At 55.0% G+C, this 41,654-nt stretch carries 36 protein-coding genes and 2 pseudogenes (1 of these 38 only partly in view); 33 read left to right on the forward strand and 5 right to left on the reverse strand.

Annotation, left to right across the window (positions count from 1 at the left end; translation table 11 throughout):
* From FAZ14_RS19485 to FAZ14_RS19495, 3 genes are all read left to right on the forward strand, one after another.
* Positions 1-701: the 3' portion of an IS110 family RNA-guided transposase gene (locus tag FAZ14_RS19485; RefSeq protein WP_153509046.1), read on the forward strand. Its footprint begins 538 nt before the window's first position; only the last 701 of its 1,239 coding nucleotides appear in the window; its start codon lies beyond the left edge, outside the window; its stop codon occupies positions 699-701.
* Between the two features lie 472 nt (positions 702-1,173).
* Complete coding sequence (locus FAZ14_RS19490; protein ID WP_153509047.1) at positions 1,174-1,833, forward strand: DUF6088 family protein; 660 nt, start codon at positions 1,174-1,176, stop codon at positions 1,831-1,833.
* 10 nt (positions 1,834-1,843) lie between these two features.
* On the forward strand, positions 1,844-2,893 hold the full coding sequence (locus FAZ14_RS19495) for a nucleotidyl transferase AbiEii/AbiGii toxin family protein (protein ID WP_153509048.1): 1,050 nt from the start codon (positions 1,844-1,846) through the stop codon (positions 2,891-2,893).
* Between the two features lie 163 nt (positions 2,894-3,056).
* On the opposite strand, the gene FAZ14_RS19500 is transcribed toward FAZ14_RS19495, so the two are convergent.
* Positions 3,057-4,130, reverse strand: a complete 1,074-nt coding sequence (locus tag FAZ14_RS19500) for a hypothetical protein (RefSeq protein WP_235914638.1) — start codon at positions 4,128-4,130, stop codon at positions 3,057-3,059.
* 414 nt (positions 4,131-4,544) lie between these two features.
* On the opposite strand from FAZ14_RS19500, the gene phnF reads away from it, so the two are divergent.
* The 27 genes from phnF to FAZ14_RS19635 all read left to right on the forward strand — a co-directional run bounded on the left by phnF (position 4,545) and on the right by FAZ14_RS19635 (position 35,094).
* A complete protein-coding gene (phnF, locus tag FAZ14_RS19505; protein ID WP_153509049.1) occupies positions 4,545-5,264 on the forward strand; it encodes a phosphonate metabolism transcriptional regulator PhnF in 720 nt (239 codons plus the stop codon).
* Positions 5,265-5,714, forward strand: coding sequence for a phosphonate C-P lyase system protein PhnG (gene phnG / locus FAZ14_RS19510; protein ID WP_153509050.1), 450 nt, complete (start codon positions 5,265-5,267; stop codon positions 5,712-5,714).
* On the forward strand, positions 5,711-6,286 hold the full coding sequence (phnH, locus tag FAZ14_RS19515) for a phosphonate C-P lyase system protein PhnH (RefSeq protein WP_153509051.1): 576 nt from the start codon (positions 5,711-5,713) through the stop codon (positions 6,284-6,286). Before phnG ends, phnH begins: the two co-directional genes overlap by 4 nt.
* Positions 6,286-7,377, forward strand: coding sequence for a carbon-phosphorus lyase complex subunit (locus tag FAZ14_RS19520; protein WP_153509052.1), 1,092 nt, complete (start codon positions 6,286-6,288; stop codon positions 7,375-7,377). Before phnH ends, FAZ14_RS19520 begins: the two co-directional genes overlap by 1 nt.
* Entirely contained in the window at positions 7,355-8,209 is an 855-nt protein-coding gene (locus FAZ14_RS19525) for an alpha-D-ribose 1-methylphosphonate 5-phosphate C-P-lyase PhnJ (protein WP_012885254.1), read from the forward strand. Before FAZ14_RS19520 ends, FAZ14_RS19525 begins: the two co-directional genes overlap by 23 nt.
* Positions 8,196-9,011, forward strand: coding sequence for a phosphonate C-P lyase system protein PhnK (gene phnK / locus FAZ14_RS19530; RefSeq protein ID WP_019846295.1), 816 nt, complete (start codon positions 8,196-8,198; stop codon positions 9,009-9,011). Before FAZ14_RS19525 ends, phnK begins: the two co-directional genes overlap by 14 nt.
* A 24-nt stretch (positions 9,012-9,035) precedes the next feature.
* On the forward strand, positions 9,036-9,758 hold the full coding sequence (gene phnL / locus FAZ14_RS19535) for a phosphonate C-P lyase system protein PhnL (RefSeq protein ID WP_153509053.1): 723 nt from the start codon (positions 9,036-9,038) through the stop codon (positions 9,756-9,758).
* Positions 9,755-10,942, forward strand: a complete 1,188-nt coding sequence (gene phnM, locus FAZ14_RS19540) for an alpha-D-ribose 1-methylphosphonate 5-triphosphate diphosphatase (protein ID WP_194287085.1) — start codon at positions 9,755-9,757, stop codon at positions 10,940-10,942. The genes phnL and phnM overlap by 4 nt, the downstream gene beginning before the upstream one ends.
* Entirely contained in the window at positions 10,942-11,508 is a 567-nt protein-coding gene (gene phnN / locus FAZ14_RS19545; protein ID WP_029456628.1) for a ribose 1,5-bisphosphokinase, read from the forward strand. Before phnM ends, phnN begins: the two co-directional genes overlap by 1 nt.
* Before the next feature lie 435 nt (positions 11,509-11,943).
* Positions 11,944-12,693 carry a phosphonate metabolism protein PhnP gene (phnP, locus tag FAZ14_RS19550; RefSeq protein WP_153509054.1) on the forward strand — a complete coding sequence of 250 codons (750 nt, stop codon included), beginning with the start codon at positions 11,944-11,946 and terminating at the stop codon, positions 12,691-12,693.
* A 268-nt stretch (positions 12,694-12,961) separates the two neighbouring features.
* Positions 12,962-13,858: a phosphonate ABC transporter ATP-binding protein gene (gene phnC / locus FAZ14_RS19555; protein WP_153509055.1), complete on the forward strand. Its 897-nt coding sequence runs from the start codon at positions 12,962-12,964 to the stop codon at positions 13,856-13,858.
* A 62-nt stretch (positions 13,859-13,920) separates the two neighbouring features.
* Positions 13,921-14,853, forward strand: coding sequence for a phosphonate ABC transporter substrate-binding protein (gene phnD / locus FAZ14_RS19560; RefSeq protein ID WP_038926103.1), 933 nt, complete (start codon positions 13,921-13,923; stop codon positions 14,851-14,853).
* Positions 14,854-15,015: 162 nt separating this feature from the next.
* Positions 15,016-15,882: a phosphonate ABC transporter, permease protein PhnE gene (gene phnE / locus FAZ14_RS19565; protein ID WP_012885246.1), complete on the forward strand. Its 867-nt coding sequence runs from the start codon at positions 15,016-15,018 to the stop codon at positions 15,880-15,882.
* Positions 15,879-16,775, forward strand: a complete 897-nt coding sequence (gene phnE, locus FAZ14_RS19570) for a phosphonate ABC transporter, permease protein PhnE (protein WP_080646402.1) — start codon at positions 15,879-15,881, stop codon at positions 16,773-16,775. The genes phnE (FAZ14_RS19565) and phnE (FAZ14_RS19570) overlap by 4 nt, the downstream gene beginning before the upstream one ends.
* Positions 16,776-17,172: 397 nt before the next feature.
* Entirely contained in the window at positions 17,173-18,567 is a 1,395-nt protein-coding gene (locus tag FAZ14_RS19575; protein WP_153509056.1) for a diaminobutyrate--2-oxoglutarate transaminase, read from the forward strand.
* A 166-nt stretch (positions 18,568-18,733) separates the two neighbouring features.
* Complete coding sequence (locus tag FAZ14_RS19580; protein ID WP_153509057.1) at positions 18,734-20,848, forward strand: TonB-dependent receptor; 2,115 nt, start codon at positions 18,734-18,736, stop codon at positions 20,846-20,848.
* Positions 20,849-21,075: 227 nt separating this feature from the next.
* Positions 21,076-22,968 (forward strand): IucA/IucC family protein, encoded by a 1,893-nt coding sequence (locus FAZ14_RS19585; protein ID WP_153509058.1) that lies wholly within the window; start codon positions 21,076-21,078, stop codon positions 22,966-22,968.
* Positions 22,961-24,214, forward strand: coding sequence for a type III PLP-dependent enzyme (locus tag FAZ14_RS19590; protein WP_153509059.1), 1,254 nt, complete (start codon positions 22,961-22,963; stop codon positions 24,212-24,214). Before FAZ14_RS19585 ends, FAZ14_RS19590 begins: the two co-directional genes overlap by 8 nt.
* On the forward strand, positions 24,204-25,652 hold the full coding sequence (locus FAZ14_RS19595) for a DHA2 family efflux MFS transporter permease subunit (RefSeq protein ID WP_153509060.1): 1,449 nt from the start codon (positions 24,204-24,206) through the stop codon (positions 25,650-25,652). Before FAZ14_RS19590 ends, FAZ14_RS19595 begins: the two co-directional genes overlap by 11 nt.
* 80 nt (positions 25,653-25,732) lie before the next feature.
* A complete protein-coding gene (locus FAZ14_RS19600) occupies positions 25,733-27,589 on the forward strand; it encodes an IucA/IucC family protein (protein ID WP_153509061.1) in 1,857 nt (618 codons plus the stop codon).
* Entirely contained in the window at positions 27,583-28,359 is a 777-nt protein-coding gene (locus tag FAZ14_RS19605; protein ID WP_153509062.1) for an HpcH/HpaI aldolase family protein, read from the forward strand. Before FAZ14_RS19600 ends, FAZ14_RS19605 begins: the two co-directional genes overlap by 7 nt.
* A 19-nt stretch (positions 28,360-28,378) precedes the next feature.
* Positions 28,379-30,256: an IucA/IucC family protein gene (locus FAZ14_RS19610; RefSeq protein ID WP_029456665.1), complete on the forward strand. Its 1,878-nt coding sequence runs from the start codon at positions 28,379-28,381 to the stop codon at positions 30,254-30,256.
* A 364-nt stretch (positions 30,257-30,620) separates the two neighbouring features.
* Entirely contained in the window at positions 30,621-31,538 is a 918-nt protein-coding gene (locus FAZ14_RS19615; RefSeq protein ID WP_153509063.1) for an ABC transporter substrate-binding protein, read from the forward strand.
* Complete coding sequence (locus tag FAZ14_RS19620; protein WP_153509064.1) at positions 31,535-32,557, forward strand: FecCD family ABC transporter permease; 1,023 nt, start codon at positions 31,535-31,537, stop codon at positions 32,555-32,557. The genes FAZ14_RS19615 and FAZ14_RS19620 overlap by 4 nt, the downstream gene beginning before the upstream one ends.
* Positions 32,550-33,599, forward strand: coding sequence for a FecCD family ABC transporter permease (locus tag FAZ14_RS19625; protein WP_153509065.1), 1,050 nt, complete (start codon positions 32,550-32,552; stop codon positions 33,597-33,599). The genes FAZ14_RS19620 and FAZ14_RS19625 overlap by 8 nt, the downstream gene beginning before the upstream one ends.
* A gap of 11 nt (positions 33,600-33,610) precedes the next feature.
* A complete protein-coding gene (locus FAZ14_RS19630) occupies positions 33,611-34,456 on the forward strand; it encodes an ABC transporter ATP-binding protein (RefSeq protein WP_038908462.1) in 846 nt (281 codons plus the stop codon).
* On the forward strand, positions 34,453-35,094 hold the full coding sequence (locus FAZ14_RS19635; protein ID WP_153509066.1) for an RraA family protein: 642 nt from the start codon (positions 34,453-34,455) through the stop codon (positions 35,092-35,094). Before FAZ14_RS19630 ends, FAZ14_RS19635 begins: the two co-directional genes overlap by 4 nt.
* A 127-nt stretch (positions 35,095-35,221) precedes the next feature.
* Here the strand turns inward: FAZ14_RS19635 and FAZ14_RS19640 are convergent, their stop codons facing one another.
* The 4 genes and pseudogenes from FAZ14_RS19640 to FAZ14_RS19655 all read right to left on the reverse strand — a co-directional run bounded on the left by FAZ14_RS19640 (position 35,222) and on the right by FAZ14_RS19655 (position 38,807).
* Positions 35,222-36,103 (reverse strand): EcsC family protein, encoded by an 882-nt coding sequence (locus FAZ14_RS19640; RefSeq protein ID WP_153509067.1) that lies wholly within the window; start codon positions 36,101-36,103, stop codon positions 35,222-35,224.
* Between the two features lie 250 nt (positions 36,104-36,353).
* A pseudogene (locus tag FAZ14_RS19645) lies at positions 36,354-36,568 on the reverse strand (toxin-antitoxin system HicB family antitoxin); the annotation flags it as partial.
* A gap of 80 nt (positions 36,569-36,648) precedes the next feature.
* Positions 36,649-37,716: an MBL fold metallo-hydrolase gene (locus FAZ14_RS19650; RefSeq protein WP_153509068.1), complete on the reverse strand. Its 1,068-nt coding sequence runs from the start codon at positions 37,714-37,716 to the stop codon at positions 36,649-36,651.
* A gap of 164 nt (positions 37,717-37,880) precedes the next feature.
* Positions 37,881-38,807 carry a LysR family transcriptional regulator gene (locus FAZ14_RS19655; RefSeq protein ID WP_016943879.1) on the reverse strand — a complete coding sequence of 309 codons (927 nt, stop codon included), beginning with the start codon at positions 38,805-38,807 and terminating at the stop codon, positions 37,881-37,883.
* 161 nt (positions 38,808-38,968) lie between these two features.
* Between FAZ14_RS19655 and FAZ14_RS19660 the strand changes: the two genes are divergently transcribed.
* The 3 genes and pseudogenes from FAZ14_RS19660 to FAZ14_RS20360 form a co-directional block, all read left to right on the forward strand.
* On the forward strand, positions 38,969-40,060 hold the full coding sequence (locus FAZ14_RS19660) for a 4-oxalomesaconate tautomerase (RefSeq protein ID WP_153509069.1): 1,092 nt from the start codon (positions 38,969-38,971) through the stop codon (positions 40,058-40,060).
* Positions 40,061-40,129: 69 nt separating this feature from the next.
* Positions 40,130-41,374 (forward strand): MFS transporter, encoded by a 1,245-nt coding sequence (locus tag FAZ14_RS19665; protein ID WP_016943877.1) that lies wholly within the window; start codon positions 40,130-40,132, stop codon positions 41,372-41,374.
* 143 nt (positions 41,375-41,517) lie between these two features.
* Positions 41,518-41,654, forward strand: a pseudogene (locus tag FAZ14_RS20360) (fumarylacetoacetate hydrolase family protein); the annotation flags it as partial.

Genomic DNA, 41,654 nt, shown 5'->3' on the forward strand with positions numbered 1-41,654 from the left:
GTGAACTGATTATGAGATGGCCCAGTCTGCAACAACTGAAACGCGCCAGGCGCGACACTATTCGCAACTTTCTTAATGCCAAAGGTGGCCGCGCAACAGTCCTTACCGAGCAACGAGTTGCGAGTATCGACAATGCGATCCCGTTGACGACAGACCCGAGTGTTATAGAGGCTAATACTTTGATGGCAACAGCACTGGCGGCACAAATTAAAGTCGTGAGTGAAATCATCAAAACCTATGACGAACGAATCGAAACGTTGTTTGATACATTGCCAGCTGCAGAGTTATTTAAATCACTTCCGAGCATGGGGCCGTGTATGGGCCCACGTATGCTTGCTGCACTTGGAGATAACCGTGACCGTTTTAATAGTGCAGAAGAAATTCAAAACTACGCAGGTATCGCGCCAGTAACCGAGCGAAGCGGTCAAAAATCCTGGGTACACTGGCGATGGCAATGTGCCAAGTTCGTCCGTCAGACATTCGTGGAATGGGCTGCGAAGACGGTTAACTCATCATATTGGTCCAGACTGTATTATCAGAGCCTCAGAAAGAAGGGTAAATCTCACCAGTCTGCTATCCGGGCACTGGTGTTCAAATGGAGCCGGATAATTTATAGCTGCTGGAAGAGCAGAACCTGTTACGACGAAGCAAAATACTTACTGGCTCTGGAAGAGCGAAAATCGCCCTTACTGAAGCCATAGAGAGCTTGTTGAATGTCTCAGGGCGTGAAGCGGAGGTTCGCATTCTTTATCACTGCGCATGATGAATAACTAACATTGACGCATAAATGAATAGTAGAAGCTTCTAAGATCCGGCTTGAGACCGTACTGAGTTTCCCTCTCTAAATAGCTGCGCCTAATACCGTACACCTACCGTTTACTGATATGTGGCATGTTGCGTAAGGGCAACACATCCGAGGCCCAATGCAGTGCGGCCAGACAGAGAAAACAGCTCCAACACCTTACCCTGCAAGGGCTGGACGAAAGTGGAGCACTATTCCGCGCAGCTATTTAGTAGATCATGAGGCGCACTTGTTACAAGTCTGAAGCCGGTATCAATAGCGATACCTCTGATCTGCGCCCCAATCTTTACACTGGGCAAAAATCAACTGGCACAATTGGACTAAATGATGCAGAATCAGTTCTATGATTTCGTGTTTTTGAGGTATCGAAAATGCCTAAATTAATTCATAAATCACATGTCAAGGTAGGCATTAATTCTTACGTCAATTCCTACGTCAGCCATCAACTACCTGGGCGTGTTTTCACACATGATCAACTGATTGAACGCAAGGGCATTACTGAAGATCAGCGATCTGCGACGTTGAAGGCATTAAGCCGGATGGTTGGCGAAAAAAAAATCGTTCGCGTATCTCAAGGCGTTTATTATCGCCCTAGAATGAGCCGTTTCGGCAGTTTGCCCATTGAACCTCGAGAGCTCATCACTGCTGTTACTAAGTCAAAGAAGGTAACCATTGTTCCTGCGGGCGTTTCGGCTGTTAATGCTTTGGGGCTAGATACTCAATTACCGATGGTGCACAGCTTTTTCACTTCAGAGCGTCTTCGTGCAAAGTACAATGTTAAAAATGTAAAATTCGAATATAAAGAATCCCTTCAATATTTTGTTGAAAGATTTAATATAAAAGATGAAGAACAGCGAGCCAAAGCATTACTTTTCTGGAGCGCTTTAAGCCACATTAATAGAGATGATGCATCCTTCTACAAGGATAAACTGTATAAGAGGTTCAGGGAACTTCTTACCCCACAGACTCAAGAATCTTTCTTCAGGGCCCTTCCAGCTTCAATGAGATGGGTTAGTAAATCTCTTATATAGGCGTAACTGATTGGCTAAATTATTTTCACTCCCTCATGAGGAATGGGGTGATGTGTTTAAAACGGCAGAGAATATCCATCCACTTGGCTACCCTGCTTATATTATAGAAAAAGACTTCTGGGTCACCCAGACGTTGCTAGTTATTTACAATGTGATTGCACCCTCTATGTCTGAAAAGTCGAACGCTCCCTTTATATTTAAAGGAGGAACTTCGTTATCAAAATGTTTTGGCATAATAAATCGGATGTCGGAAGATATCGATCTTTCAATTGCCCTTGATTTGTTGGGCTGTAGCAGAGTAGTCAAGAAAGAGGGCGACAGTAGAAAAAGCCGTAGACGAGAGGCTGAGGCTATCGATGATATCGCTAAATCTTTTATAAGAGATGAGCTTTATCCAAAAGTAAATACTCTCTTAACAGAGATGGATGGCCGTATAAACGTTGAAATTGCTGATGATAAACCTCTTGACATATCCATATTCTATCCCAAATCCCTCACTGAAGATGATTATGGTGGTGCTGTTCAGCCCAGAGTATTGCTGGAAACAGGGGGGCTTTCATTAAACAACCCTACGGAAATAAAAAGTATTCAGCACATGCTTGGTGAATGTATTGAAAAACTCAAGGATGAGGATGTTGAAATTAATGTGCTCTCGTTATCACCCCAGAGAACAATGCTTGAAAAAATATTTGGGATACATGTTAACCTCACGCAGAATAGCCGGAGGCCCAAATATGCAAGACACCTGTATGATATAGTGATGCTTTATGAAGCTGAGCAAGGTTGGTGCAAGGATAAAACCTTATTCTTGGATGGAGTTGATTTTTCAGATGTCCATTATAAAACTCACGAAGCGTCATGTAACTCTGCCGAGACGGGACCCATTATACTTGTACCAGTCAATGATGAAACTCGTGAATATTACCGACGTGACTGGCTTGGTATGGCTGATATGTTTCCTAGGGGCAATTTGCCGTTCTCGTTTGATGACCTTATTGAACGAACAAAAGTGATTGAAAACGATATTAATGAAGTTTTTTATAATCTGAAAACACAATGATGGCGAATTCATAATAAGTCAAACACCCTGTTTCCCGAAGACGTATCTTCATAGCCAAAGGTCGCCAAGTCCGATGTGAGAGAAGTGCAGAAACGTCTGCACTTCTCTCATGCTCACTATGTCCGTCTTGAAAATGGCTACCGGAGGCGTGGCAATTAATATGCTATTTACCAGTATACTCGAGTGTGTTGAACTCAGTGTTTGGCTGTTGGCTTATAAGCCACAAAGGTAAGTTCTTCCCCTTGTAACCTTCGGGTATGGTTATTGAAAGAGCATGTGGCTCCAGCATTGTATCGATGGAGGTTACCCGTCGCTCGTTTACCGTCAGCTCGTTGAACGCTGTGGTAATCATAGAACTGAGATTACCGATGAAGTCGAAGCCATTTAGTTCACTATTATCTGGGTTTTTAGGTCTAAAGATATATCTTACGCTATGTAATTCTCCACTCTCTTCTAAAATTGCTTCTGCGTCACCGCAATCCCAATCTCCAAAGCGCATGAAATAAAACGCCATGTTTTTTTCGTGACTGTCATCTACTTCATTACCATCGCAGTAGATTTTTACATCACCAATAATGAATTGTGCTTGATTATTATCGTCAATTGATGCGTCTTTATTTTTATCTGCTATAAGTTCGAAGACTAAATCTGGTTTTGTGCCAATCATCAAGTCGCCAAGCATACCCATATTATTATTTGCCAGTGAATGAATTAAGTTTGTTTCATATTTACGATCAAGTTCGATAAATGCACTTTTGGGGAGCATTGCCCAGCGGTTGATGCAACGATAGTAGATTGCATAATAGACAGGTATGCCATGAAGTTCACTGTACCTTTCAATTTTATCAATGTTTTCTTTATGTAGAAGGAATGAGGCTTGAGGCCTCGCTTGGTTGCAATTCTTTACTTCAACGAATATGGACGTGCCATCGTTAAGTATCAATTTATAATCAGGCGGTTGTATGTCAGCATCGGCAGCGAAGCCTTCTCCTGCATCCTCAGATTTGATGAATTTACAGCCACCGAGTCCAGCGGCAAGGTTCCCAAAGAGAGCTTCAACTCTTTTACCATGAACAAGCATTTCATTACTTTGTGATGTCTTTAATAACTCTCCAAAGCTTGTCATAAATGCGTCAAAATCTTCTTGAACGTGTAGCTTGTAACCTCGCCCACGGCTTAGTTCTGAATAGATCTCAAGGGGTGCATATTTTTCAGGATTTCTTTGTATACGTTTCATTTTAAAAATCTTTTTTAGATTAGAGGTGTGAACTTACACCCCGACATAAGACGAATCCAGTGTAGATATAACTGTCCCAACATCTGTTTTTGGTAAAAAGCCGCCCATCACCCCAGGCATAGCCCTGAGCCACAAAGTAGCTCAAATCTGAGCCAATACACATAAGATGTTCTTCGCCCACTACCTGCCTATCTATTAAATCAACCCACCTCACCACCTGTCCTTTTTCCTTCACTATTTCGTCATCCACGCTTCGCCAGCCTGTCACACAGTGTTGTCAACATAATCCCCAATTTCCCTGACTAAGACGTCAACTCTGTCGATAGCTGGCTGCATTCCGGCTCGGTATCGGGGTTAAGCAAAATCCGTGTGCCAGTTGGGATGCGGAGTTGAACCTGCGAGCAGGAGTTTTTTATGGACAGGTTATCTAGACATCCTACCACTGTGTATCAGGCCATCGCCGCCCGGCTGGAAGAAGAGCTGCGCACGGTGTATCGCTGCGGTGACTATCTGCCGTCCGAACAGCAACTGGCGGCACGTTATGACGTCAATCGCCATACGCTGCGTCGGGCGGTGGATGAACTGGTCAATAAAGGGCTGGTTCAGCGTCGGCGTGGCATCGGCATTCTGGTGCTGATGCGTCCTTATGATTACCCGTTACACGCGCAAACACGTTTTAGCCAGAACCTGCTGGAGCAGGGCAGTCATCCCACCAGCGAACGGTTGCTGGCGGTGTTGCGACCGGCTAATGCATCCGTGGCGGCGGCGCTGGGGCGGGAAGAGGGCGATGAGGTGATTCACCTGCGAACCCTGCGCCGGGTTAACGGCGTACCGGTATCACTGATCGATCACTACCTGCCGAATCTCGACTGGTGGCCCGTGCTACAGCGTTTCACCAGCGGTTCACTGCACGAGTTTCTGGCGCGTGAGCTACAGCAGTCACTCACCCGCCGTCAAACCCGCATCAGCGCCCGGGCATCACAGGCGAAAGAGGCGCAACTGCTGGAAGTGGCGCCGCAAACCCCGTTGATGTGTATCCGCACGCTCAATACCTGTAACGGCAGCGACCGGGTGGCGGAGTATTCCGTCAGTCTGGCACGCGCTGACATGATCGAATTGACCATGGAGCACTGAATGACAACCCAAAACCCACGGCAGCGCTGGCTGTCGGTACTGGCGCACAGCGATGTGGAGCAACTGCAGCAGCACTGGTTGTCGCTGGCATTGCAGCCGTCCTGGCAGTTGCTACGCGCACCCGAAATCGGTTTAACCCGCTTGCAGGCGCGCATGGGCGCAACCGGCAATCGCTTCGTGCTGGGCGATGTCACCGTCACGCGGGCGGTGGTCCGGCTGGATGACGGTACCTGTGGCTACAGCTATGTGATGGGGCGTAATAAACCCCATGCCGAACTCTGCGCATTGATTGATGGCTTGCTGCAACAGCAAGGTACCCAAAGCGCGCTTTACCAACAACTGATCGTGCCGCTGGCGGCGACCCATGACGAGTTGCGTCAGCAACGTGCACGGGAAATTGCCAGCAGCAAGGTCGATTTCTTTACGCTGGTGCGGGGAGATAACGCATGACGTTACTGGCAGGTTTTTCCCATCCGTGGCGCGATGCGCAGTACGCCTTTCGCCGCATATTAAAAGCGATGAGCGAACCGGGCGTGGTGGTATCGCTGGATCATGACAACGGTTGGGACGGTTTATCGTCTTCCGCTACCGCCGTGGTCTTGACGCTGATGGACCGTGAAACACCGCTCTGGCTGGATCCCGCGTTATCGCAAGAGGTGCTGTTGTCTAACCTGCGGTTTCACACCGGGGTGAAACTGGTCGAGCGTGAGGCTGCTGCCTTCGCCCTGCTGCCGGTTAGCCGGGAACTGTCACTGGCGGGGTTTGCGGCCGGTGATGAAATGGCACCAGAAAACAGCACGACGCTGGTGCTGGAAGTGCCGGCGCTGGGTGGCGGTCGGGCATTACGCCTGAGCGGGCCGGGTATTGCCGAAGCGCGGATGATCGCGCCGCAGTTACCCGCCAGTGTGCTGGATTACCTCGAACAGCGCCCGCATGCGTTCCCCGCCGGGCTGGACTTTCTGTTTACCTGCGGCAACGCGCTGATGGCGTTGCCGCGTACCACGCATGTGGAGGTGTGCTGATGTATGTCGCGGTGAAAGGGGGCGAGAAAGCCATTGAGGCCGCCCATCAGTTACAGGCGAACTTGCGGCGTGGTGATACCCGACAGGCCGAAGTGCAGACCGGGCAGATTGAACAGCAACTGGGGCTGGCGGTAGACCGGGTGATGACCGAAGGCGGCATTTACGACCGGGAGCTGGCGGCGCTGGCCATCAAACAGGCGAGCGGTGATCTGGTCGAGGCAATTTTTTTACTGCGCGCTTATCGCACCACGCTGCCCCGGCTGGCGGATAGCCTGCCGCTGGATACCGGGCGGATGCAACTGGAGCGGCGTATCTCGGCGGTCTACAAGGACCTGCCCGGCGGACAGGTGCTCGGCCCGACGTATGACTATACCCACCGGTTGCTGGATTTCGCCTTGCTGGCAGAAGGTGAAACACCGCGCGCGCCCAAGGCTGAGGAACCGCTGGCGGAACACTGCCCGCATATGTTCGACATGATGACGGCGGAAGGGCTGGCGGCAGTCGAGGAGGATGATGGCAGCGAGCCGCTGGATATCACGCGCGATCCACCGACGTATCCGATGCCGCGCAGTGCCCGCTTGCAGCAACTGGCGCGCGGCGATGAAGGCTTCCTGCTGGCGTTGGGGTATTCCACCCAGCGTGGTTATGGCCGCAACCATCCGTTTGCCGGTGAGATTCGTACCGGTTACGTCACGGTGGAGATAGCGCCAGAAGAGTTGGGGTTTGCGCTGGAAATTGGCGACATCCTGTTGACCGAATGCGAAATGGTCAACGGTTTTACGGTGCCGGAAGAGGAACCACCGCATTTTACCCGTGGTTACGGGCTGGTGTTTGGTCGTGCGGAACGCAAAGCGATGGCGATGGCATTGGTGGACCGGGCGCTACAGGCTCCTGCCTATCAGGAACCGGTTAGCGGCCCGGCGCAGGACGAAGAGTTTGTGTTGTCGCACGCCGACAACGTAGAAGCCGCGGGTTTCGTTTCTCACCTCAAATTACCGCATTACGTCGACTTTCAGGCCGAGCTGGCGCTGCTGCGTCAGTTACGCCAGCCACCGCAGGAGGAGCGCGATGAACACGCTGAGCGGGTATAACCCCGGTTATCTGGACGAACAGAGTAAACGCACGATTCGGCGCGCCATTCTTAAAGCGGTGGCGATCCCCGGTTATCAGGTACCGTTTGGTGGCCGGGAGATGCCCATGCCCTACGGTTGGGGCACCGGTGGCATCCAGCTCACCGCCAGCCTGATTGGCGATGACGATGTATTAAAAGTCATTGACCAGGGCGCGGACGATACCACCAACGCGGTGTCAATTCGCCGCTTCTTTCAGCGGGTCAGTGAAGCGGCGACCACCGAGCGTACCGTCGAAGCGACGCTGATTCAAACCCGTCACCGTATTCCTGAAACACCGCTGCGTGAAGATCAGATCCTGATTTATCAGGTGCCGATTCCAGAACCGCTGCGCTTTATCGAACCGCGTGAAACGGAAACGCGCAAAATGCACGCGCTGGAGGAGTACGGCATCATGCAGGTGAAACTGTATGAAGATATCGCCCGCTTCGGGCATATCGCCACCACCTACGCGTACCCGGTGAAAGTGAACGGTCGCTACATTATGGACCCGTCACCCATTCCTAAATTCGACAACCCGAAAATGCATCAGATGCCAGCGCTGCAACTGTTTGGAGCCGGGCGTGAAAAGCGGATTTACGCGCTGCCGCCTTATACCAACGTGGAAAGCCTCGACTTTGATGATCACCCGTTCAGCGTTCAACGCTGGGATCAACCCTGTGCGCTGTGCGGATCGCACGACAGTTATCTCGATGAAGTGGTGATGGACGATCAGGGCACCCGGCTGTACGTCTGTTCCGATACCGATTATTGCCGTGAACGTCAGGAGGCGGGGCACCATGAATCACATTGATCACGCGGCGGTAGAGCAGGCGGGCCGGCTCATCGTGGAAACCGGTGATGACGCGCCGTTGTTGCAGGTGCGCAATCTGACCCACCTGTACGCCCCCGGTAAAGGGTTTAGTGAGGTGTCGTTCGATCTCTATCCCGGTGAGGTGCTGGGCATTGTCGGTGAGTCCGGTTCCGGTAAAACCACGCTGTTACGGGCGATTTCCGCCCGGCTGACACCGCAGGCCGGGCAGATTGATTATCAGGGCCGTTCGCTATACGCCATGAGCGAAAGCGACCGCCGCCGACTGTTACGCACCGAGTGGGGGGTGGTACACCAGCACCCGATGGACGGGCTGCGGCCCCGCGTGTCAGCGGGCGGCAACATCGGCGAACGTCTGATGGCAGTCGGCGCTCGCCACTACGGCGATATTCGCCGTCAGGCCGGGCAGTGGCTACAGGACGTGGAAATCCCGCTGTCACGGCTGGATGACCTGCCCACCACCTTTTCCGGTGGGATGCAACAACGGTTGCAAATCGCCCGCAATCTGGTGACCCATCCGAAGCTGGTGTTTATGGATGAACCGACCGGCGGGTTGGATGTCTCGGTACAGGCACGGTTGCTGGATTTGCTGCGCACGCTGGTACGCGACCTGGGGCTGGCGGTGGTGATTGTGACCCATGACCTCGGTGTGGCGCGTCTGCTGGCGCATCGGCTGTTGGTGATGCGTGAGGGCAAGGTCGTGGAAAGCGGCCTGACCGACCGGGTGCTGGATGATCCACATCATCCTTATACCCAGTTACTGGTGTCGTCGGTGTTGGGATAAGCGCAACTGGCGATGAGGTGAACTATGACAACCGAAGGCACATCCATGACCATTCTGCGCGTGGAAAATTTGAGTAAAACCTTTGTTCTGCATAACCAGCATGCCGCCCGGCTGCCGGTGTTACATCAGGCCAGCCTGACAGTATCGGCCGGGGAGTGTGTGGTGTTGCACGGGCACTCCGGCAGTGGCAAGTCCACGCTGTTGCGCTCTTTATACGCCAACTACCAGCCGGATAGCGGGCAGGTGTGGGTACGCCATCGTGATACGTGGGTGGACCTGGTGACGGCCCCGGCCCGGCAGATACTGGCGGTACGACGCGACACCATCGGCTGGGTCAGCCAGTTCCTGCGGGTGATCCCCCGTATTTCGACGCTGGAGGTGGTCATGCAGCCGCTGCTGGAACGCGGTGAAAACCGTGCCGTGTGTGAAGCACGCGCCAGCGCACTGCTGACCCGTCTTAACGTCCCGCGCCGGTTATGGACGCTGGCCCCCGCCACCTTTTCCGGTGGTGAGCAGCAGCGGGTCAACATCGCCCGTGGTTTTATCGCCGACTATCCCGTGTTGTTGCTCGATGAACCGACCGCCTCGCTGGATGCCGCCAACCGCGACGCGGTGGTGGGGTTAATAGAAGAAGCGCGAGCGCGTGGCGCCGCCGTGGTCGGTATTTTCCACGATGCAGAGGTGCGTGCCCGCGTGGCGGACCGCCTGCACCACATGGCACCCGTCACGCAGGAGCTTACGGCATGAGTGCGACTATTCGGATAACCAATACAGTCCAGATCACCAATACAACCCAGATAATCAATAATGTCCAACTGGTGTTGGCAAACGAGGTGGTCAGCGGATCGCTGGCCTGGCGTGATGGCATAATTGAAGACTTTTCTTCTACGCCCAGCCAACTGCCGCAGGCGCTGGACGGCGAGGGCGGCTGGCTGTTGCCGGGATTAGTCGAGCTGCACACCGACAATCTGGACAAGTTTTTTATGCCGCGCCCGAAAGTCGACTGGCCAGCGCATTCGGCGATGAGCAGCCACGATGCGCTGATTGTCTCCAGCGGAATTACCACGGTGCTGGATGCGGTGGCGGTGGGTGATGTGCGCGATGGCGGCCACCGGCTCGACAACCTGCGGCGCATGATTGATGCCGTGGTACATAGCCAGCAGCAGGGGGTAAACCGGGCGCAACATCTGCTGCATCTGCGCTGTGAATTACCGCACGACACCACCCTGCCGCTGTTTGAAGCGCTGATGGATATCCCGGAAGTGGCGCTGGTGTCGCTGATGGACCACTCGCCGGGGCAACGGCAGTTTGCGACACCGGAAAAATACCGCGAGTACTATCAGGGGAAATACCGGCTGAACAATGCCGAGATGGATGCGTTTGAAACCGAGCAGCGCATGCTGTCTGAACGCTGGTCAACGCCAAACCGACTGGCGATTGCCGCTCACTGCCGTAAGCGTGGTATTGCGCTCGCCAGTCACGATGACGCCACCGAAGCCCATGTGCATGAATCGCTGGCGCTGGGTAGCGTGATTGCCGAGTTTCCTACTACGGAAATCGCGGCGCAGGCCTCGCACACCCGCGGCATGAAAGTGCTGATGGGGGCACCCAATATCGTGCGTGGCGGTTCTCACTCCGGCAATGTGGCGGCGTCTCATCTGGCGGAGCTGGGGCTGCTGGATATTCTGTCATCCGACTATTATCCCGCCAGTTTGCTGGATGCAGCGTTTCGCCTCGCTGACGATGAGCGCAATAGCTTTACCTTGCCGCAGACGGTGGCGATGGTCAGCGACAATCCGGCGCAGGCGGTCGGGCTCGTCGACCGGGGACGGATAGCCGAGGGACGGCGTGCCGATCTGGTGCTGGCGCACCATACCCACGGGCAGGTACGAATCCGCCATGTCTGGGCTCAGGGACGGCAGGTGTTCTGATGGCACGGCTCATCTGGCTGACCGGGGCGTCCGGCTCCGGCAAAGACACGCTGCTGGATGCCCTGCGGCAGACCGAGCCAGTGCGCCTGCTGGTGGCGCATCGGTATATCACCCGCCCGGCGCAGGCGGGGGGAGAGAACCACATTGCGCTGAGCGAGGCGGAGTTTGCCTATCGGCGTGATCACAACCTGTTCGCGTTGCACTGGCAGGCACACCAGTATCAGTACGGTATCGGCATTGAAGTCGATCACTGGTTATCCGCCGGGCTGGATGTGGTGGTCAACGGCTCCCGGTTTCACCACCAGCAAGCACAGCAGCGTTATGGCAGCCGGTTATTACCGGTGTGTTTGCAGGTGTCTGCGGCGGTGCTGGCACAGCGGTTACGTCAGCGTGGGCGGGAAGACGACGCGCAGATAGCGCTGCGGCTGCAACGGGCTGATGCGATGGATATCCTCCCGGCGACGTGCCGACGGCTGAACAACGACGGACCAATGGCGCAGACGCTACAGGCGTTCCACACCCTGCTGGCGGCTGAAAAATCAGATTTCTGGCAAATATCCCTTTGAGCTTGAGTGTGTGGTTTTTTCCGGCGTCCAAAACTGTGCTGAGGTGAGCGACTTCGCCGGGTGAGCGGCATATATGCCGCGAAAGCCTGTGCCGCGCCGGACAAAAACGTCGGGAACGTTTTTGAACAGCGTTTACGCTGGCCCGAAGGGCGAGCCCCAAGGATGGGGCGAGTAACCGCGTCACAGGCGGCCCGAATAGCGAAGTCGAGCGCCGAAGGGACCGCGTTAGCGGCATAGTTTAGCCACCAGCCAGAGGTCAAGGAGAGGCGGCGTTGAGCCTCTCCTTGTCGGGCGTGCGATGAAGTTGCAAGGGACCATCGTGGTTATCACGCACGAAACATTTCATTGTGCTGATATCTATTCGCCAGTAACAAAACAACACGGCTGTTTGTCAACAGCCATTAAAAATGGACGTGATGTTATGGAGCTGATGCTATGGAACTAATGTTTATGGGCACCGGTGACGCACAGCAGGTGCCGTTGACCGGTTGTCAGTGTATCGCCTGCGAACGGGCGCGTCGGGACCCCCGTTTTCGGCGTGGGCCAAGCAGCCTGATGATTCGGTGTGATGGCGAGGTGACCTTGCTGGATGCGGGCGTGACGCAACTGGAGCAGCGCTTTGGCGTGAATGAAATCCGCCGTATTTTGCTGACGCATTACCACGTCGACCATGTTCAGGGGCTGTTTTCGTTGCGTTGGGGTATCGGCGATCGGATCCCGGTATTCGGCCCACCGGATGAGCAAGGCTGCGATGATTTGTATAAACATCCGCGACGGCTGGATTTTCAACCGGCGATGACGCCGTTTCAGACGGTGGCGATGGGCGCGTTACGGGTGACGGCACTGCCGCTGAATCATTCCAAACCCACCTTTGGTTATCTGCTGGAAACCGGTCGCCATGCCGTGGCGTACTTAACCGACACCTGTGGCCTGCCGGATGACACCCTGGCGTTTTTGCGTGGTAAGCGGCTTGAGCATATGGTGATGGACTGCACCCAGCCGCCGCGCGACACGCCACCGCGCAATCACAGTGATCTGAACACTGTATTGCAGGTGCGTGAGTGGTTACGCCCGGAACACACCTGGCTGACCCACCTCAGTCATGAAACCGACGCCTGGCTGATGCAAAACACCCTGCCGGAGGGCGTACAGGCCGCTGCCGATGGGGCGTGGATTATCGTGTAAGCTGTTATCGGGTAATTTATTGTTTTGTAGATAAATTGTTTCGCTTTCAATGTGCCGTGGTGGTTTGGTGACGCAGCTTGCCTGATGGTGTTTGGGTGTGCATAGCGGTAGGCGTTGGTGAGCGGAGATATTGGCTTACCAACGCGCGCGTTGCTGTCGTTGTTCTGTAATGTTCATTTTCTAATCACAAAGCTGTCATCAAGTCTTCATCTGCACTGCGCTTAATAGCGTCCATAGTGTTGACTAACCGTAAACGATGACGAAAACCATGGCACAGGCACTGTTAGCATCCGAAAGCGCGATTGAACTGCGCGCTTATCAACCCCAGACGCAATCACAGTCTCCCATACTGTCAGTCCGGCAGCTGTGCAAAGCCTATTCCGGGCAGCAGAAACGGGTGCTGGAGAACCTCAATTTTGACCTGCACGCCGGTGAAATGGTGGCGGTGATTGGTCGTTCTGGTGCCGGTAAATCGACCCTATTACACGTGATGAACGGCACGGTCCCGGCCAGCGAAGGGCAAATCCTGCGCTATACACAATCGCAGGTTGACACACAGTCGCAGGCCGCCACACAGCCGCAGGTCGACCTGCACGGCGAGACGCAGGATGTGCTGCAATTCAGTCGCCGTCAGATGCGCCAGTGGCGCAGCGAATGCGGCATGATCTTTCAGGATTTCTGTCTGGTGCCGCGACTGGATGTGCTGACCAACGTACTGCTGGGTCGCCTGAGCCAAACCTCAACCCTGAAATCATTCTTCAAGCTGTTTTCCGACGAAGATCGTGCCCATGCCATTGGGCTGCTGCAATGGATGAACCTGTTGCCGCATGCGTTGCAACGGGCGGAAAACCTGTCTGGCGGCCAGATGCAGCGTGTCGCCATCTGCCGCGCATTGATGCAGAACCCTAAAATCCTGCTGGCCGACGAGCCGGTCGCCTCCCTAGACCCGAAAAACACCCGCCGCATCATGGACGTGTTGCGACAGGTGAGTGACAACGGCATCACCGTGGTCGTCAACCTGCACTCGGTCGAGCTGGTGAAAGAATATTGCACCCGGGCCATTGGCATCGCACAAGGGCGCATTGTGTTTGACGGTTCGCCGTCAGCATTGACCGATGGGTTGTTGCGTACCTTGTATGGCGACGACCTGCAACCGGTTCACTAATTCCCTGTTTAACATCGCATTACTACACATCACCTTGGCATAACGACAAAATAGGCAAACCGATGAAAAAAACTTTTACGTTGACCACGTTGCTGGCCGGTGCGGTAGTGTCCGCCAGCGTATTCGCCGCGGAAACACCGAAAACCCTGAACCTGGGCATTTTGGGTGGGCAGAACGCCACCCAGCAAATCGGCGATAACCAGTGCGTCAAACAGTTTCTGGATAAAGAGCTGAACGTGGACACGCAAATGCGTAACTCGTCTGATTACGCCGGTGTCATCCAGGGGCTGTTGGGTAAGAAGATTGATCTGGTGCTGAGCATGTCGCCCTCATCGTATGCGTCTGTGTACATCAAAGATCCGAACGCGGTGGATATCGTCGGTATCGTGGTGGATGACGCTGACCAGTCGCGTGGTTACCACTCGGTGGTCGTCGTCAAAGCTGACAGCCCTTATCAGAAGCTGGAAGACCTGAAAGGCAAAGCGTTTGGTTTCGCCGACCCGGATTCCACCTCCGGCTACCTGATTCCTAATCAGGCGTTTAAACAGCAGTTCGGCGGTAATGCGGATAACAAGTACAACAACTTTTTCTCCAGCGTGACCTTCTCCGGCGGCCACGAGCAGGACATCCTCGGTGTGCTGAACGGCCAGTTTGATGGCGCGGTGACCTGGGCATCAATGATCGGTGACTACAACACCGGTTATACCAGCGGCGCGTTTGGCCGTCTGATCCGTATGGACCATCCGGATCTGATGAAGCAGATTCGTATTATTTGGCAATCGCCGTTGATCCCGAACGGTCCTGTTCTGGTGAGTAACGCCTTGCCTGCGCCTTTTAAAGCCAGGTTGATCGCCGCGGTGAATAAGCTGGATAAAGAAGACCACGAGTGCTTTATCAAAGCGGTCGGTGGCAAACAGCATATCGGTCCGGCCAGCGTGGATGACTACAAAACCATTATCGAGATGAAACGCGAGCTGACTAAAGGCAACCGTTAAGCACGGCTAGCGGTATTGCGCCGGGCTATCGCTCCCGGCGCGTCCCTGAATCCGCGGTGCATCATGGCGCGATATTGAGGACGGTAACACAGGCAGGATGCCTTTCTCGCTTTATGGCGACGCCGACCCGCTCATCTGTTTTCCACCATCCAGACTAAACGCATGCTGAACCCTGATTTTGAACGCTACTACCAGCGCATACGTACGCAGCAAAAGCGCGAGTCACTGACATGGGCGCTGGTGCTGGCCGTGCTGTATATCGGCGCGGGCAAATTGTCCGAATTTAATCTGAACACCCTGTGGACGTCGTTCCCCCATTTTTTTGACTACCTGTCGGAAACGATGCCGGTATTGCACTGGCATCTGCTATTGGCGGATGGTCATACCGAAGGGTCACTGGCTTACTGGGGATACCGCCTGCCTATCCAGTTACCGCTGATTTGGGAAACGCTCAACCTGGCGCTGGCGGCCACGTTATTTTCGGTGGCGGCATCGGTGGTGCTGGGCTTTCTGGCTGCCGGGAATACCCAGAGCCCGCCAGGGGTGCGTTTTACTATCCGGGCGTTGGTGGCGTTTTTGCGCACCATGCCGGAACTGGCGTGGGCGGTGATGTTTGTGATGGCCTTTGGTATCGGCGTCATCCCCGGTTTTCTGGCGCTGGCGTTACACACCATTGGTAGCCTGACCAAGCTGTTTTATGAAGCGATCGAAACCGCCTCGGAACGACCGGTACGCGGGCTGGCTGCCTGTGGTGCCAGCGTATTACAGCGCATGCGCTTCGGGTTGTGGCCGCAGGTCAAACCGATTGTGCTCTCCTACAGCTTTATGCGGCTGGAGATCAACTTCCGCCAGTCCACCATTCTTGGGCTGGTGGGGGCCGGGGGCATCGGTCAGGAACTGATGACCAATATCAAACTGGACCGCTACGACCAGGTCAGCATCACCATGCTGCTGATTATTGTGGTGGTTTCAATGCTGGATGCGCTGTCTGGATGGTTGCGACAGCGGGTAGTGGAGGGCAGCAAATGAACATGACCTCGCTGGCGTCGACGGATATCGCCGCTATCAAACAGAAACATCCCGAGCTGTTCAGCCAGCAGCGCCGTTATCTGTGGCGTGTCGGGCTGACGGGGGCCGCTGTACTGCTTTACTACGTGGTGTTTCTGGTGTTTTTCGGCATCAGTATCGAGCAGTGGGTGCGCGGCTTCGGTGAATTAGGGCGCTATTTTATGCGCATGTTCGTGTGGCACGACTTTGCCAACTGGCCGTTTGGCTACTACCTGTCACAGATATTTATCACCATCGCGATTGTGTTCGCCGGTACGCTGACGGCCACATTGGTGGCGTTACCCCTGTCATTTCTGGCGGCCCGTAACGTGATGCACGCGCCGATCTTGCGACCGGTGGCGTTGCTGGTGCGTCGTTTGCTGGATGTGTTACGCGGCATCGACATGGCGATATGGGGGCTTATTTTTGTGCGGGCGGTGGGCATGGGGCCGCTCTCCGGCGCGCTGGCTATTTTGATGCAGGATGCCGGTTTGCTCGGCAAGCTGTACGCCGAAGGGCATGAAGCGGTAGAACGTTCGCCGAGCCGTGGGTTGAGTGCGGTGGGGGCTAATAGCCTGCAAAAACACCGCTTCGGCATTTTCACCCAATCGTTCCCCACCTTTCTGGCGCTCAGCCTCTACCAAATGGAGTCGAACGTGCGCTCCGCCGCCGTGCTGGGGTTTGTCGGCGCGGGCGGTATCGGGCTGGTGTATGCCGAAAACATGCGGCTATGGAACTGGGATGTGGTGATGTTCATCACCCTGATTCTGGTGGTGGTGGTGATGCTGATGGATGTGTTATCCGCCCATTTGCGCCAGCGTTATATCATCGGCAAACCGTTGCCGTTGTTTGAGCCGGAATCGTCGTCACACTAATTCATCGCCACACTTATTATCGTCACACTCATCATCAGTCATACTGAGCTGACGGACTTATCTGTTTGTTATAATGCCGGTTTTCTATAGGGGAACCGGCATTTTTATTATCCCATTCGATTATTCACCTTGCGGGATATCGCAACGATAGACCTGAATACTACTCAGTCGATTACTGTGATATTCATCACAAAAATGAGTTCATGTCCGGCCTGCTCGCCTCGTGTATTTTGCCCCTATCTTGCCGCAAAAAACCCTCTTGCCACCTGCGATTAGTGAGCATTCTTTCAATGTTTGTAAGGATTTGGTTATGAAGACTGTCATTTAAATAACACTTGAGTATCACTATTCTTAATGATAATTATTGTCATTATCAATATCACGGAGGGTGAGGGCGATGTCAGAGACACAGTGGGCGGTAATGGATGCGGCGGTGATGGAGAGTGGGCAGAGAACCAATGCCGATTATCTGGAGCGTCAAAGACGGTTTGAATCCAATGTGCGCAGTTATCCGCGCAAATTACCGCTGGTCATCCAGCAAGCACAGGGTGTGTGGGTGACGGATGTGGACGGCAACCGGTATCTGGATTGTCTGGCAGGGGCGGGGACGCTGGCGCTAGGACATAACCACCCGGAGGTTGTCGCCAGTATTCAGGCATTTCTGGCATCGGGCTTGCCGATGCACACGCTGGATCTCACCACGCCGCTAAAAGATGCCTTCTGCGAAACCTTGCTGGCGCTGTTGCCGGGCGGTGAAAGCCAGTACTGCCTGCAATTTTGCGGCCCCTCGGGGGCAGATGCGGTTGAAGCGGCGCTGAAGCTGGCGAAAACCTATACCGGTCGGGGCGGCATTATCAGCTTCTCCGGCGGTTATCACGGCATGACGCACGGTGCCCTGGCCGTGACCGGCAATATCGGCCCGAAAGAGGCCGTACAGAATCTCATGCCCGGGGTTCAATTCCTGCCGTATCCCCATGAATACCGCTGCCCGTTGGGGATTGGCGGTGACGCGGGTGTTGAGGCACTCAGTCGCTATTTCACCGGGTTTATCGATGATGTCGAGCGCGGTATGTCACTGCCGGCGGCGGTTATCGTTGAAGCGGTGCAGGGTGAGGGAGGTGTTAACCCGGCGCCGGTACGCTGGCTGCAAACGCTGCGCGAGGTGACGCGCCGTCACGGCATCCTGCTGATCGTAGATGAAGTACAGGCCGGGTTTGCCCGCACCGGCAGTATGTTCGCCTTTGAACAGGCGGGTATTGAGCCGGATATCGTCGTGATGTCGAAAGCGGTGGGCGGTGGTTTACCGATGGCGGTGCTGGGCATTCGACGCGAGTTTGACGTCTGGAAACCGGGTACTCACACCGGCACTTTCCGGGGCAACCAGATGGCGATGGCGACCGGGAAAACCACCATTGATATTTTGCTGCGCGACAAACTGGCGGCGCAGGCGGCGGCGCGCGGTGAATGGCTCAAGCAGCAGTTCATGCAGATGCAGCCACGCTTCCCTTGTCTGGGACAGGTGCGTGGCCGTGGCCTGATGCTGGGCATCGAAATTGTTGATGAGCGTCAGCCCGTGCAGGCCGGTGGTTGCTACCCGCTGGATGCCGACCTGGCCGCCGCTATCCAACAGCACTGTTTCCGGCAGGGGCTGTTGCTGGAGCGGGGAGGCCGACAGGGTAATGTGGTCAGGTTGCTGCCACCCCTGATTATTACCGAAGAACAGTGTCGCAGCGTTGTGGCACGTTTTGAGCAGGCGTTAACTGACGCGGTGGCGCAAATCCGCCATCGGTAATTCGGCGTGAATAGCCCGTCATGATCCCAAAAGCAAAATAATAAAAGCTGATTGCTGGCGGCGTTATTACGGGCATCACCTTGGGCTGAGCAGATTATTTAATGATATGTGCTGGTGGGAACATCAGCGTTTTATTGACTGGGAAAATAATAATGAGGTTGCAGGAATGAAGGTTCGGGCATTATATGCGTTGACGCCATTATTTTTATTTACACAGGCTGACGCGGCAGATAGTACAAATAAAAATGACAGTGAAATGGTGGTCACGGCGTCCCGAACGGATACCGAAAAAAAAGAGTCGCCTCAGGTTGTAACCATTATTACTAAAGAACAGATTGAACAGCAGCGACAAATTACCAGTGATTCTTCCCAGATATTAAGTAATTTATTACCGGCAATGGCACCGAGCCGCCAGAAAATGAGCGGTAGCGGTGAAACATTCCGTGGTCGCGCGCCGTTGATCATGGTCGACGGCATTCCGCAGTCGAACCCGTTACGCCCCACCGGGCGTGAAATGCACACCATTGATTTCTCGATGGTAGACCACATCGAAGTGATTCACGGTGCCAGTGCCAGCAATGGTATCGGTGCGACCGGTGGCGTTATCAATATTATCACTCGCCGCCCGGAGCCGGGCTCGTTTAACCAGCACTTCAGCGTGGAAACCACCTCGCCGACGAAAGTCAGCTCAGACACCATGAGCTACAAAACCACTTACGGGTTCAGTGGCCGCGAAGAGTATCTGGATTATCTGTTCTCCGTCAGTTATGAAGATCAGGGGCTGTTTCTGGACGGAAAAGATCGCCCGATTGGGGTGGATAATACCCAGGGCGACCTGATGGATTCGCGCGCCTATGACGTGATAGCGAAGGTCGGCTACTGGCTGGATGATGACCAGCGAGTCCAGTTCAGCCTCAACCGTTATCAAATAAAAGGCAAGATGAACTATCTGGGCATTGCCGGTGACCGCGATAAAGGTATCCCAGCCACGTCCATATCCGGGCGTCCGGTCGGCGATGCGCCGATGAACAGCGTCTGGACTACCAGCGCTACCTACGATAATTACAATCTGGCGGGCATGAAACTGAACTCGCTGGTGTATTACCAGAATTACGAGTCGTTGTTCGGCGCAGATAACTCCGCCTCTTTCCAGGATGTCCGCATTGCGCCGCGGAATAAGCTCTATGACCAGTCACGGGTGACCTCCAGCCGTTACGGTAGCAAAGTGGCGCTGACCAAAGACGATATCTGGGATGACTACCTGAAAGCGACCGTGGGCTTCGATACCCTGTTTGATACCGGCAAGCAGGATTTCTGGCTGACCAAGCGCATCTATGCACCGCAGATGAAATACACCGATCTGTCGCCGTTTATGCAGTGGGATATTCAGCCGGTCGACTCACTGAAAATTACCACCGGGGTGCGCTATGAGTACGCCCGACTGGACATCGACAGTTTCCGGACGGTGGCGGCCAGTACCGCCAAAGCGCCGAATAACAGCGTGGATGTACAGGGCGGTCGGCTGAGTTTCAACAAGACGCTGTATAACGTGGGCGCAGTATGGACCACGCCGTATCAGCCGTTAAGTCTGTTTGCCAACTATTCACAAGGCTTTGGTATTCCTGACGTGGGCCGCCGCTTGCGCGACATTAAAATCCCTAATAAGTCGGTCAACATGTTGCTGCTGGAACCGATTGTCACGGATAACGTGGAAACCGGCTTCCGTATCCAGAAAGACCCGGTGGAGTTTGAACTGAGTTACTATCGCTCGACATCCAAGCTGGGCGAACGCGTAGTGGATGTCAACGGCACCTTCCAGAGCCAGCGTCAGAAAACCCGTATCGACGGTATCGAAACCTCATTGGGTTACAAAGTGAATGACGATCACCGCCTGAAAGTCGGTTATTCCCATATTCAGGGGTGGTTCGACAGCGATGGCAACGGCAGCCTGGACAGCAAGCTGGACGGCTTAAATATTCCGCCGGATCGCCTGACCGCCAGCTGGTCTGCCAACTGGACGCCGCAGTGGTCTTCCTTTATTCAGGCCAATTACGCCTTCGACAGAATTATGGATAACCGTCAGAAGGACTTTAACGGTTATTTACTGGTGGATGCCGCCGTCGGTTATAAATTGCCGAAAGGCAGAATTAATCTGGCGGTCTCTAATTTGTTTGATAAGGAGTACATCACGTATTACTCGCAAAGCGCGATTGAGAACTCCCTGCGTTATTTCTCCGGTCGGGGAAGAACCGTGACGTTAGGCTATAGCGTTGACTTTTAATTCATGTCCCGCCGAAAGGCGGGGCATTATTCAGTTATATATACCCTAAATAATTCGAGTTGCAGGAAGACGGCAAGAGAGTGAATCCCGATGAGCTTACACAGGTAAGTGATTCGGGTGAATGAACGCAGCCAACACATCTGCAACTTGAATTATGACGGGTATATTCAGGATAGTTAACCGTCGCCACGACATCACCGGCCGATTGTTATTCTTATGGAGCAGAGATGAACAACCTTAATCATGATGCCTTGTCCAGAATGATAAGCGAAAAAGCAGCCCTGCATGGGTTACTGAATTGTCTTATCAAAGAGTTCGCCATACCGGAAGGGTATGTGCGATATGAATGGCCAGACGAAATGAAAGGGATCCCGCCGGGGGCCTATTTTGATGGTGCGGACTGGAAAGGTATTCCGATGGTGCTCGGTTTACCCGACTCACTGCAATTATTTGTCATGGTGGACCGCCGTGATACGTTCGGCAGTCAGCACTATCTGTCTGATGTCTATCTGCGCCAGTCACAAGGCGACTGGCACTGCCCCGATTTTGAACGTGTGATTGCCCGCATACTGGCAGCCTGCGAACACATTGCCGGGAGAAAAAACCCGGAATTGTACGAGCAGATTCTGCAGAGCAGGCAATTGGTCGGTGCGATTGTCAGCCACAACCAGCGCCAGCAAACAGACGCACCGCTACAGCACTACCTGCACAGCGAGCAAGGGTTGTGGTTCGGCCACCCCAGCCACCCTGCGCCCAAGGCACGCCTGTGGCCTGCACATCTCGGCCAGGAGCAGTGGGCACCGGAATTTCAGGCCAGGGCGGCGTTGCATCAGTTCGAGGTGCCAACAGAAGGCTTACACATTGGTGCCAACGGCCTGACGCCGCAACAGGTGCTGGAGGGGTTTGCTGATCAAGGCCCAGCGGCACCGGGGCGCGCCATCATCTGTATGCATCCGGTGCAGGCACAACTGTTTATGCAGGACGCCCGCGTACAGCAGTTACTGCAAGACGAGGTGATCCGCGATCTGGGGCAAAGCGGGCGTGTCGCCAGCCCGACCGCGTCTATCCGCACCTGGTTTATCGAAGACCATGATTACTTTATCAAAGGCTCGCTGAACGTGCGCATCACCAACTGTGTGCGTAAAAACGCCTGGTACGAGCTGGAAAGCACGGTGCTGATCGACCGGCTGTTCCGCCAGTTACTGGCGCAGCAGGCCGATACGCTGGGTGGTCTGACGGCGGCGGCCGAACCGGGTGTGGTGAGCTGGAGCCCGGTTGGTGTCAGCGAATCGGACCAATACTGGTTTCGCGAGCAAACCGGCGGCATTCTGCGTGAGAACTTCTGTCGCCGTACCGGTGCGCAGCACAGCATCATGGCCGGTACGCTGTTTGCCCGTGGCGTCGATTTACAGCCGATGATTCATACTTTCCTGCGCACACACTACGGTGCGGCGCTGGATGACAACACGTTGTTGTACTGGTTTGACGACTATCAGACGCGGTTACTGCGACCGGTATTGTCACTGTTCTTCAATCACGGTGTGGTGATGGAACCGCATCTGCAAAATAGCGTGCTGGTGCATCAACAAGGGCGACCACATCAGGTGTTGCTGCGCGATTTCGAAGGGGTGAAGCTGACCGACGATCGCGGTATCCACGCGATTCCTGACGATATACACCCACGCGTGCGCCAGTCGTTGCTGTATTCCCGCGAGCAGGGTTGGAACCGCATCATGTACTGCCTGTTCATCAACCACCTGTCAGAAGCCATTCTGGCGTTGAGTCATGGTCGTGCCCATCTGGCACCGCTGATGTGGCAACGGGTCCGACAGCAACTGCGTGCCATTCAGGCGGAACTGCGCCAACCGGCACCGGAGCTGGAAGCGTTGATCGCTGGTGCGCCGGTGGCATGTAAAACCAACCTCAAGGTGCGGCTGGCAGCCGAGGCCGATCGTCAGGCCAGCTACGTCCAGTTGCCGTCCCCCTGGGGCGAGACTGCGCACCCGAGTAAGGTGGCAGGCTACGGCGAAGCGTGGCATACGGCGGGGCAGCATAACTCAAGGCGGCATGATTCGCTCGCGCAGAGTGAGGTACAGCAGCATGAGGTGCAGCATGGGTAAGCTGCCACAGCCTGTTCGCCAGTTGATCGTTCGCCTGCAACAGCAGCACCGCGATCCGCTGGCCGCGTTTGTCTATGACCTGGCGGCATTGCGTCAACACGTCAGCGAGGTGATGGCGGCGTTGCCACCCGGTGTCGAACTCTATTACGCCATCAAGGCCAACAGCGAAAAACCGATTCTGGATGCCATCGCACCGCTGGTTCATGGGTTTGAGATTTCCTCCGGCGGGGAAATCGACCGTGTGGCCGGATGCGCCACCGCGAAACCGTTTGTGTTCTCCGGGCCGGGCAAGCTGGATTCTGATTTTGACCTGGCGCTGGAACACGGGGTGGAGGCGGTCCATGTGGAAAGCCGTCATGAGATAGCTCGCCTGCAACAGCGAGCGCAACAACACGGCGTGGTTCAGCCGGTGTTCATCCGTATCAACCCGGAACTGGCGTCGTCGCTGACCAGCAAACTGGCGATGGCCGGTACGCCGACACCGTTCGGCATAGATGAGGCAGACCTGCCGGATGCGGTGCGTGACGTGGATAACGCCAGCCACCTGCAACTTAAAGGGTTCCACGTGCATGCCATGTCGCACCAGATGAGTGTGGAGCGGCATCAGCAATTGCTGGATCTGTACCTGACGCGCTGGCCGCAGTGGAAAGCGTTGTCTGCCTATCCACAACAGATTACCCACCTCAATGTCGGGGGTGGTATTGGCGTGCCGTACCTGACGCCGGAGCGTTTCGACTGGTCAACATTGTGTGACTACCTGCGTGTGCGGCTGGCGCAACAGCCGGATGTACCGGTGGTTCGCTTTGAGCCGGGGCGGTTTATCAGCGCGTATTGTGGCTATTACGCCATCGAAGTGTTGGATAAGAAACGCAGCCACGGTAAGCATTTTCTGGTGTGTCGCGGCGGTACGCATCAGTTCCGCCTGCCGGTGGCGCAAGGGCATGACCACCCCATCATCCATCTGCCGTTAGCACCCGCGCAGCCAGCAGGGGAAACGCGCGACTGGACAGTCGTCGGCCAGCTCTGTACGCCGAAAGATGTACTCAGCCGTGACCAGCGCCTGACCGACGTGAATATCGGTGACCTGCTGGTGCTGCCGCTGGCCGGGGCCTATGGCTACAACATTTCGCATGCCGATTTTCTGTGTCACCCCCGTCCTGCGCAGTATTTCATCACCGACGCCGGGGTTATCACGGCGGACGGGTCGAGCGTAGACATAACCGGAGCGGTGGACCGTGTCGACTAGTGCTGTTCCACGCTGGCTGGTGGTGGTGAATGTGCTGCTCGGTACGACAACTGTCAGCCTGAATAACAGCTCGCTGAACCCGGCATTGCCCGCGTTCATCGAGGTGTTTCACATTGGGCCGCTGCTCGCTACCTGGATCGTGGCGGCGTTCATGGTCAGCATGGGCATGACGATGCCGTTGACCGGCTATCTCGGGCACCGGTTGGGTAACAAACCACTCTATCTGCTGGGGGTAGCGCTGTTTATCAGCGGCTCGGTGCTGGGGATGCTGGCGGATTCCATCTCGCTGGTGATAGCCGCTCGCACGGTGCAGGGCATCGCCAGTGGGCTGATGATCCCGCTGTCGCTGACGCTGATTTTTTCGGTATACCCCAAACAGGAGCGTGGCGGTATTACCGGTATCTGGGGCGCTATCGTGATGCTGGCTCCGGCGCTGGGGCCGCTGTGCGGCGGCATCCTGCTGACGTGGTTTAGCTGGCGCTCACTGTTTGCCATGAATATTCCCATCGGTGCACTGGCGCTATTGATGGGGCTGGTGGTGTTGCCGAAAACCACGCCCGGTGAGCGCAAGCCGTTTGATATGACCGGCTATCTGTTGGTGTCCGCCGGTATTGGTTTGCTGATGGTAGCCGCCGGGCGATTACATCATGCGGCGGCGCTGGCGAATCCACTCAACCTGCTGATGCTGCTGGTGGCAGCGGCCTGTCTGGCGGCCTTTGTTCGCGTCGAACTGCGTAAACGCGAGCCGCTGCTGAACCTGCGTATTTTTCAACTGCACGGCTATCGACTGAGTGTGGTGATTGCGGTGGTGCAATCGGTCGGGATGTTCGAATGCCTGGTGTTATTACCAATGCTGGTCCAAATGGTGATGGGCTACAGCGCCATCTGGACCGGGCTGGCGCTGCTGTGCACTGCGCTGTTCGCCAGCCTGTTCGGTAAGCTCGGCGGCAACCTGCTCGACCGCCACGGCCCGGCGCGGGTTGTGGGTACCGGGGTACTGCTGACCGCGCTGGCGACCATCGGGCTAGGCATGGCAGGCGCGCAGTCATCCATTGGTGTGGTGTTTGGCTGGATGATACTGCGCGGCATCGGGCTGGGGTTGTCCTACATGCCGGTGACCACCGCCGGGTTGAATGTACTGCCGGAAACGCTGGTCACCCAGGGAGCGGCGATGAACAACATTTCACGGCGTCTGGTGTCATCGCTGGCGATCGTGGTGGCGTCGCTGTACCTCGAATTTCGGCTGGCGGGCAGCGGGCTGGCACAGGAGGCTGCGCGTGCCGCCGCCATCAGCGAGACCTTTATGGCGACCGGCATACTGATCGTGCTGGCGCTGCCCTGTGCCTTGCGTTTCCCCTCGGGCAGTGATGAGACAGCGGCCAACGCGCTGTTGGCTGGGGCTTCACCACCTCACACCGGTACTCGTGAGATGCGCTGAGGCACACAGGTATTGGGTTGACGACTGCCACGCTATTTTGACTGGCAACGTTATTTTTACTGACAAGGTTAAGAGACTGTATGGAAACATTATCCCCCGTCGTATTGCAGGGTATCGCTTGTGACTGGCTGTTGCAGATGGATGCGCAGCGTTATCAGCTGGTAGAACAGCGCGTGGTCGGGCAACTGTTACAGACGTTGCTGTACGAAGAGGTGTTGCCTTATCACTGCACGGACATGGGCGAGGGTAACAGCCAGTTTGTGATAACCGGCCGTGATGCGCAGCAACAAGCGGTGGAATACCGCTGTAATGGATTATTGAGCGACAGCTTTGCGCTGATTCGTCTGGATTACGCCAGTGTGCAGCGCGTTGATGCCAGCGGCAATGCGCAGTCACCCAACCTGCACCTGATGCTGGAAGAACTGCTGGGTGAGCAGGAGAACAACCCGTTTTTGACGCGTTTTGTGCAGGAGTTGGAGCAGACGCAACTGAAGGATTTGCAGTCGCGCGCACAGAATTACCACCCCGGCAAGCCAGCGCATCAGCTCAGTTTCGATGAGCTGGAGCGCCACTTCATGGATGCACACAGCTACCACCCCTGCTACAAGTCGCGCATCGGTTTTAGCCTGCAGGATAACGCGCAGTGGGGGCCGGAGTTCGGCCAGCCTTTCGCCATCGTCTGGCTGGCGTTGTCGAAACAACGCGCCTCAGCCAACCAGTCGACCCGGCTGAATCTGGATGACTTCCTGATTGCTGAGTTTGGTGAAACGCGCTGGCAGGCGTTTAGCGAGCAACTGGCGCGTCAGGGGCGTAAGGCGCAGGACTATCAATTGATACCGGTGCATCCGTGGCAGTGGAAGAACGTGATTGCGCCGGTGTTTTACCCGGAGTTGGTCAGCGGCGAGCTGATTTACCTCGGTGATTCTGACGACCGCTGGCAGGCGCAACAGTCGATTCGCACGCTGGCGAACGTCACCGAAAAAACACGGCCATACGTCAAGCTGGCGATGAGTATGACCAACACCTCCAGCACCCGTATTCTGGCACGGCATACGGTGATGAACGGGCCTATCATCACCGACTGGTTGCAACAGCTGATCGATACCGACCAGACTGCCCGCAACCTGAAGTTTGTGATCCTAGGCGAGGTCGCCGGGGTGAGCTTTGACACCCAGAATTTACCCGCCACCCGCATGGCGCAAGCCTATGGCGTGATGGGGGCTATCTGGCGTGAAAGCATCCATCAGTATCTGCAACCGGGTGAACAGGCGGTACCGTTTAACGGCTTAAGCCATGTCGAACACCGCTACGACGGCGGCGAGCAGGCCCCGTTTATCGACGCCTGGATTCGCCAATACGGGCTGGAAGCCTGGACTCGCCAACTGCTGGACGTGACGGTTTCCCCCATCATTCACATGTTGTACGCCGAAGGCATCGGCATGGAGTCGCACGGCCAGAATATTGTGCTGGTGGTGCGTGATGGCTGGCCGCAGCGCATCGCACTGAAAGATTTCCACGACGGGGTGCGCTATTCGCCGGACCATCTGGCACGCCCGGCGATGCGCCCGGATCTGGTGCCGTTACCGGCCAGCCACGCCAAAATCAACCGTAACTCCTTCATCCTGACCGATGACGTTGAGGCGGTGCGTGATTTCACCTGCGATTCGTTCTTCTTTATTTGTCTGGCGGAAATGGCGGTATTCCTGCGTCAGCATTATCAACTGCCGGAAGCACATTTCTGGCAAATGACGGCGGAGGTGGTGTTGGGTTATCAGGCCGCACACCCACAGCACCGTGCGCGTTATGCGCTGTTTGACGTGTTTGCACCGACCTACGAGGTAGAAGAACTGACGAAACGCCGGTTACTGGGCGACGGTGAACGCCGCTTTAAATCGGTGCCGAATCCCCTGCATCCGTTCAGGCCGTCGTCATGCTAAGAACCAACCATCTCAAGCGCAAGCTGGCGGCCGGTACGCCGGTCTATGGGTTAATCGCCTCGATTCCCTCGCCGGTATCGGTGGAGTTGATCGCCGAAGCCGGGTTCGATTTCGTGATTATCGATACCGAACACGTGCTGATTAACCCGGAAACGGTGGAAAACATGATCCGGGTGGCGGAGAGCTATGCGCTCACGCCGCTGGTACGGGTGGCCGACGCCAACCCTAAAACCATGCTGCGGCTGCTGGATGGTGGCGCGCAGGGCATTGTGCTGCCGATGGTAGAGCAGGCTGAGCAGGTGCAGGCGGCGGTACGCGCCTGCTATTACCACCCGCAAGGCGAGCGCAGTCTCAACAGTGGCCGCCCCGGTGCTTTCGGTAAGCACAGTCTGGCGGAATACGTCACGCTGGCGAACCGGGAAATCCTGCTGGTGGCGATGATCGAAAGCGCCGAGGGTGTGCGTCAGGCGAAGGCGATCGCCGCAGTCGAGGAGCTGGACATGATACTGGAGGGCGCGGCGGATCTCTCCCAATCGCTGGGTATGCCGTGGCAGACCGCGGCCGCACCGGTGCAGGCCGCGCTGGCCGAGGTGCGTCTTGCCGCCGAGGCGCACGGGGTGTGCTATTGCGCCATCCCCCGCCAGCCTGACGATCATGCTCGCTGGCGTGAGCAAGGTGTGCGCGCATTTGTTTTGGGCGACGAGCGCGGCATCGCGTTTCGCGCGTTACAGGCCAGATTGGCCGCAACGATTTCAGCAGAAGGACAGTAATCCAATGGAAAGTCATGTGATGAAAAATACGTCTCACTATAAGGATGCCAGTGACAGCGTGATGCAGGATCTGGTGGATTGCCTGTTGGCCGAAGAATTTTTTGGTACCCAGCCGTTGGCGTTGTATAGCGCCGATGAATGGCAGCAGCAGTACGGGCAGTCGTCACCGTTCGGTGCGCTGGCGAGCACGACTCGTCTGTGGCGCTGGTGCAGCGATGAGCGTGAACAGCGGCATCTGGTGGTGGCGCTGCGCCCTGGCATTACCCAGCGCTGGGAAAAAGTACCGGACACGGTGGTGTACGCCTGGCAGCAGGGCGGTAACGACTGGCAGGTGCTGGAGCCGGAAAGTTTCATGCATCTGGTGTTCGCCGGGCAGCACAGTGACGAAGACAATACTAAAGGGCAGGCGCTGTTTCTGGATGTGCTTAACACCAGCGTGGAGCAGACCGCGCTGTCACGCGAGCACCGCATCGACACCGACGAGCTGCTCGCGCGCGGCAACGCCGATTTCTTCCACGTCATGGAACAGTGGGCTTCGCTGCGCGACCGCCCTTATCACCCGACCGCGAAGGCCAAACAGGGGCTGAGTGCCGAAGAGTACCGTCGTTACGTGGCGGAGTTCGCCGCGCCAGTGGCACTGAACTGGGTGGCGGTGGCAAAAGACAAGCTGCAATGTGGCGATGGGATTCACAACACGGCTGACCAGTACCCGGCACACTACCTGCTACCACAGGCGGAGCAGGCGGCGCTGCAACAGGAGCTGGCGACACGCGGCATTGCCGACACCCACATTGCTTTGCCGGTGCACCCGTGGCAGTTCGATCATATTTTGGAAACCCAGTTGGGCGAAGCGTTTCGCAACGGTGACTGCCAGCGGCTGGATTTCCGTGCCGCGCGCTACCTGCCGACCTCGTCATTGCGTTCCATGACCCCGTGTTTTGCCAGCGCGGACTACCTCAAACTGCCGATGGCGGTGTACTCGCTGGGGGCGTCACGCTATTTACCGGCAGTGAAAATGATCAACGGCGGGTTAAGTGAAGCGTTGTTGCGACAGGCGCGCGACAAAGACGCGGTATTACAGCAGCGACTGTATCTGTGTGATGAAGGCAAATGGTGGGCGTTTATGCCGCCGCAGGCCACCCTGTTTGATGAAGCGCCGCGCCACCTGTCGGCGATGGTGCGCAGTTATCCGCGTGAACTGTTTGATGACCCGGATTACCGCCTGCTGCCGATGGCGGCATTAGGGACGCCGTTACCGGGTAGCAGTCGTCACTTCTTTGACGACTGGCTGGCGTATCGCGGTTTAGCAGCGAATGCCGATGCGGTGTTGACACTGTTTGCCGAACTTTGTCATTGTTTCTTCGATATTAATTTCCGCATGTTCCGCTTAGGGATGCTGGGTGAGATCCACGGGCAGAACGCGGTGCTGGTGTGGAAAGCCGGTCAGGCCCACGGCCTGTTGTTGCGCGACCACGATTCACTGCGTATTCATGTGCCGACGCTGGAACAACACGGTATGCAGGACCCGGTGTACCGCATCAAACAAGGCCATGCCAATACGCTTTACCACGAACGTCTGGACGACCTGCTGTTCTGGCTGCAAACGCTGGGGATTCAGGTCAACATGCGGGCGATCATTGACACGTTATCGCTGACCTATGATCTGGATGCCGCAACGTTGTGGGGCGTGATGCGTACTGAAATCAATGGGGCGATTGACCGTGCCGGTTTCGCGGCTGATACGCAAGCGATGCTGAAAACCCGCTTGTTTGACGCACCCAACTGGCCGCAGAAACTGCTGATCACCCCGATGATCGCCCGCGCCGGTGGGCCGGGGAGCATGCCGTTCGGCAAAGGAGAGGTGATTAACCCGTTTCAGGCAATCATTGGTAAATAGATTGTTAACGAACAATAGAGCGTCGTTATCGGGTTCATGTAAAGACAGAGAGATGTTTCGTGCGGGATAGACGGCATTGCTTCTTTGCTACTTCATCGCACGCACGACAAGGAGAGGTTCAGCGCCACCTCTCCTTGACCACTGGCTGGTGGCTAAACTGTGCCGCTACGCGGTACCTTCGGCGTTCGTCTTCGCGGTTCGGGCCGCCCGTGACGCGCTCCAGACGCGGCACGGGCTTTCGCCGCGTCCATGCGGCTCACCCGGCGAAGACGAACACCTCAGCACAGTTTTTGACGCCAGAGATCGCTCTTCTGAAACGTAATGAGTTGGTCATCACTATGGAAAAGGCAGATCGCATCAAATCGTGAATGAGTATTTAGTGTCGCGCCGCCGCTTGCTGCGGTGGTCGTTAAGCCTGTTGCCGCTGGGGCTTTCCCGGCCTGCGCTGGCTCAGTCGTTGTTAGTGCCGCAACGGGTTATCACCTTGTTTCAGGGCGCGACGGATACCGCCGTGGCGCTGGGGGTGACACCTGCTGGCGTGGTGGATTCGTGGAGCGAGAAACCCATGTACCGCTACCTGCGTCCGGCGCTGGCCGGGGTGCCGCATGTGGGGCTGGAAACCCAACCCAGTCTGGAAGACATCGTGCTGTTAAAGCCCGATACCATCGTCGCTTCGCGTTTTCGCCACCAGCGACTGGAACCACTGCTGTCGCAGATTGCACCGGTGGTGATGCTCGATGAAATCTACCAGTTCAAGAAAACGGTACAGGTAATGGGGCAGGCGCTGGGGCGTCAGGCGGTGGCGGATACACTGTTGCAGCACTGGCAGCAGCGGGTGAACGGGCTGCGTGAGCAGTTGCAACGCCGCTTTGGCAGCGGCTGGCCACCCACCGTATCAATACTGGATATCCGCGAAGATCATATCCGCAGCTATTTACCTAACAGCTTTCCCGGCTCGGTAGTGAGCGAATTGGGGTTTGGCTGGAGTGATGCCAGCAGCGCTCAACCGGGGGTGTCACTCAAGCTGACCAGCAAGGAGAGTATCCCAGTGGTGGATGCCGATATCTTCTTCATTTTTCTGCGCTCTGAGAGCCCCGCCGTGCAACGCAACTATGAATCGCTGATCCGTCATCCGCTGTGGCAACAACTGCGTGCGCCGCAGCGACGTCAGGTGTGGGTGGTCAATGGCGTTACCTGGAGCCTGTCGGGCGGTATTCTGGGGGCGAACATGATGCTCGATGATATCGCCCGGGTGACCGGTATAACCGGAGGTCTGTCATGAGCCATGTCGTGAGAGTCCGCATAAAACAGATGACACCGGCTCAGGTGCTGGCGGGCGGGGCGGTGTGCCTGCTGGCGCTGGCGTTTCTGAGCCTGATGGTCGGGCCGATAGCGATTGCGCCATCGCAGGTGTATGGGGCGTTGTGGCATCCAGACCCGCTGAACGTGAATCATATTCTGGTCACCTCGACGCGCCTGTCGCGTACGCTGATAGCTATCGTGGTGGGGGCCAGTCTGGCGGTGGCAGGGGCCTTGATGCAGGTGCTGACCCGTAATCCACTGGCGTCACCGGGGTTGTTTGGTATTAACGCCGGGGCGATGTTTTGCCTGATTGTCTGTGTGTCGCTGTTTCCCAAGGTGGCGATGTCGGTGTGGCTGTGGTCGGCATTTGCCGGTGCGGCGCTGGCAGGTTGTCTGGTATGGCTGATTGGCACCATGGGCAAAGGCAGCCTGAACCCGCTGCGCATGGTGCTGGCGGGGGCGGCGATCACCGCCATGTTCGCGGCCTTTAGTCAGGGAATGCTGGTGGTCAATCAGGAAGGACTGGATACGGTGTTGTTCTGGCTGGCCGGTTCGGTGGCGGATCGCGAGCTGGCGACGGTATTGCCGTTGATAGGGTATTGTCTGGCGGCGCTGGTCGCCAGCCTGTTACTGGCAGGGCAGGTTAACGTGCTGAACGCCGGTGAAGCTATCGCCCGGGGTTTGGGGCAACGCACCGGGCGCATCCGATTGTTGATGAGTCTGCTGGTGATTGTGCTGGCCGGTGGCGCGGTGGCGATGGCGGGCAGTATCGGTTTTATTGGTCTGATTGTGCCGCATATAGCCCGAAAACTGTTGCCTGCCGACCACCGCTGGCTGCTGCCCGGTTGCGCGCTATTAGGGGCCACGTTATTGCTCCTGGCGGATATTCTGGCGCGGGTGGTGATTGTGCCGCAGGAGGTGCCGGTTGGGGTGATGACGGCGCTATTCGGTGCGCCGTTCTTTATTGTGCTGCTGCGGCGCGGAGGTCGGCATGGATAAGCGCGAAGGCAGGGATCCGGTGCTGGTGTGGCGACGAGGGCCGTTTTCCCGCCAGATTAACCTGACCAGCGTTGGACGCATCGCACTGGTGCTGATACTGGTACTGGCGGTGATGGTGATATCGCTTGGCATCGGCAAGCTGATGTTGTCGCCGTGGGAAGTATTACAGGCGTTAGTCTCGTCACAGTCAGAAGGCGCGACGCTTATCGTACAGCAGTTGCGCTTGCCGCGGGTGCTGCTGGCGGCACTGGTTGGCGGTGCACTGGCGGTGTCCGGGCTGATTTTACAGGCGATGATCCGAAACCCGCTGGCGTCACCGGATATTCTGGGCATTACCAGCGGTGCCAGCGCCGCGGCGGTGTTCTACCTGTCGTTTCTCACCGGTACGCTGGGGGCGCACTACCTGCCACTGGCGGCGATGACCGGGGCCGGCGTGGCCGCGCTGGCGGTGTATTGGCTGGCGTGGCAATCGGGTGTATCGCCGCAGCGGCTGGTGCTGACTGGCGTGGGGGTATCGGCTCTGTTGGTGGCGATGACCACCTTTATGCTGGTGTTCAGCCCACTGACGACCACGCTCTCGGCGTATGTCTGGCTGACCGGCAGCGTCTACGGTGCTAACTGGCGTGAAACCCGTGAACTGGGTGTCTGGCTACTGCTGATGGTGCCGTGGCTGGTGTGGCTGGCGCGTCAGGTGCGGGTGCAGCAACTGGATGATGGGCTGGCGCAGGGCATCGGTGTGCGGGTGCAGGGGCTGCGCCTGGCGCTGTTGCTGCTCAGTGTGGCGCTGGCCGGTGCGGCGATCGCCTGGGGTGGGGCGATGGCGTTCGTCGGGCTTATCGCTCCCCACATCGCTAAACGGCTGGTAGCACCGACCTTTGCCGGGCAGGCGACGATGGCGTTTCTGTGTGGCGCGGTACTGGTGATGGTGGCGGATCTGTGTGGACGCACGCTGTTTTTGCCGCTGGATCTGCCCGCCGGGATTTTCGTTTCGGCGCTGGGCGCGCCGTTCTTTTTATATTTACTGATCAAACAACGTCATTAAGGAAACGGATGATGACCGCCATTACCAGCCGGGAACTGACCCTCGGCTATGCCAGCCAGACGATTATCGACAATCTGGATATACAGTTGCCAAAGGGCAAAGTGTCGGTACTGATAGGCAGCAACGGGTGCGGCAAAAGCACACTGCTTAAGTCTTTCGCCCGCTTGCTTAAGCCACTGAGTGGCTCGGTCATCCTCAATGGTGAGGATATTCACCGTCAGTCTACCGCCGAGGTGGCGCGCGCGTTGGCGATTTTGCCGCAGATGCCGGATGCGCCGGAAGGCATTACCGTGAAGCAGTTAGTCAGCCTGGGACGCTATCCCTACCAGAACTGGTTACAGCAGTGGTCACAGGAAGACGAGCGGATGGTAAACCGTGCGCTGGTGCAAACCGGCACCGACGGGCTGGCGGACCGACCGGTCGATGCGTTATCCGGCGGTCAACGCCAACGGGTGTGGATCGCCATGACGCTGGCACAGGACACCGAGGTGGTGCTGCTGGATGAACCCACGACCTTTCTCGACCTGGCACACCAGATTGAAGTGCTGGATTTGCTGCGTGAGTTGAACCGTCAACACGGGAAAACCATCATCATGGTACTGCACGATCTCAATCTGGCGTGCCGTTACGCCGACCATATGGTGGCGGTGCATAACCGTACTGCCTTCGCGCAGGGGGCACCGGCGGCGATTCTGGACGAAGCGCTGGTGAAAACCGTATTTAATCTGGACTGCCGTATTATTGCTGATCCGTTTTTCCACACACCGTTATGCATTCCATTTGGCCGTGAAAAACCGCATGAAACAATGGCAGGCAATGGCCCGTCGGATGACTGGCATGGGCAGGTGGCAGGATGAATTATCATATTCTTCCCCGCGTCTCGCCGCTTGGCGATGAACTGCTGGCTGGCTATCGCCATGTCGGCACCTCCACACTGGGACATTTGACGGAACAGGGGTATTTGCCGGGTATCCGGCCGCTACTGGCGGATGTGCAGATGGTTGGCAACGTGGTGACGGTAAAACTGTGTCCGCCGGATGGTGGCGTACTGCGTGAGGCATTGTTACTGAGCCAACCCGGCGATGTGCTGGTGATTGATGCGTCGGATGAAGAGGAACGCGCCTGCTGGGGGGAACTGCGCACGCTGGCGGCGAAAGTGAAAGGGCTGGCGGGGGTGGTCGTCGCCGGTGCCGTGACGGATTCACGTGCGTTACGCAAACTGGGCTTGCCGGTGTTCTGCAAAGGCGTCAGTGCCATTACCACCCGCACACTGGGATGTGCCGGTGCCGTCAACGTACCGGTCACGATTGCCGGGGTGACGGTGCATCCCGGCGATATGGCGATAGGCGATGACGACGGCGTGTTTATCCTGAGCCCCTCCGCCGCCCGCGACTGGCTGGAGGCGGCACAACACAAAGAACTCGCGGACGCAGAACGGCGGGAGGTGTTGCGGCAAAAATTACCGGAGTGCATCTCCTGCATCGATAAACAGTGACTATTGGATTTATTTGTGTAAGTGTAAAATACTGATGTAATTCTTGTGAAATTAATCCTTTATTCTACATTAGCCCCTATTCTAGGGGCTGGTTGTTATTTTCTAAAAAGAAGAATGTCTGTGATATTTATATTATATCTTCAGGGTCGATAATAATAAAACTTTCTGCTGGTTTAACGGTTTTTTCTATAACATTGTGACCATATTTTCTTGCTAGGAATCTTTCCCGATATAAGTAGTATGCTGCATTGCAAACATTGCTTGTAAAATAAGCGTTGAACCCTCCACCAACAACTGCACCAGAAACAGGAACAACTTGAGCTAACTTTGCCTTAGTAAGCCTTATTCCTAGTATTTTAGATATTTGTTGAATTACTTGAACAAAGGCGTGCTTGTTTAACTCATCCCATGTCTTTTTCTTTGCTACATCTTGTGATATTTTTAATAATTGTGCCATTGCTAAATTTTTTGAAATATCAGATGGGGATGAGGCTAATCCCAATAGATTGAATGCATATAATCTTTCTTCCTGGTTATCAATATCAAAGCCATAATAAGTTGCATATTCGCCAATTGCGCGTAAGTTTAGTGTCACTATTAGTGGTATATCAATAAACAAACCTGGTAATCCAATAGTACCCGTGCCAGCTCCTTGAGTAAGAGCCAATCCTTTATATTTCGCACCTAAAAAACCAACGGTTTTATCTATATTTTCAAGTGGAAGAGAGTGTATGTCATTGTGAGATTTGATGTGGTGATGGCCATCATCACGAAACTCTTCAAAAATTGATTCAGGTCTTACACTCCATTGAGCTGCGTCATTACATACTCCCACGAGTCCATTAATAGATTTTTTTATCACGTCACCAATAGTGTCGTTATCTAATATCAGATCCCCCACGTAGTCTAAAGGCTTATTTATAACGCTTAATGCTTTGTCGAACCATGTTAATTGTGGGTTTTTCCATGCGTGTATTTCTTCTAGCGCTCGTTTTTCATAGTCATTCATTTTATATTTACGTCCATATTTATAATAAAAGGTTATTTCCCCTAAAAAGAGGATTGACGGAGATGGATTTAATGCTGTAGAAATAATAACAAAAAATAACTATTAAAATGTTGGTTTATTTGTATTGCATGGGCAGTTAAATCCACGTAAATATAGGGTATTTTATAAATAAAGGAAGGTCAACGAATTGATGATATTTGTACTAATGCCGTCAGAGCAAAGGCTCGAACAGTGCTTAAATTTCAGAAGTGTAAGGCTTGATACCTGCTGCACTGCAGTCACCCAGATATTCACGTAGTGAAATCTCATCTTCTTTTTTCAGCCCTTGAATACTGTCCGATACAAAATCACAATAGCCAGTCAGACCAAGAAACTTGCCACGAAATGCGCCCAATCTGGCACATAGCTGATAACAGCCGGTTGACCCGCTATTTCAATCGTGTTTGACGCAGATGATTTGCTCATGGCTTCACTCCTATGCTTTCAAGCCAGTCGTGGGTGATGGAGACTGACGATACTCGTTAGCTTTTTATCCCCACTCTCAGCTATTCCGCATCCTGGACTGCGTTTCTGGCGATAGGTCGGGAGGGTTGCGCATCAACGTCTTTCTCCCACCACATCGGTGTGGTTGTGGGTGTCCCCAGCGTGACCACTTCACCCAGCATCGGTGTCAGCATCGGTATGTGCCGCGCTTGCGCTAACTGGCTGCTGTGTTGCACCGGGTCGGCCCAGTCGTGAAACGCCAGCGCAAACATGCCCCAATGGATGGGCATGAACTGGCGGGCTTTTACGTCCTGTACCGCCTGTATGGTCTGCTCCGGGTGCATGTGTGAGTCTGGCCAGCGTTCGTTGTACTGCCCGTTTTCCATGAAGGCGAGATCAAACGGACCAAAGCGTTCACCAATTTCACGGAAATGTTCGCCGTACCCAGAGTCGCCACTAAAAAAGAGGCGTTCCCGTTGGCCTTCGATCACCCAGGAAGCCCACAGCGTGGTGTTGCGATCAGACATACTGCGGCCAGAGAAATGGTGCGATGGCGTGGCGGTAAAGCGAATGCCGTTAAACGTATGAGAGTGATACCAATCCAGCTCCTGAATGCGGCTGGCGTCGATCCCCCATTTTTGCAGGCGCTGACCCACTTTCAGCGGGGCGATAAAGCGGGTTGTGGTGTCACGAAAAGTGCGTATGGTTTGCTCGTCGAGATGATCGTAGTGGTCGTGCGATAGCAAGATAAGGTCGATAGTCGGCAGGGCTTCACGCGCCAGCACGGGGGGCTGAAAGCGGCGGAACATAAAACTGAACGGCGAGACACTGGCGGAGAAGACCGGGTCTATCAGGATGCGGGTATCATCCAGATTCAGTAGCAAGGTGGAGTGCCCGAACCAGATAAATGTGAGGCGCTCATCAGCGGCGAGGAACGCCGTCAGGTTGGGGGATACCGTCGGTAACCGTTTAGCCGGTACACGCCCTTTGCGCTGAAAACCCAGCCGCCACAGCAGTGACAGGCTTTGCCACAGACCCATCCTCGGAGCCACCGACGGGCGTGGATTGAAAAAACGCCCGGTTTGCCGGTTGTAGTGCGGGGTGTCGTGTGACGTGATGGTCTCTGGCATAGGTACTCCTGACGTGCTGCATAGAGGGGATGGGCCGACAATCATAGATGTGGCTATCCGTGCTGACATGACTACGGATAGCATGCCTTGCCATACCTGTCATCGCATATGATGCGGTGCGTGAGTGGAACGGCACCACTCAGCGCGTGCCGCCCGTCCGGCGTTTACAGGTTGAATTTGCTTATCCAGGGGCTGTTTTTCTCGTTAGACCACAGATGCATCAACATATCTTTAAAGCGCTCCGCCGCTGGGCTCAACGTGGAATCTTTGCGTTGCACCACCCCGAGCGTTCTGCGCACGACGGGCTCTATCAACGGCTTACTCACTAACACATGATGATCGTCACGCGGCATTGCCAGACTGGGCACCGCCGCAATCCCTAAACCGGCTTCTACCATACCCAGTGAGGTGGAGAGGTGGCGTACTTCATAAAACCAGTTGGGTTTCCAGGCGCTGTTTTCCAGTGCCTGTTCAATCAATAACCGGTTACCGCTGGAGCGTCTTACGCCAATCAGCGGGTAATCGGCCAGCTCTTCCCACATCACCAGTGACTTCTCTGCCAGCGGGTGGTCGCGTCTGCAGGCCAGGACAAAAGGCTCATTCACCAGCGGTATGAACTCCACATTAAAGTGTGTGACGTTGATCATATTAATACCAAAATCTGCGTCCCCGTTGAGCACGGCGTCCAGACAGTCGCTTGCGCTGTGTTCCAGTATACGAATGCGTATATTCGGGTAGTGTTCGTTGTAATTACGAATCACCGCGGGCAGGAAATAAAAAGCAGCGGTTGGAATACACGATAACGTGACAAAACCGGTTTGGTGTGAGGCCATCTCCTGGATATTCAGGATCGAGTTTTCATAAAAATCAATGAGGTTTCTTGCGTTAGGCAAAAAACTTTTACCGACGGCGGTCAGGCTGACCCGTCGGGTCGAACGTTCAAACAGTGCGGTGCCAAGACTCTCTTCCAGCTTTTTTATCCGCCGGGTCAACGCCGGTTGAGAAATATGCAACAACTCTGAGGCTTTGGTAAAACAACCGGTATCCGCAATTTTTACAAATGCCTTAATGCCCTGAAGCTCATGCTGCATGGGGGTTCTCTCCTGTTGACGGGGGGCTGACAGGATAATGTGTACCCGCCCCCTGATTAATGCAAGAAATGAATTAATCGGTATTTTTTTGACATTAGATTCATTGATAGTGCTATGGAATGCTTGTGCCATCAGAAGCAGTTACAGCGTGAGAGAACGTGATGGTAAAGATTCCCTGTGTATTAATGCGCGGTGGCACATCGAAAGGCCCGGTGATTCTGGCCAGTGATTTACCGCAAGATAAGCAACAGCGTGACGATGTGTTGCTGGCCTTGATGGGCTCCGGCCATGAGCTGGAGATCGATGGTATTGGCGGCGGCGCGCCACAAACCAGTAAAGTCGCGATTGTCAGCAAATCGACCCATCCCGAGGCGGATGTCGATTACCTGTTTGCCCAGGTGATGGTCAAAGAGCGCCGGGTTGATACCACACCCAACTGCGGCAACATGCTGTGCGCGGTGGGGCCGTTCGCGATTGAACATGGGCTGGTGAGCGCCCGGCATCCTACCACACGGGTACGCATTCGTAACCTGAATACCGGGACGATGGTGGATGCCGACATCCACACGCCACAACAATGCGTCGAGTACGACGGCGAGACTGAAATCGACGGTGTCCCCGGCAGCGCGGCACCGGTCGGCCTGACTTTTCTGAATTCCGCTGGCAGCAAAACCGGCAAACTGTTTCCCACCGGTAACGTACGCGATGTGTTTGATGGCGTCGCGGTGACCTGCATTGATATGGCGATGCCAATGGTGCTGATCGATGCCCGTTCATTAGATAAAACGGGTAGCGAATCGCCGCAGGCGTTGGAAACGGATCAGGCGTTTATGCAACGACTGGAACATATCCGTTTGCAGGCCGGGCAGGCGATGGGGCTGGGTGATGTCAGTAATAAAGTGATCCCCAAACCCGTGTTACTCAGCCCACCGAATGCTGGTGGCACTATTCAGGTGCGCTACTTTATGCCGCACAACTGCCATCGCTCGCTGGCAATTACCGGGTCTATTGGTATTTCCACCGCCTGTGTCGTTGAAGGCAGCGTGGCACAAGATGTGCTGTCAGAAAAAGACAGAACAGCATTCCTGGAAAGCGTCAATATTGAACACCCTAGCGGAAAAATCGCCGTGTCGCTGATGAAAAATGGTGAGCGTCACGAGGATATCCGTGCTTCGGTTATTCGAACGGCAAGAAAGTTATTTGTCGGTAATGTTTATGTTCCTTCATACGCTCTGGAAACGGAAGATATTTAAGAATAATTAATGTAATGATTCGTTGTTTTATTTCCCCCTGTATCCCTAAAACTATATTGTGAGGTTATTATGAGTGCAATTAAGGCGCCTACATCACAAAGCCAGGAAGCATCCGTGAATATTACGCAATATCTGCGTGTCATTTTCGCGCTGGCCTTTTCCGGCCTGGCTGAACTGGCCTCTTTATTTTTTATTCAGCCATTACTCCCGGTATTGGCTAAAGATTATGACATTCCCGTCAGCCAGGTGAGTATTATTCTGTCAGCAGAAACCGCCATGCTGGCTATCGGGTTATTATTTACCGGTACATTGGCCGACCGTTACGGACGTAAACGGCTGATTGTGGTGTCGCTGATGCTGGGTGGCCTGCTGACGCTGATTTGCCCGCTGGTTAAATCCTGGGCATTGCTGGTGATGGTCCGTGGTGTGATTGGTCTGTCATTAAGTGGTATTGCGGCTGCGGCGACAGCATATATCAGTGAAGAAGTCGCTCCGGTGGTCGCCGGTGTGGTGACCGGGTATTTTGTATTTGGTAACTCGATTGGCGGTATGTCTGGCCGCGTGGTTGCCAGCCAGTTGATTGGGCATGTGTCTATTGATGTCATTTTCTATGGTTTTGCCCTGACACTGATGTTTGCCGCACTGCTGGTTGCTGTGGTTCTGCCTGCGTCGAAAAACTTCAAAGCCAGTAGCAGCCTGAATTTTTCTTACATCGTTAAAGGCGCTCAGGCCCATTTCAAAAATAAAAAGTTGTCACTGATGTATGTGGTTAGCTTCATTATTTTTGGTGTGTTTACCTCTTTGTATAATTATCTGGCCTTCTATCTGGCGCGCGAGCCTTTCAACGTTTCTCACGCCAATGCCGGGTTGATTTCCTTTAGTTTCATCATGAGCTTTTTTACTGCGCCACAAGCAGGGCGTTTGTCACAAAAATACGGCGCACTGAAAGTGTTGTCCGCGTTATTCACGATTATGATCGCCGGTATGTTGCTGACGTTAACCGCTAATCTGCCTGCATTTGTGATGGGTGCCATTCTGTTTACCGGTTGTTTCTTCGGTTGCCACTCGATTGGATTAAGCTGGGTCAGTAAAAATGCTACCCATGCGCGTGGTCAGGCAACGGCACTGTATCTGTTCTTCTATTATATGGGCGGTTCCGTCGTCGGTTATTGTAACGGGCTTATCTTTTCGGCCGCAGGCTGGCTGGGTATGACCGCATTTATCATTACGTTGCTGATTGGCGGTATTTTGGTAGCGACTTACCTCAATGGTATTCAGCGAGTAAATTTAGTCGCGGCGCAAAGCAATAAATAATCCTCTGTAATGAATCATCGGGTAAGTCATTACCCGATAATCCACATACCAGAAAAGCCTGAGAAATAAAAAAGGGATACCGCTGCTGAGGAATGTTTTCCAGCCGGTACAGAATCGCTATTGCACGAACACCGGGTGTCATTATGAAACTTGCAAGTTATCGCCATCAGGGCAAAAACAGTTACGGGATCCACACACCGGCGGGGCTTATCGATTTGGGCAGCCGTCTCGGTGACCGCTACGCCGACCTGAAAGCCCTGCTGGCCGGGCAGGCGCTGCA

The sequence above is a fragment of the Dickeya oryzae genome, from assembly GCF_009372235.1.
In the GTDB taxonomy this organism is placed as follows: domain Bacteria; phylum Pseudomonadota; class Gammaproteobacteria; order Enterobacterales; family Enterobacteriaceae; genus Dickeya; species Dickeya oryzae.

What these genes read in the sequence shown, in the direction of transcription:
- FAZ14_RS19490 (WP_153509047.1), top strand. Translation starts at nt 1,174, where the DNA reads ATGCCTAAATTAATTCATAAATCACATGTCAAGGTAGGCATTAATTCT.
- phnD (WP_038926103.1), top strand. Translation starts at nt 13,921, where the DNA reads ATGAAAAAAACTTTTACGTTGACCACGTTGCTGGCCGGTGCGGTAGTG.
- FAZ14_RS19650 (WP_153509068.1), bottom strand. Translation starts at nt 37,716, where the DNA reads ATGCCAGAGACCATCACGTCACACGACACCCCGCACTACAACCGGCAA.
- FAZ14_RS19525 (WP_012885254.1), top strand. Translation starts at nt 7,355, where the DNA reads ATGAACACGCTGAGCGGGTATAACCCCGGTTATCTGGACGAACAGAGT.
- FAZ14_RS19640 (WP_153509067.1), bottom strand. Translation starts at nt 36,103, where the DNA reads ATGAATGACTATGAAAAACGAGCGCTAGAAGAAATACACGCATGGAAA.
- FAZ14_RS19610 (WP_029456665.1), top strand. Translation starts at nt 28,379, where the DNA reads ATGAAAAATACGTCTCACTATAAGGATGCCAGTGACAGCGTGATGCAG.
- FAZ14_RS19605 (WP_153509062.1), top strand. Translation starts at nt 27,583, where the DNA reads ATGCTAAGAACCAACCATCTCAAGCGCAAGCTGGCGGCCGGTACGCCG.
- FAZ14_RS19520 (WP_153509052.1), top strand. Translation starts at nt 6,286, where the DNA reads ATGTATGTCGCGGTGAAAGGGGGCGAGAAAGCCATTGAGGCCGCCCAT.
- phnF (WP_153509049.1), top strand. Translation starts at nt 4,545, where the DNA reads ATGGACAGGTTATCTAGACATCCTACCACTGTGTATCAGGCCATCGCC.
- FAZ14_RS19625 (WP_153509065.1), top strand. Translation starts at nt 32,550, where the DNA reads ATGGATAAGCGCGAAGGCAGGGATCCGGTGCTGGTGTGGCGACGAGGG.
- phnH (WP_153509051.1), top strand. Translation starts at nt 5,711, where the DNA reads ATGACGTTACTGGCAGGTTTTTCCCATCCGTGGCGCGATGCGCAGTAC.
- phnL (WP_153509053.1), top strand. Translation starts at nt 9,036, where the DNA reads ATGACAACCGAAGGCACATCCATGACCATTCTGCGCGTGGAAAATTTG.
- phnE (WP_012885246.1), top strand. Translation starts at nt 15,016, where the DNA reads ATGCTGAACCCTGATTTTGAACGCTACTACCAGCGCATACGTACGCAG.
- FAZ14_RS19635 (WP_153509066.1), top strand. Translation starts at nt 34,453, where the DNA reads ATGAATTATCATATTCTTCCCCGCGTCTCGCCGCTTGGCGATGAACTG.
- FAZ14_RS19660 (WP_153509069.1), top strand. Translation starts at nt 38,969, where the DNA reads ATGGTAAAGATTCCCTGTGTATTAATGCGCGGTGGCACATCGAAAGGC.
- phnN (WP_029456628.1), top strand. Translation starts at nt 10,942, where the DNA reads ATGGCACGGCTCATCTGGCTGACCGGGGCGTCCGGCTCCGGCAAAGAC.
- FAZ14_RS19630 (WP_038908462.1), top strand. Translation starts at nt 33,611, where the DNA reads ATGACCGCCATTACCAGCCGGGAACTGACCCTCGGCTATGCCAGCCAG.
- FAZ14_RS19580 (WP_153509057.1), top strand. Translation starts at nt 18,734, where the DNA reads ATGAAGGTTCGGGCATTATATGCGTTGACGCCATTATTTTTATTTACA.
- FAZ14_RS19665 (WP_016943877.1), top strand. Translation starts at nt 40,130, where the DNA reads ATGAGTGCAATTAAGGCGCCTACATCACAAAGCCAGGAAGCATCCGTG.
- phnM (WP_194287085.1), top strand. Translation starts at nt 9,755, where the DNA reads ATGAGTGCGACTATTCGGATAACCAATACAGTCCAGATCACCAATACA.
- FAZ14_RS19655 (WP_016943879.1), bottom strand. Translation starts at nt 38,807, where the DNA reads ATGCAGCATGAGCTTCAGGGCATTAAGGCATTTGTAAAAATTGCGGAT.
- FAZ14_RS19575 (WP_153509056.1), top strand. Translation starts at nt 17,173, where the DNA reads ATGTCAGAGACACAGTGGGCGGTAATGGATGCGGCGGTGATGGAGAGT.
- phnE (WP_080646402.1), top strand. Translation starts at nt 15,879, where the DNA reads ATGAACATGACCTCGCTGGCGTCGACGGATATCGCCGCTATCAAACAG.
- FAZ14_RS19500 (WP_235914638.1), bottom strand. Translation starts at nt 4,130, where the DNA reads ATGAAACGTATACAAAGAAATCCTGAAAAATATGCACCCCTTGAGATC.
- phnC (WP_153509055.1), top strand. Translation starts at nt 12,962, where the DNA reads ATGGCACAGGCACTGTTAGCATCCGAAAGCGCGATTGAACTGCGCGCT.
- FAZ14_RS19590 (WP_153509059.1), top strand. Translation starts at nt 22,961, where the DNA reads ATGGGTAAGCTGCCACAGCCTGTTCGCCAGTTGATCGTTCGCCTGCAA.
- phnK (WP_019846295.1), top strand. Translation starts at nt 8,196, where the DNA reads ATGAATCACATTGATCACGCGGCGGTAGAGCAGGCGGGCCGGCTCATC.
- FAZ14_RS19585 (WP_153509058.1), top strand. Translation starts at nt 21,076, where the DNA reads ATGAACAACCTTAATCATGATGCCTTGTCCAGAATGATAAGCGAAAAA.
- phnG (WP_153509050.1), top strand. Translation starts at nt 5,265, where the DNA reads ATGACAACCCAAAACCCACGGCAGCGCTGGCTGTCGGTACTGGCGCAC.
- phnP (WP_153509054.1), top strand. Translation starts at nt 11,944, where the DNA reads ATGGAACTAATGTTTATGGGCACCGGTGACGCACAGCAGGTGCCGTTG.
- FAZ14_RS19620 (WP_153509064.1), top strand. Translation starts at nt 31,535, where the DNA reads ATGAGCCATGTCGTGAGAGTCCGCATAAAACAGATGACACCGGCTCAG.
- FAZ14_RS19600 (WP_153509061.1), top strand. Translation starts at nt 25,733, where the DNA reads ATGGAAACATTATCCCCCGTCGTATTGCAGGGTATCGCTTGTGACTGG.